Genomic DNA, 57,671 nt, shown 5'->3' with positions numbered 1-57,671 from the left:
GGATGTTTCATCCGGCTCAATACCTTGTTCATCACCTTGGATAATAGCATAAATATTTTCAATCATTATTTCTGCAATATCATCTTCGCTTAAGCAGTCAAGTATTAAACCGCCGCCTACAGCATTTAATAATTGTAAAGAAGGTCTAATGTGTTCTCTTAGTGTAATTTGAACTCCCTCATCCTTAAAATACTTAATTCCATTAACGATTCCACCTAGAATCGTAGGATTTGATGAGAAATTATTACTATAAAAAATATCAGATATTTTACTACTAATATCATTACTTCCGATTATATCAAGTTTCTCAAAAGGATTGGCCTTAGTTCCATCAAAGGTATTTCTTCCAACCCACCAACACTTAGCCAGTGTATTTCTATAAAGACCAGCACGTGTTCCTCCTGAAAAGAAAAAACGTGATTTTATATTAGAAACAGCTTCTTTTTGAGTTTTAGGTTGTTTGCTATGATAATCCCATCTCTTCCTAACATAATTATAAAATACAGAATGACATAAACCTGCCCACAATCTCTCGTCACTTGCTTGTGATTCATTCAAAAATGAAAGATTTTTATATAGAATTTTGCAGTTATTGAATTCAATGTCACCGATTGACATATCAGAATCAAGATTAGAAAGTTGAAAATCCGGCACTTCCTTATATTCTATAAATGGGTCACCACCACATATTGTCCAAATCCACTTATTATCCTTCTCGGTAAAATATTTATTATATACCAAGTCAATATTATCTTTAAGAATATCTAGTGCCTCTTTTTTCATGAAATATAGTTTCATTTTAGATATCCTCCTCGTCTTCCATGTTTTCGAATAATTCAGTAAACATAGATAATGCTTTGCTTAATGGTAATTCCATTGCCTCTTGAGCTAACTGAACTGATGTTTTCAATTCATCTCTTATCTCATCAATAAAATTCACGCCTCTTTTTTCATAGGCTTTACTTAAAGAAATATACCATGCTTTTCCTTGATTTGTTTCTATACCTGTTTCCTGCTTTAGTTCTTCAAATACATATACTAGGGCAGGGAAAATTAGCATAGAGTTCAATATTGGTTGAAACTGAACTTTCTTACAAAAGCGTGAGTATATACCATATTCTTGTGTACCTAAACCTATTTTAATTTGTGCTGAATCGATATTAACGTCCATAGGCTTTTCCTCAGTAGTTAATCGCTTATAAACCATAAAAATTGAACTTGCACTTGTTAATTCCTCATAATTTTTAACAATATCTAATGCCGGCAAATTCTTATATCCAAGTATATTTCCTTTTGAGAAATCAAATGAAACACCAGTATAATCATCATTCCAATCGGAATTTATGAAATTGTTAATGCTTTCTTTAGAAACAATCAATGCAATAATTTCTAATTTACCATATATTCTTCCAACAGGAATATCTATACCTGATTGTTCAGTTATCGAATGGAGCGTTGTTCTAAATGCTGTGTTGGAACACTCAATATGGATTACATATTCTGCCTTCCCACCAATAATTAGATTTCGAAGTTCTTCATTATCTAGAGTGAAGTTAAATTCAAGTTGCAAATTGTTAACACCGTTCATCCTATATTGAAGATCCACATCAAAAACAGATGAATTGTAATCATCTTTTTCTTCACTCAATACTGGGTAAGCATATAATCGTTTAGTTATGTTCATATACATTTACCTCCATAGCATAATCTCTTGAGTCCACTAAAGAAAATTCAATCATTACTTTTTCATTACCTTTTAAATTTAAAAAACTTATTCCAACGGAACTGCATTTTATATTTTCACAGGCAGAAATACCAGTAGCTGATTTGACTTGAAGTTTATTGGATTTACCATTTTCACCTACAGTAACTATTTCTATGTGACCAGCTTGTACATTTCTTGGCACTTCAAAAGAGGCTCTGAACTTATTATTTGCAATCTTAATAATACGAATATTTTTTAATGCCTGATGGGTATCACCACTATATTTCTCATGAACAGTATCTCGACCACCTTGAGAGGTAGTTCCTCTATGTGTATCTTTTTTTGTTCTTTGACGTTTGCCACCTAAAGTTCTTGTTGTTGGAAAGCCACCTTGTCCAACATTTCCCTGCGTATCTCTACTCTTTGATTGCCCTTCACCTTCGTTACCATGAAACAGACCTTTTGGCTTGCTTTGAGATGTTGCTCTTGGTTGAATTAGGATATCGCCAATAGTGTTATGTAAATCTTCTTTTTTATTGTCACCATGCTGGGTTGCTGATGAAGATTCTTTTTGAAGAACGCTACTAAGTCCTTCTACTTCTATTTCTTCATCACTAGAATATTCACCTAAACCTAGAATCATATCTCTAACCCATTGTTTCAACTCATCATGATATTCTTTAGCTTGGGCTGGATTTTTTGTATACCTACCTGGAACCCATTTATCATGTGAAGGAGTTTCCATTTCTCTGAAATACTCATTTAACTCTTTTCCTTGCATTTCCAAAAGACCGGAAAAAGAAATTAAACGAGATATATTTCCTATCGTTAACAATTTCATTCCAGAAGTTCGAGTAACAAGTACTTTTCTATTTAGCTTTTCTTCTGCATCAACGAGAACACTAAGTTTTAATGTGCCTAACCCATGAAAGTCTTTTGTGAACACTTTGGTTTCAGGGTTAGATAAAACTTTGTAATAACAATAAGCTTGTCTTACTTTGGTTTTATAACGTTCTATAAATGCAGGCAAGTTAGTAGCATTAATCTTCCTAGAGTTTACAGATACCACGAGTTTATTTTTATAAATTGCCATAAGGAAATTTTCTAGTACTTCGCAAATTACATCATCTTCCCATGTTGTTGCTGCATTAAAGCCATAGACAAAAACATCTGTACCCACTACAGTTCTATTTTGCAGATTATCTAGTTCTACAATTGTTTCTACAGGTAAATTACCATGGGTATCACCATAATAACCAAATCCTGTGGTCATGGTACGAAGTGTATCCGTCTCATCTTCAGGGAATGAAATAAATCTTGAAACACCTTGGGCTGCTATTTCATTTTCAGCATTCAGCGTTCTATAAAAAACCAATCTATAATCTGAATTACAAAAGGGCGCATTTTTCCCTATTCCAAAAGCGCCAGCTTTATCACCAGTTTTAGTTGCGCCACCATCAATTTTTGTTAATGCATTCCAACCGTCATCACTATCTCCATAAGGATCAATTAATCCTGTGGTATTATAATCACTTATTCTAAGTACAAAAGTGTTTTGATTTTCTATTGCCTTTATTGCCTTTTTTAGATACGCAATTGTTTTTTCACTTTTCCGATTCGAGTAATAGTTGTATGCTTTATGTAGTTTATTTTTATATATTTCGTAGCCAGGTATATCATTTGATTGAATTCTATAACGTTCAAATTCTACAACGACCTCCGATGAAGAACCGTCTGGGGTAGCATCTAAAGAATTTTGACATATTTCTCTTGCTAAAGATTGAATTTCTGTACCAGTAAATGTTTCAATACCAGCATCTGAAATACCTCTCGTTTGACCACACCCATTATTAGGGAAATTCCATGCAATATCCATTCTGATCACCTCAATGTAAATTTATCATCTTTTTCTCCTGAACCTTGAAACTTACTTTTGCAACTTTTTAGTTCTTGCTCAAGGGCAGAGAATATTTTTTTGACATCTATTTCGTCATATTCATAGGTTGCCTTATTTGAACAATTGCTTAGTAATCTAATCATATCAATTATTTTATTTGTACGGGCCTCTGCAATTCTAAGAAACTTGTCATGTTTAGATTCTGGCATTATAAAGTCCTCCCTCAAAAGTATTTTATCTATATTGTAAATATACGCTGTATATTTGTCAATATATCTTCATTATATTAAAATTATTTTGAAACTATTTTGAAATTATTTTAATAATATTTATCAAACAAAAAACACCCTGCATTTCTGCAAGGTGCTACCTTCTGTAACCTATTCTTTTATCTCTCCACATCCACGCTCGTGCCTGACTTGAATTCCACCGAAAACTTTTTCTCATAAACCGTTACCTTTTCAACCATTCGTCTCACAAGAGATTCATCATATTCCTCTATCTGCTCCACCTGTTCTGCAAGAAACTCCTGCATCTCGGCAATTCGCTGTTTCAAGCCTTCTCGTTCCGCATTCTCTGCCATAGCATTCTGCTTTAGTTCTCGCACACGGTCTATCTCATCAGCAAGGTCGTTATAATCCTTTTTGGAATTGGCTCGTTTCAGCAGTTCCTTTTGCAATTCTTCCAGTTTGGCATTGATGCTTTCCATAGAACCTTCGTCCTCCAAAGCAAGTACCGATGCAATGTTCTGCTCCAAGGCTATAAGCATATTATCCTTGCCCCCAAGTGCTATATTGATAGCTTTTACAACAGCCTCTTGCAGTTCCGTTTCCTGAACCGTTGGGGCATCACAGTAGCTTGGACCATGTTCCACTCGGGTGACACATCGCCAAACAAAGGAACGCTTTCCTCTGTTATTCCAAGCAATTCTGCGATATATGTCACCACACTTTGGGCAATAGACAATACTTGAAAGAGCATACTTGCTACTATAAACCCTTTTCTTTCGGTTAGCACCACTGTGGAGATTTGTTCTTCTTAACATTTCTTCCTGCACCTGCATATAAAGATCTCGTGGTATGATGGCTTCGTGGCTATTTTCTACATAATACTGTGGAACGATGCCGTTATTTTTAACTCGCTTTTTTGTGAGTACATCCACCGTATATGTTTTCTGCAAAAGGGCATCACCGATGTATTTCTCATTTTTTAGGATTTTCTTTATAGTTTCTGGTCTCCATCTTGCTTTCCCTGCTGCAGTTAGGATACCATCTGATTCCAAACTTTCTCCGATTTGTTTCAGGCTTGCTCCTTGCAAATACTCCAAATAAATACGTTTTACAATCTCTGCCTCAGTAGGTTCAATAATAAGATGACCTTCATCATCTTTGGTATATCCCATAAAACGATTGTGGTTCACCTGTACCTCACCGTTTTGGTAACGGAACTGCAATCCCAGCTTTACATTCTTGCTTAAGGATTCCGATTCTTGTTGGGCAAGGCTCGCCATAATCGTAAGTAGAATCTCTCCCTTAGAATCTAAGCTATTGATATTTTCTTTTTCAAAGTATACGGAAATGTTCTTTTCCTTTAATAATCTAATGTATTTCAGGCAATCAAGGGTATTTCTCGCAAATCTACTGATGGACTTTGTAATAATCATATCGATGTTACCAGCCATACACTCCTCAATCATACGATTAAATTCTTCACGCTTTTTAGTATTAGTGCCTGAAATACCATCATCAGCAAATATCTCAGCAAACTCCCATTCTTCATTTTTTTGTATAAAATTGGTGTAGTGCTCTATCTGTGCCTCGTAACTTGTAGCTTGCTCATCGCTGTCGGTACTTACACGGCAGTACGCTGCGACTCTGAGTCTTGGCTTGCCTTCCATCTTTACAGTATTGCCCATACGTTTTCGTGCTGGGATAAATGTTATGCTTTTATTCATCTTCTGACACCTCACTTTTTATCAATCCATATGCATATTCTGCCTGTGCAAATGGATCCGTATATTTTAACTGTACCTTTGGCATGGTAAAACGCACCATTGGCTTTGGTTTTTCCTGCTTTTCAAGCTCTCGAATCCTTCCAAGAGAGCCAGCTCTTGCAATTCTAATTTCTTCAGCTTTATCAAATGTTTCTTTATCAATTATGGCAGGATAGAAGTCATCCCCAAGGTAATACCTCTTTCTAAGCATCATTCCAGCACTACTATGAGCTAACTTTAATCCTGCATTTTCAGCAGCTACCTTAAGTGCCAAGCCAGAAATATAGCCTTTGTAAAAATTTCTTATATTTTCAGCCTGTTCTTCATCAACCACTGCTTTTCCATCTATAATTTTGTATCCATAAGGTATGTGTGCCATTATTATGCCATCCTTTCCCTAAGTTCTAATCCACATTTTAATAGGAATATAATCTCCTCTCTTGAAACAACTGTAATCTTATCCACGTGGGCAAGAAATACTTCATCTTCATACTCCTTCAGCATTTCACTTCCAGAAACATATTTTATTAGCTTTTCCAAAGCATCAAATTTTGTTCTATCACCACTTACTGAATGCATCAGCTTGTTTTTTTCAGTCTCTAACATTTCTTTTTCCTGAATCAAGGTGTTGTTTTCACTGTTAAATAGTGCAGGTTCTAAAATGCCACTTGCCATTAGGCTTGTAAGCACCTGTCTTTGTTCCATATTCTTTTCAAGCTTAGTTTCGTATTCTTGTATCTGCAGTAATCGGTATTTATCATCTAGCCCTTGCAAGCTGCGAAGTAGCGGTCTTAGCACCACTTGATGTGAAAAAATCAGCTTATTCATCATTGTAAGAAAATCCACCTTTATGCTATCGTCTGTGATATATTTCATGGAGCAGGCATCCTTATCTTCAATGTGATAGGTGCAACACCAAGCCACATAATTTCCACTTGGTTTATTATGAATTCTTCGTTTAAAAACACTACCACACTCTCCACATCTGATTTTCCCTGAAAAACCATAACGGTTTTGATAACGCTGGGTATTCTCACCATTGCCTTTTTCCTTACCACGCTGGCTCATAACTTCATTAGCTTTGTTAAAAACTTCGTGGCTTATGATCGCCTCGTGATGGGATGTACATAAATATTGGTCTTGCTCTCCATAGTTTGTATGACGGTTAAAACTGCTATCTGTGTATGTTTTCTGAAAAATAACATCTCCTGTATACTTCTCATTTCGGATAATGGCATTAACAGTTCCAGAAGTCCATTTACTGCCTTTTTTACTTTTAACACCAAGTTCATTTAGTTCTTTTGCAATGGTATGGGTACTCTTTCCTGCAAGAGTATCTGTAAATATCTGTTTTACCACTTCTGCCTGCTCTGGCACAATTACCATTTCTCCATTAATGTTTGCATATCCATAGGGGGGATAAGAAATTATGTAGGTGCCATCCTGAAAACGCTTCTTAATGCTCCATTTTTCATTTTCTGAAATGGACACCGATTCACTTTCTGCAAGACTGCTTAAAATGGAAAGCATCAGTTCACTCTCCATAGAGCCAGTGTTGAGATTTTCCTTTTCAAAATTAATGTATACATTTAAATCAAGCAGTTTTCTTACTATCTCCAAACAGTCTGTTGTATTCCTGCAAAATCGGCTGATGGACTTTGTAATCACCAAATCAATCATACCTTTTTCACAGTCTGCAATAAGAGAAAGCAATCCACTCCTGACTTCTTTTTTAGTGCCTGTGACCCCTTCGTCAAAATAAAGACCAGAGTACTCCCATTTATCATTGGCTTTGATGTAATTTTCATAATGTACCTTTTGTGCATCAAGACTTATTAGTTGTTCATCACTTGCTGTAGATACTCTGCAATAGGCAGCAACACGGATTTTTTTCTTGACTGATAACACTTTGTTTTCTTCGATTTTTGTTATCCTTTTCATCAACTCACCTCGCTTTCCGTTAGGTCACATATTACCTCTGAACCCTATATAAATCAACGAGTTCAGCGCATTATTTCTACCAAATATGGTGAGAAAGTTTGTCGGTTTTTCTCTGTGATTTTGTTAAATTCATCTAAACTTATTAGCCCCTTTTCAAGAATAGATTTCAGTATCTTCTGAGCAAGAATATAATCGTATTCCCGTTGTAATTCTTCCTGCGTATATATCTTCCTTGCAGATATAGGCATCTGCTGTTCGTCTGTGATTTTTGTAACCTGCATAGGTTTCCCTCCCATCCTTGAGGATTTATCCCTCTAACTTCCTAAGGACAAAAATCATAAATTCGGACGGATGTTTTATAAAAAGGAAAAAGCCTGCAAGAATCTCCGAAGAGAATCCTACAGGCTGTCATTTAATTAATATTTAGTTAAACTTTTGTGGTGTAATCAAGGAGTAGCAGTTACTTATTAAATATCATAATTGTAGCATCAAAGCCTGCTGCTTTTAGCTTCTGAACTTGCTTTTCAGCATTTTCTCTTACTGCGTATGAACCTGCCATAACTCTATAAAAAGTTTGTTTACTCGCTGATTGCGTTGGTGCTAACGGTTCAACATAATCAATTCCTACTTGTGCGAGAATAGCTTTTGCCAATGCCTTTATTATTTCATCTCTTTTCGCTTCAAATAAATTGTTGTCCCCTGTGTTATCAATAAAGCCTATCTCTATTAATACTGCTGGAGCCTTGGTTTCTCTTAATACATGATAGTTAGCTTCCTTTACACATCTATCTACAAAACCCAATGCTACAAGAGATGTTTGTATCCTTTGAGCCAAACTTTTAGATTTTGTTCCTGAATTTAAATAAGTATAGGTTTCTACTCCTTTTGCTTGTTCTGGCTGAAAGGCATTTCTATGGAAGGAAATGAAATAATCATAGGTATTTCTATTTTCAAAATTACTTCTATCATTAAGACTTACTGTAGCATCGGTCGTTCTTGTTTCATCAACAGTAACACTATGCCTTCTTACCTCTGCTGCTACAGCTCTGCCTATGCTTAGAACATCATTGCTTTCCTTTCTACCATTATAACAAGCACCGCTGTCTTCTCCACCATGTCCATAATCAAAACATAATCTAGCCATTACTATTCTCCTCCTTATTTAACTGTTCCAAAATATCCTTTAATTTTTGTGGTATTGGTAATCCTATCTTTGCTGAATTTTCTATAATGCTTATACCTTCATTAGAAACATAGAAAAAAATAACAGCAGTACGAATTGCACTACCGTTCTTAAGAAGATAAACATCTATAATATTTCCTATGCCAACAAAAGCAAAAATCAATACCTTTTTGAAAATTCCTCTAAACCCTACCTCACTTGATAGCTTTCTTTCTAGCACCGCTACCATTAAGCCTGTTACATAGTCAATGACAACAAAAGTAATCAGTGCATACATAAAGCCATCAACCCCTCCTAAGAACCAGCCAATATAGCCGCCGATGGCAGCACATACTGCTTGAATAAAACTAATTGTATTTTTCATCTTATCTGTTCTCCCCTTTTATTTTATATATTAATGCAGTGGCATATCCAATGGATTAACATATTCACAAGTAAAATCATACTGAATTTTCATAGTGTTAGTTGGAGTTTTAGTTATAGGCTCTGGGAGCAATGTATGAGCTGCAGCAGGAACTACATAATATTCTGCAATTGAACCATAATTGAGTGAGATATAAGCATACAATGTTTGTCTTGCTTGATCCCAACAAATGCTGTAGTAATCGAGCGAAGCTAAATTAGTGCTACCATAAATACTTAAATCTTCATTTACTTGAATGCATCTGTTTCCATTTATCATTATCCATAGTTTATTATTAGGTATTTCAGTTATATAACCATCATAAGATGTTCCAGTAAAAACATCTGCTTTGCTTACAAATGTTCCATCTTTATTATATTTTGCTATGCAGTTCTTATATTTAGAACTTGAGCCTGAAGTATCGGTGCATCCACCATATGTTATAAATATATAGTTAGCTGTTACAGCTATATCTGTATAATCTACACTATAAACCAAATCTCCTGGAAGTACTGCACTTTTAGTATAAGATGCAATGATACTAAAATTTTTATCTGTTTTTTTAAATGATCCATCACTAAGTAGCAACCAAAAATTTATACCATCATAAGCTATTGCTTTTGTTGTTACACTTAAAGTTATATCGCTCTTTCTTTCCTTAGTTACCTTATCATAAACTCTAATAGTTTGACCTGTCCCTACTAAATGGTATAAATTAGTTTCATCTACACATAAATTTGAACTTGAATATATACCAGCAGAAGATGTTCCTACAGCTACATAATCTTTTCTATATATTTTATTTATCACAGGATCTTGAGCTTCACTAAGACTGCTATCTCCTCCTGTCCAATATATACTTTTAAAAGTTCCGTTTGCTGCATGAGTAGGAAAATCTATTACAAGATGTTTTAATCCAGTTGATCTTGCCCACTCACCTTTATTTATAGTACCTTTTAAAATATTACTACCGCTATAGGTATACCATCCATCTGCGTATCCTACAATATCTCCCCAAGTCCAATAATCATAAGGATCTTCTGGAATATCTCCTGTAGTTAAAACCATTACTCTAAAAGGATAGGTTTCATATATATCTTGCAATAATCCTTGTTGAAGGTTATCCAGCATTGGATAATAAAAGCCATCAAGATAAGCTATATTTCCAAATACTGCTGATATTCTATTTTCACTTTTAGCCTCATAGGTTTGTTTTCCTGTAATCGAATCATATAACTTAACAGTAGCAGTACCAGTAAAAGGCATTATTAATTTTTTCTTTAATACTTCTATGTTAGTACCTTTTATTAAATCTTTACTGTAAGCTACACTTTCTTTAAAAGCCATCATACTCCTCCTATACGGTATTATAGTTAACCCTTATTTGTTTTAGTTTTAAAACATCTACACTTGAAGTTACTTCCATATACCATGCAAACCTAATTGTTTTATTTAAAAGCCCAAGGGATGTCCACTGTGCTTCAGTAATTCCTTGAAGAACTGTAACAGACATCCCTTTTGTTTTTACATCTTGCATATTTGCTATATCCACTAATACCCATGAACTTCCATTCCAAGCTTTCCACGTAACTCCACTATCTGTACTTACTATAAAGGTTATAACTCCACTGCCAGCGTTATCTAAGGTTACTGCTGCATTGATTATATCTATTATATATGCCTCACTAAATAAAATATCTTCCTTCATATTTACAATTGTAGGTTTTGGTTTAATTGTTTGAGTTATCTGTGGTGCTATCATCTCAGCTAGAGGTGACCATATTTTTAATACTGGAGAAGTAGATATAAGTCCTGTTCTTTCTTTATGGTATGTATCATCACCATAGGTTTGGAACTTTTCTGCAGTCAGTGGTAATTCTGAAACTTTAACATAACTTAAAGATACCGAATCCCAGTTCTTAACATCATTCCCATCTACCATAAGGTATTTTATATCTGTTTGAATATATGAACCTTCTTGAATTATATATGATTTTCCTTGAGCTGCCTGTGGTATGAAAGCATAAGATCTACTGCTTTCAAGGGTTAATGTAGTAGTTCCTAGTTCAGGGTTTACAAAAGAATTTGTTCCAGTGTTAGGTATCTTCTCAATTATAAGTATCATTGCACTATCATCAAATAATATAAGTTCCCATACTAAGTTAAGAGTTCCCCAGGTACTGTAACTTTGATGTCCCTCCCATCTGATTCTAAAGGTAGGCTTACCATTTACAGTTTCAGCAGCATAATAAATATTATCTGCTCCAGCATCCCTTCTGTTTACTTTAAGCTGCTCTGTTGCTCCAGTAAACCCAATCCACGAATTACCATTGATATTAATAGTAGTTCTGCAGTTTACATCATTATAAAAAAAATCAAAACCTATGTCTGGGAACTTAACTGTAGAGTCATCATTATGGGAACTTAATAAGGTCATACCACTATTTCCTTTTGGTGCAAGTATATTAGAACTATATACACCCATTCTACTTTACCTCCAGTTTTTCAATACTTGCAAAGTTGATGCTATCTAAAAGCTCAAAACTATACATTTTTCCTGTATCAATAACTTCATCAACTGCCGTTCCTTCATAAACCGTTTTAAAATAAAGCCCTTCATTGTCTACTATCAATAAATTCTCATCTATTAAATATTTGTATTTATACTGAGAAGTAACATATAAAATTTCACCATATTTTTTAATTGAAACTACATAGTTTGTACTCATTTGCTTTCCACTAGTAATTGCTGATATATCTGCTGTTTGATGAGCACTTAATATTGAGGTAGAAGGATTTTGTAATTCAGAACTAATATAGTTACCATTTGTTTTACTTAAATACAATCCACTTATATTTACAAAACTTTGTTTCTCAGAACATTCTGCGTGTGGTGGTTCTGCACTTAGTCCACCTTGAAGATTTCTTCCATCAATCATGCACTGCAGATTAAACATTGGTATAGTTAATGTTCCCGTGTCTACTTTTAAGAAAACAGCTATATAGTGTGCTCCTTTTGAAACTTGTGGAATACCTAGAGGTATACCTATAACATTATCTCCTTGTTGTAATTTGTGTTTTGGAGTAAAAGGAATATCTTTGTTATCTAATTGAATTTGAATTGTTATAGTACAAGCTGCACTAGCAGTACAGTACATAGAAAAACTCATAGAAAGATTAGTAGAAGCTACTGCGGTAACCCCTAAATATATTGGTTCAATAGCTGTTGTGCCTATAGTTAAAGCCACTGGATTTGCATAATAAAGCATAGAAGTTAAAGATCCAGCTACTTTGTTTCCTAGTTCATCTATGGTAGTCTTTATAATTCCCATATCCAATTGATTTAATATACTGTCCCTTGGCTGACCTAGTTCAACTTTTACATTTACTCCAGTTAAAACATCCTTCTTTATTTTAAGCACAGGTACTTTTACATCTATCTCAAAATCCTTATGTCTTACTATAACTAAATCTCCTACGTTAACTTTTTGAAGATGCTTATAGTTTTCATACTCCTTTGTTTTACTAAGTTCAATAAAATCCACATCAATGCTTACTTTACTCAAACCTATTACATTTGCTGATTCTTGAGCTAGTAATCTTAATGTAACTTCATCTTCTGCATCTTTAAACTCTACCTTTTTTATAATAGGAAAGGGAGGATACTTTTCACTATCCCAATTAGGTACATTAATATATTTTTCAGTAAGCTTAATACCATCCTTTCCTACAGGATAAAGCTTTGTTACAACACTAGTGGTATCTACATTAAACTTTAAACCAACTATATTTTTACCCTGAGCAATTAAAACTCCTGCATCTTTACCTATAGAATTAAGTATCTTAATATTAAAGTTATCCCTCTTTAGTTCACCACAACCCCATATATCTAATATAGTAAATATAGCTTCTACAGGGTTTTTCTCTACCAAACTGATTGAATTTGCGATTATAATATCACTATCTGCTGTGTATATAGCAACTAACTCACCTATTAAAGATTTCTCTATAGCTGTTTTTACACTACAATTTTCAGCTTTCATATTTTCTATAAAGTAATAGGAAAGATCATAGAAGATGTGTTTTGCCCATACCTTAGTAATATTTCTCCCATCACTATTTTTCTCTACTTTATATATTCTAAATAGCTGACCATCAGCTTTGACAATATTCCACTCTTCAAGGTACTTTGATTTCTTAGAATTAGCAGGATACTCTAGCTCTAATGAATAATCTCCATTTAACTCTTCATTAATAATGCAACTTAAAGCTTCACTTAACACTCCAAGACCATTACTTTCAAAATTCCCTTTAGTAGTTTTCTTATCATAAATACATATCATTATAACCACCGCCAGTTTGGTAAAAGCTCCACTTTAGTAACATTGCCACTCCATTCTATAATATTTTCACCTGGTTTAAGTTTTAAGAACTCACCTGTCATTTTTCCATTTAAATTGTTTCCTGCATCATCATAGCAATCCTGTATAACTGAATTAATTATAATTTTTTCAGATATACCTTTAAGACTTATCTGCTGTCCATTTATTTTAAAAACTATATCACCAGCACCATAAATGCTTATAATAGGCTCACTATCAATAGTTCCTGGATTAGTTGTAACTGTACCAGAAGTATTTATTGTTACTATATTATTTTCTACTGCATACTTAAAAGGTCTGCAGTTAAATATTATTGGAAATTCACTAAAAATTTTATAAGTTTGTTTAAAGTCTATGGCATTTACGACTTGAGCAATATATTTTTTATCATCTTGAAAACTAAATATCAGATCACTTTCACCTGCTGTAAAGAGCCACGCCTTTATATCATCAATTTTATATGCAAGACTTGAATTGTCCTTTACTGAGCATTCAACAGTTATTGTTATATCCTCATAAGTTTTTTCATCAAACCTTAAATTCGAATCTCTTCCTGGAATATTTATTGTGTTTATTCTGCGTTTAGGAGAAGGAAGAGTTGGTCTTTCAGATATTAAAATCCCAAAGTCATCATAACTATTCTTACAACCAAAATTAAAACTAAGCATCTTAAACTCCTCCCTTTCCCATAGCTATTCTCTGTCTATAAAATTCTAGCTCATATGCAATCTGCTCTATATCTTTATCTGTGTTATTTATGAAATTCTCTATATGCAGAGTAAAACTGTTTTTATTGTCTAAGTTCTTATCTTGTCTTAATGTATCAGTAACTGGTAGTGCCATTTCTCCTATCTTAGTATTAATTTTCATATCTAAGGACAATCCTTTTATAGCCTCTGATACAACATACTTACTTTTATTTATGCCCTCTGCTAAACCTGACATAAAATCTGGCATCCAAGTTTCATAATCGGTAAGTGGGCCTTCATCTGGTACTGAAAAATGAAGGTAACTTCTTATTTTAGCTGCTAATCCACTTACTGCATCTTCAACTTTTCCTATGGAAGCTCTAATTCCATTTACAATTCCATTAACAAAGTCTGCTCCATAACTCCAAGCCTTAGATGGTAAACTAGCCAGATAACTTAAAGCACTATTTATACCACTCTCTATAGAACTTCTTACACTTCCTATAGTGCTATTTACTCCATCCTTCATTCTTATAAACATACTTGATCCATAACTATAAAGCTTTCTTGGAAGTTCTGAAAACCAAGTTAAAATAGAATCCCATATGTTAAGTACTGTTTCTTTTATGTTATTGCAAAGATTTATTACAGTTTCTTTTAATTTACTCCAAGCGTTTATAGCAGTATTCTTTATAGCTTCCCATATATTTGCTAAAGCTATTTTAATGTTATTCCATATGTTTTCTATATCTGATTTCAGCTTTGTAAAATTTCCTGTTACTATATCAAGAATTATAAGTACAGCACCTAAAACAATGTTTTTTATAATATCCCAAGTATTTTGAAATATTGTTTTATAAAAATTCAGTGCTGGCTCTAAGAAACTCTTTATACTATTAAGTCCATTACTTATAGTATTTTTTAAGTTTTCCCAAGCAGTTAATGTTGCAGTTTTTACATTTTCCCAGGCATCAGATATAGATGTTTTAATATTATTAAATACAGTTGTAATAGAATTCCATAGTTCTGAAGCCTTAGCCTTTATAGTGTCCCAGTGCTGATATATTAGCACTCCAGCAACTATAGCTAATCCAATCCCAATAACCCAAGGATTGAACACCATTCCTAAAACTTTAGACATACCACCTAATTTACCAATAGCAGTTGACACCTTACTAAAGGCACTAGATAAATTGCCAACAGCATTTACTACACTAGCCAATCCAACTAAAACAGGCCCAACCGCTGCAATTATAGCACCTACAACAAGTATCGTCTTTTGTGTACTTTGATCTAACTTTGCAAAAGCTTGAATCCATTCATTTAATTTAGTAATTATAGGGGTTATTATAGGTAATATATTTTGTCCCATTGTAGCACCAAGTTCTTTTAAGCTTTCCTGAAACACCCTCATCTGATTAGCTGTACCTGCACCTGTACGTTCAAAATCTCCATGAGCATTTTTGGTTTTTTCCAGAACATAGTTGTATCTAAGCTGGACCTTTTCTGCTTCAGTCATATCTTGAGTTTTCTTTTGTATTCCTTTTGAATAGGCATACTGCTGCAAGTTAGTATCTGTCATTACTACACCTAGCATTTTTAAACTTTCTGTTTCACCAGTGAATATCCCATTTAAGGCTTCTTCAGCTTGTTTTATATCAATGTTTTTAAAACTTGATAAGTCACCAGCTAACCCAACAAGTGACATAGACATTTTTGCGGCTTCTTCTTGATTTAACCCCATACTTGTTGCCATATCACCATAAAGAGCTGCCATATCTAAAGCAGTTCCTTTTGCTATTCCATAACCTTTAAGAGTAGTTTCTGACCAATCCTTGACCTTTTGATTAACACTTCCAAAGGCAACCTCAACTTTATTTAAGCTTTCACTTGTATCTGAGGCTAATTTCACACTTGCAGTGCCTGCTGCAACCAATGGGGCTGTTATAGCTAAGCTTAATTTTGAGCCTACATTACCTAATCCCTCTCCAATTGTTTTCATCTTACTTCCAACCGTATCAAGGCTTTTACCTAGTGAAGTCCATTTACTACTCTGAACCTCTATTTCTTTGTTAGTCTTTGAAAGATTGTTTTCCATTTGTGAGAGAGCTTGTTTAGCATTATTTAATTTTATTTCAAGTGCTTGAGTTGCCTCACTATCTTTACCTTTAGTTTCAGCACTTTTATTGTAGGCTTGCTCAAGTGTACTTACTTTTTGTTTCTGAAGCTCTAATTGTTTAGACAGGCTTTCTGATTTTAATTTGAGTCCTTCAAGACCTTTTGCATTTTCTCCAAGTGCTGCAGTATTAGCTTTAAACTCACTATCAAGAACTCTAAGATTTCTATTAATACTACTTATACCATTTTGAAAACCACTAGAATCTAAACCTATTTTCACCGCCAAACTTCCAAGTTCTTCTGCCACTCTCTCACCACCTCTACAAAATATTTAAAACAGCATTCAAGTTCTGTCTGTATTCCTTATTAGCTCTGTAAATTAAAATATCGAAATAATAAAATATATCCATCTCGTCAATATCATTTAATGTCCAACTCTGCTCTAAAAGCTGAGAATAAATTTCTTTTATAAAATCAAGCGGAGATAGCTTTTTATCACTATCTCCGCTTACTTGTTTGGGAATTCCTCCAATTTACTTCCCATAGTTCCTACTATTCCATTTATGCTGTCATTAAGAGTTTCTATAAGCTTATCTGCATCAAGTCCATCATAAAAATCATCTCTGCTGAATTTATTCCCGTATAACTCAACCACAAAATCAACTAAGCCATCTAAATCCTTTGTTTTTAGATTATTGAAGTCTACATTTTCATTTACCTCTATTGCTTTTCTAAGCATTCTTGTTTTCACCTTAGGCATTACATAGATCTTATCGTTCAATACTAATTCCAAATTCTATACCTCCCATCCTTAATATTAAGCTACTGGAGCATATACATTGGTAAACCAAGTAGCCCCACCTGTAAATCCACTATCTTCATCTGCAGTGTACTTCCACTTACCATCTGCTCTTGTAAGAAATGTACCTTTTAGTTTAGGTGTTTGGAATTTTGTTTTATCTTCCTGTGTTGAATGTTCTTCTTCTGGTTCACTAAATTTACCCTTAAGAAGCCAAACATATCTGTACTTTCCATTAGCTTTCTTTATCTTAAAGCCAATAGCTACATAAGGTGCTATATCATCAGCTTCATAACTCATTACTTTACTTGTAGCATCTAATGTATGTCCAAGTAAAACTGCTTGTACTTCTAAAGGCAAATCTTGAATTTCAATCTCCACATCTACCTCACCCATACTTGAAACTGTTTCAACTGCTCTATTATCAGCATATAGAGTATCCGAGTTACTCTTAGGACTTATTTTTACATTTATTGCTGGTGAAATTAATTCTGGTGTACCATAAGTTATTGTTGCTTCATCTGTTAAAACTGCATAAACTAAATTTTCTACTCCTATAGGAGCACTGTTCACTATTCCTGACATAGATTATTACCCCCATTCTTCTAATTTAAATAAAAAAATCTAATTGCTTTATGATATATCTTTGTATCACTTTCAAATAAATCAGCCGCAGAAGTTCTTATAAACCCTGCGGCCTCCATAGCATTTTTCACATTTTCTATAAGCTCTGTATAATCACTTTTACTCCATATATCTATTTGAATATAATAACCTGTAGATTTTTCTTCATTGTCAGCATACTGCTCACCTTGTTCTAAATAATTGAAAAAGGTTATATATGTGCTTTCTTTTCCGTTGTACTTTTGAAATGAAACCGGTACATTGAGAGATTTTAAAGCTTCAATTACTTTATTGTTTATCACTTCAAGCCCTCCTTCAAAGTTTCAGCTATAGTTTTCTGTATTGTATTTTTATTTTTCTCATAAGCTGGTTGTAAAAAAGGTCTTGCAGGCATTTTAGAAGTTCCAAATTCCAAGAATTTATCGTAAAATATCTTTGAATTATCTCCCTTATCTACACCTACAAGAATATATTTTGATCCATCTTTCTTTTTTACATTACTTATCTTAAGACCCTCTCTAAGATTACCACTTCTATCATTAAATGCATTTGTTCCCTTTGCATCCTCAAGTACAGGCTCTGCTGCATTTTTTAGTGCTTTGTTTTCAAGTCTTCCTACATTTGCACCTATCTGTTGAAGCTTGTTTAATATCTCATCAACACCTGTAAGTTCTATGTTAGCCACTATTCTCAACCTCCAAAGCACTAATTTCAATATATTTGTTTTTATATTTGATATTATCTATGGAGTTTATATTGTACTGTTTTCCCTTAAAAAGAATCCTCATTGTTGGTTCGATATTTGGTACATACCTTATTGTAAATTTAACAGTATTCTCTTCTTTAACCGCTGCAGCTTCAAAGTATTCTCTACCATGAAGATTTGTAATTGCAGCCCATACCGTCTTGTAATCTTGCCAATCTTCCATCTCAAAACCATTCTCGTTGGTATTAGCAGTTAATTTTTGAAAAGTAATTCTATGCCTCAATTCACCAATATCCATAAAATCACCAGCTTTCCTTGCGAAGATTTCCGAGTATTAATTTCATTACATTAATTGTATCTGAAATACTGACATTTTCATTTTTCTGATAATATGTTCCTTCCCTTTTTTCATACATATTGGCTACCGCATAAAGGACTGCTTGCCTTACTACCTGTGGCACTTCCTCAAATTCAGATAAGGGATATCTTAATATATCTTCACAGATTTCTTCAGCTGTAAAAATAAAATTAGTGATGAGTGTATTTTCCTCATCACCATCTATTCTTAAATACAGTTTTGTCTCTTCAAGTGTTACTACCATACACCCATCACCTCACTTTATTCCACTTCCATAAGACCTGCTACTTTAAGTTTTGTAAGCAGAGCATTGAAATCATTTTTTAAATTTTCAATAGTAGTAGCTGTACTTTCTACTTGATTTTCAGCCATAGGAAACCCTTCTACAATAGCATCTTCATTTATTTTCAAAGCTCCACCTATAACCCATTTATCCCCACCTTGTTCGCTATAATTTTTCGATGTATAACTCATACTGCACCTCCATTAAGCTTTCATTTTGAGAATCTGTACTGCTTCTGGAAGAACAAGTCTACCATCCACACGCTCTTTAGCTACAAAACCAACCATGCCATTACCTGCAAATAGTTCTTTAAGTTCTGCAAAAGAACGAGAACCTCTATCACCAATATTATAGTAGCTAAAGTCCCCAAACGCTATTACAGGGTTTCCTGCTGCAACTGTTGGAACATAAGCTGAGGTGTAAACAGGGTAACCAAGTAAACTATCCGGTTCTCCTACTTGATAAGATGGTTGCCATATATATGCTCCATTCCCATCCTTTAATTTCCTAAGAATTGCAAGTGTCTGATCATTTATAATAAATACAGCATTTTTTCTATAAGGACGCTTTAATGAATAAATTAAATTGAGTACCTCATCTGCAGTAATTGTAGTGGCACTACCAGATGTTACACCAACTTGACCACCACCTGTTGCTGCAAAAATACCTAGTGGCTTTCCAATTCCATCTCCATTTAGGAAAGCATCTTCTTCTGCATTTGCTAGTGCCTTTGCAAACTTGTTTAAGATATATGTTTCAAGATTAAATACATTATCATAAAGAAGTTCTTCTGTTACTTTAACTGCAACGTGAAGTTTATGTGCATCAAGGTTAATTTGTTCAAACTTAGCATCCCCAAATGTTAATGCTCCACCTTCATCAATCCAAGCTGCTGCTGGTGTAGATGCTCCGATATTAATTTTTCTTTCAGCACCGGTTTTAATTATAGTTGAAAGTTTTCTCATAATATTTTCTTCTGTTAATCCTTCAATTAAACGGGTATCATATTCTTCAGGAACAAGATATCCTCCATCTGCATCAACACCTTCTTGAAGTATATTATTAACTCTTCTGAAATTAGAGCGAAGTGCATTTAACATAGAATCCTTATATTCATCTGTTGCAACTCCTGTTTTAGGCTGTTCATTTGTTTGTGGCTTTGTAGGGTTACTAAGAATAGGACTGCTTGTAGGCTTTGACATTTCAGCATCAATTGCTGTTAGTCTACTTTCCCTTTCAATTTCCTTAGTTAAAGCCATGATATTATTCTCCATTTTTGTGTAAGTAGCATTATCTTCTTCTAAAAGCACATCACTTTCATTTCTTTTATTATCAAGAAATGCCCTTGCATCTGCTACTGCCTTATTACGCTTTTCATATAATTCCATAAGTTTATTCATATTGAAATTCCTCCCTAAATAAATTTAAGACGCTCTTTTAGCGTCTCGATTGATGTTTGATTTTTATTTGTTTTAGCATCTTTTTTAACTATCATTTTATCAAGTAATGAGTTGGTTACTGCTTTTCTACTAAAGGCATAGGTCATATCATCAGATAACTTTGTCTTTTTCTCATCCTTTAAAATCCCATCTGCAAAACCAAGTTCCAATGCCTTATTAGCATTTAGCCACGTTTCTGCATCCATAAGATTAGATAACTTTACACGAGATAAAGAGGTCTTAATTTCATAAGCATTGATGATACTTTCCTTAACTTCAGAAAGCATATCAATGGCCTTTTGCATTTCCTCACTATCTCCAATGGCAACTGTAAGTGGGTTGTGAATCATCATTAGTGCAGTAGGTGCCATAAGTACATTAGTACCTGCCATAGCGATAACACTTGCAGCTGATGCTGCAATACCGTCAATCTTTACAGTTATATTGCCTTTGTAATCCATAAGCATTGAATAAATCTGACTAGCAGCAATGCAATCTCCTCCGGGACTGTTTATCCATAGAGTGATATCCCCTTCTCCGCTTAAAAGTTCTGCCTTAAATGCTTTTGGAGTTACTTCATCATCAAACCAGCTTTCTTCTGCAATTGCACCGTTAAGGTATAAAGTTCTGGTATCAGAATTTTCATCCTTGACCCAGTTCCAAAATTTCCTCACTTGGATTCCTCCATTCCTAAATTGTTTTTGTTAGCAAATATTCCTGCATCATTCAGCTTTGTCATATTTCCGTTAATTAGATATAAATCTCCACCTAGCTCTTTGGGAATAAGGTCTAGATTTTCAAGTTCCCTAATGTCATTTGCACTCATCCAACCATTTTGTCTTGCAGTGGCATACCCATTCATACGGCTCTGATAATCACCCCTCAAAAGGCCATCTACATTGAACTTGATGAAATACTTCCTTTTATCACTAGGTGAAAGTAGAGAACGTACCATTGCTTGTTCCCACCTTGATACCCAAGGGTCAAGAGTATACTTCACAAACTCCAAAGACTGCTGTTCTATATTAGAAAAGCTAGACTTTTCAAGGTCACCGACCATATGTGGCGGCACCCTAAAAATTCTAGCGATTTCATTGATTTGAAATTTCCTTGTTTCAAGAAATTGTGCCTGCTCTGGAGAAATGGAAATTGGTGTATATTTCATTCCTTCTTCAAGGACAGCTACCTTGCTTGAATTACTGCTACCACCAAAAGTTGCATTCCAACTTTCCCTTACACGAGTAGGATCTTTTAATGTTCCAGGATGTTCTAGCACACCACCCGGTGCCGCACCATTTGCAAAGAACTTGGCTCCATATTCCTCGCAGGCAATTGCCATACCGATCGCATTCTTTGCCATGGCGATTGGAGAATATCCTACAAGTCCATCAAATCCAAGACCAGGAATATGAAGTACATCTGAAGGGTACAGTTTTACCGTACTTCCTTTCATTGTAGGAGTCTCCTCTTTATTTGTCATATAGCTATAATAAAGCTGTCCCGTCTCATCTCTATCTACTGTCATCCGGTTGGGCATTAGAGGATATAATGCCACTACTTCACCTTTACCATTTCTAATAATCTGTGCATAAGCATTACCCCATAAAAGTAAATGAGTCATTAATGTTTCACGAAATACAAAGGAGGTCATTTCAGGGTTTGGCTCATCATGCAAAAGAAAATACAGTGGATTTTTAATAGCCTTTTCCTTGCCGCCATTATCGGTATACTCATATAAATGAAGAGGTAACCCTGCCACTGCCTCTGCTAAAATTCTCACACAAGAATATACAGCAGTCATTTGCATTGCGGTTCTTTCAGTTACAGGTTTTCCTGAAGTTGTACCTCCTAAAAAGAAACTATATGCACTTCCTGCTGTTCTGTTTGTAGGTTTATCTCTGGATTTAAATAAACTGCTTAATATATTCATAAAACATCATTCCCCCCTAAATAAACAAAATGCCCCTGTCATCATAAACAGAAGCACCGGCCTCATTACCACAGCGAATCGCTCTATCAAGAGCCATTATCGTTGCTATAGCACCATCTATTTTTTCAGTTGATTTTTCTTTGTCTGCCTTGATGTTTCCGGCAGGGTCTGTTCTAATGAAGATGTTATCCATCATCCATCTAAGAACAGGATGGCCACCGTGTGCAAGTTTCTGCTCTAGTGTCAGTTTCATTAATTCCTTTGTTGGTGGACTCATATCCTTAAAACCTTGACCAAATGGCACAACAGTAAAACCCATACCCTCAAGGTTTTGTACCATCTGAACTGCGCCCCAGCGGTCAAAGGCTATTTCACGGATGTTGTACTTCTCACCAAGCTTTTCAATAAACTTTTCAATAAAGCCATAATGCACTACATTTCCTTCTGTAGTTTGAAGATATCCTTGCCTTTCCCATACATCATAGGTAACATGATCACGCTTTACTCTAAGGTCTATAGTTTCTTCTGGTATCCAAAAGTAAGGCAGTACACAGAATTTATCATCCTCATCCACTGGAGGAAATACTAGCACAAAGGCTGTAATGTCAGTTGTACTGGAAAGGTCTAAACCACCGTAGCAAACGCGCCCTTTCAAGGATTCTTCATCTACTTTAAAAGAGCAAGCATCCCATTTATCCATAGGCATCCAACGAACAGCCTGTTTCACCCACTGATTAAGTCTAAGCTGTCTAAAAGAATTCTCCTCGGCAGGGTTCTGCTTTGCAGATTCACAAGCAGCCTTTACTTTATCAATACCAACTGTTATACCAATGGAAGGATTAGCTTTCTTCCAAACCTTAGGATCTGTCCAGTCATCAGATTCATCTGCTCCATAAATTACAGGATAAAATGTGGAGTCTACTTTTCTTCCCTCTAGGATATCTTTCGCTTTCTGATGGGTTTCATAGCAGATAGACTTTGTATCAGTTCCAGCTGTTGTAATAAGGAAATACAGTGGCTGCATACGGGCATCTCCAGAACCCTTTGTCATAACATCGAACAGCTTCCTATTAGGCTGCGTGTGCAATTCATCGAACACGACCCCGTGTATATTAAATCCGTGTTTGGAATAAGCCTCTGCTGATAAAACTTGATAAAAACTATTTGTAGGTTTATAAATTATTCTCTTTTGAGATGCTAGAATTTTAACTCTTTTACTAAGCGCAGGACACATACGCACCATATCAGCAGCTACCTCAAATACGATAGATGCCTGTTGGCGGTCAGCTGCACAACCATAAACCTCAGCTCTTTCTTCAAAATCACCACAGCATAAAAGTAGTGCCACTGCAGCTGCAAGTTCTGATTTACCTTGCTTTTTAGGAATTTCAATATATGCAGTATTAAACTGCCTGTAACCATTACGTTTTAGTGTACCAAAAATATCACGAATAATCTGTTCTTGCCAATCTATAAGATCAAACTTTTTACCTGACCATGTACCTTTGGTATGACAAAGAGCCTCAATAAAGGCAACAGCATAATCTGCGTGTTCTTTGCTATAGATACTATCCTTTGCCTTAAACTTTGTTGGTTTATATTTTTTTAACTTTCTCATAAGCTGTCACCTTCCTTTCTTTGCGTTAAAAAAGGAGCTACTATAAAATAGCTCCTGGGTAAAACTTGTATCTAATTGCGCTCAATAACAATTTATATTGTATAAGTATAATGCTTTATGGTGTCGGAGTAGAAATTGGAACCGAATTTGATGTTGGAGTCGTAGTAGCAACTGGAGTTAATGCTGTTGTTGATGTAGCTGATGATATTGATGGTGCCTGAGTCCCTTGGCTTAAGGCTTTAGCTGCTGGTATATTATTATTAATTATTGATACAAGAGTATCAACATCGCTTTGTTCTTCAACGCTATCTTTACCAGTCACAGTTTTGAACTGGTCATAAATCTTCTTATATAAACCAAGCTTATCATTACCAATTGCATTCCCAAAAAGTACTCTTTTTATAAATACTTTATTATCCTTCACAAAAAACCTTACTAGGACATTATCGTTTTGAAGCTTTATGCACACATTTTGAACTACTCCTACCTTAACATTAGGATTATTATCAACTAAATTAGCAATTGCATTAATCAGTCCATCAACAGCGTAATACTCTTGTCTATACTTAGCTTTATCTATGGCGATTCTGAACTGATTACTATTCTCGCAATGGGATTGGGTATAAGGCTTAAATAATTCGTCATGATCATCTACAACTTTAGCTATACCTTTTGGTGTTTCGCCAGGTATAAATATAAAATTATGAAAGTTAGCATCTAGATAGTCGGCAACTTTGCAAATATCACCAATTGGAATACTGCTTATGTCCTTAATATGACTGAGTGACATCAACTTCACAATGTCCAGTGGTACTTTAGTGTCCTCTGATATCTTTTCCAGTGGTAGTAGATTCTGCAACTCTCTCTCTTTCTTCTCATGGAAAAATCTGAACCTTGTTTCTGGTTTATACATGAATCCCTCCGTAAATGAAAAATTACTTATATAGTATTATACTATTCACAAATCAAAAATATGTTAATGTTAATGTCAATTTGAATGTGAAATTAATGTGAAATGATATATGTCATAATAAAAAAAGGACTACTATCAGCAATCTAAAAATCATGTACAACTAGAAACCGCCCATAAAGGGCTATCCCATGTGTTTATTGTCTTATTCCTCACCTGTAAGGATAAACTTCACATACTCTTTACTATGTTCTTCTATAAAAATTACTAGTTCGTTAAACCTAAGTTCGTGGGCTATCTTTTGAACTGCTGGAAGGTCAAACATATTAGTAATGCCTGTATCACGCACTTTGAGGATTTGTTCTCTTGCCCTTCTATCCATTGCAGTTCTCCTCATTAATCTTCTTGCATTTATCGACCCCATAAATAACATGGAGTCCAGAACCATTATCCCACTGCACCATTATTGATCCTGTATCATCAACGCCCCAAACTGTACCCTTTGTTCCCATTGGAGGTGCTTGGATGTCATCCATCTCCACAAGTTCTACCCTTGTGCCTGCCGGATACTTCTTGCGGAGCATTTGAACTATTTCTTTACTCAGAAACTTCATTCCTAGCACCTCCCTTGAAAGCTGATGAACCTGTGAGGTTCTGAAGGAGAATCTTGCGTTCCTTCTTGTACTCATCACCGATAAAGCCTAATCGAAGGAGGAAACAGCGAAATGCGTATTTCTCATTGTCCACTTCCTTTTCTCTTGGGCTGATGCGTTTCTGGTTTCTTGCCATTTCACAAATGCTGTAAATGAAATGTGTATAGGCTTTAACTGTTTCGCTGTCCTCAGGCATGAATGAGAACCAAGGAAAGGAAACTTTATCATCATCCTTGAAAATTGGAAGGCTGTTTAATCCTAGTGCTTTTTTGATTAAGTTTCCTTTTGCCTCGATAATGTGCTGTAAATTTTCCAAGGCATCATCTACAAAGTAGGTGGCAGGCATTGCCACCGTTAGCCCTACAGTTTCGCTTTGTGACCCTTCTTCTGTAGTATTGGTATGTTCCTTTGATTCTTCAGTTGTTTCCGCCACAAAGCCTTTTTCAGCAAGTTTCTCAAGCAATGTTTTAATCTCATTACTATCTGCTCTATCATCAAAAATAAGTGTGCCTTCCTTGTCTACTGTGAAATAATCAATTTGGTAACTAAAGGTTGGCGCACCTTTATATTTACTTTTAACACCTGTTATTTCACTAATTGTTTTAACTAAATCCTTACGGTCTTTGCCCTCTTTATTAAATTTAACTTCCATTTTGAAGTACCTCCTTATTTTTTGGTACTTACATATATCACTCTAAAGGCACATAATAGCAAGTTAATAATGTACTTAAACTAACTTTTCTTTTAGAAGCAAGAAAACGGTTGTTGTACCCTTTTTCCCATTACTCAATTTCTAATGAAACATACCTTGGATATTCATAACCTTGAGGATCTACAAGTATTGTTTCTCCTGTTTCCTTATTTTTAACTCTAATGCAGATGTCCTCTTTTTCAATCCAAGGTTGGTCTATTAAGAAGTTTGATATAAACTCTTGAAACTCACTACTCCCAAGTTCAACTTCTCTGTTTATTGTGTAGTTTTTAGGCTTATCACCTGCTTTAAGTGCCAGCTCTGTTAACTCCTTTAGTTCTTCTAAATTGAAAATCTTCCTTCCAAAAAGTGCTTTTACTTGCCTTTTTTTATTATCCATACTCCTTGCCTCCTTGTGTTTTTTGGTAATCTATATATGACTCTAAAATCACATAATAGCAAGTTGATAATGTAAATTAATCATCATTATTTTCTGCGTAATAAGCAATTCCTGAAAGTACCATACAAACACAAGGAAGTGCCACACCATTCCCCCACATTTTATATTCTGCTGAATCTGAGTGAGGATCCTTAAGCCACTTTATAATTTGCTTTTCAGTTTTTGGCTTTGTAGATTTTCCTATAATTTTTCTATGGGTTTCAAAGACATCTGTCCAAAAGGCAATATCTTTTTTTGTAGGAGTTCCTGTGCCAAGGTCACTACACCAAAAGTCTGGGAAACCTTGAAGCCTACCACATTCCTTTGGGGTAAGCCTTCTAACCGTATAATTAGGTTCTACTACTGAAGTGAAGTTTCCCTTATCAGGCATTCTCTGATTGCCGCCTGCATTATTTACCGTAAGTGTTGGAGATACATTTTCTCCATTCCAAGCAACTGCTGATGGACCTTGTGCATTTAAAGTTGCTGCAATACCATCTTCTTTAATTCCAAGATTTCTTGCAAAGTTCTTTCCGCAGTTAAAAGTTTCTCTATCGATAGAATAACAAGGCTGTGTTACTATAGATGGATCTTTATAATCTCTTGAACATAGTGTCGGTGCAGTTTCCTTATTCACCTGCATAAATTCACCAGTTGTCATAGAAAAAACTGCGTGTCTATCAGTGGCATTAAGAGTAAAAGATACATCTTCGTTAATACCATCTCCATTAGGCCCATTTTCATCTTTACGCCCGATCATAGATCCTTGCAGAGAATAGCTTTCTACAACTGCTATCCCACCCTGGTTACAAGATGGGTTGCCACCATTTCCGTCAATAGTTCTTGAGGTATCAGTTTTATAAATACCACTATGAGGATTGCTTGATTTCATGGAGTTACTGCCATCTGAGCATATTCCGTATGCCATTGGAACAAATACTGACTGATCATTATTACATGATAAAGTTGCAGATTTATTATCCTGTATTAATGCACCTTTACCTCCGCCTTCGCAGCCACTACGTATTTTAAGAGTTTTAGGAGTATCTATTTCCGTAGTTACAAAAGGCTGATTGTTCCCTCCAGTTCCATAGGTTGCAGAAACTGTGGGTGCAACATCCAAAGGCCCATTGTAACGAGTATCTTGGCTATGGTTTTCAAACATAACACATGGTGGGTGATTAGCCTTTGCCCTAAGTGTTGATGTCTTATTATCAAGTACATCCATACGTTGACCACCTTGGTCATTTAAAACAAGAGTGCTTGCCTCTCCAAAGCAAACCTCAGTACTTCCGGTAGCTCCTTGCCACGGCTTGATGCTCTTCTGAGAATACCCTGACAAGCCTTCGGACTCAAATAATATTTTTCCGGCACACCTACCTGTAAAATCTGCGACAAGGTAGATACGTTTTCTTCGTTGGGGAACTCCAAAGTATTGTGCATCGAGAGTTCTCCATGCAATGGAGTAATCTCTTCCCAATATCTCTCCTGCGTTAAGCCACTTTTTAGGTTTAGGAATAGATAAGGTTTCATCTTTGACTTTTGCGATACTTTCAAGAACTGCTTTGAAATCCTCTCCTTTGTTTGAGGAGAATGCTCCCGGCACATTCTCCCACAGGATAAATCTTGGATAGTTGCCATTTGTAGCACACCTCATTTCTTTAATAATTCTAATGGCCTCATAAAAAAGGACGGATTGTTCTCCCTCAAGTCCTGCCCTCTTACCTGCTACAGACATATCAGTGCAAGGTGAGCCAAATGTAATAATATCTACTGGTTCTATTTCAGCACCGTTAATAGTACTGATATCACCTAAGTGCTTTACCTTAGGCATTCGTTTGGATGTTACACGAATAGGAAAAGGCTCAATTTCTGATGCCCATAAGGGAGTAATACCAGAAATCAAGCCTCCTAAAGGAAAGCCTCCACTACCATCAAAGAGCGAGCCAAGGGTAAGATTACTCATCTTTAACCACCTCATTATAAGGCACTTGTTTACCATCTCTTATTAAAAATACACCTTCATCACTTGAAACCTGTTCAATATATCTTTTTACAATAACATCACAAAACTTCTCATCAAGTTCAACAGTACAGCAGATTCTATCTGTTTGCTCACAAGCTATAAGAGTTGAACCACTTCCACCAAATGGGTCAAGAACTATTGAGTTTGTTAAACTTGAATTTTGAATTGGGTAAGCAATAAGAGCCACAGGTTTCATCGTTGGATGATCTGCATTTTTACTTGGTCTATCAAATTCCCATATGGTAGTTTGTTTTCTATCCGAATACCATTGATGTTTACCCGATTTCTTCCATCCAAATAAAACTGGCTCATGCTGCCATTGGTAAGGACTTCTGCCTAATACAAGACTTTGCTTCTTCCAAATGCAAGTACCACTTAAATAAAACCCGCTATCTGCAAAAGCTTTTCTAAAGTTAAGTCCTTCTGTATCAGCATGAAAAACGTAAATGGAACCATCACTAGCTAATGCCTTTTCCATGCTGGTAAAGCTATCAAAAAGGAAATTAAAAAAGGCATCTGCTGAAAGATTATCGTTTTGTATCTTTCCTGCAGTGCCTTCGTATTTTACGTTATATGGTGGGTCGGTAACTATTAAATTTGCCTTCTTACCGCCCATCAATTTTTCATAGGTTTCTGATTTTGTACTATCTCCGCATAAAAGACGGTGTCTTCCTAAAATCCACAAATCACCTTGTTTTGTAATGGTAGGGTTTTTAAGTTCTTCATCAACATTAAAATCATCTTCCTGTATCTCATCTGCTGAATTTAAAAGTGTATTTAATTCAGCTGCATCAAATCCTAAAAGGTCGATATCAAAGTCAAGCTCCTTTAAATTCTCAAGTTCTATGGATAATAAATCTTTATCCCATCCTGCATCTTCAGCAAGTCTATTATCTGCAATAATATAAGCTTTCTTTTGTGCCTCAGTTAAATGGTCAACAAAGACACAAGGTACACTTTTCATTCCATCTTCTTTAGCTGCTAGAACTCTACCATGTCCTGCTATAATATTAAAATCTCTATCGATTAAGATTGGATTTACAAAACCAAATTCTCTAAGACTTGATTGTAACTTTTTTATTTGTTTTTCATTATGGGTTCTTGAGTTATTTGCATATGGCACAAGTTTTGATATCTCCACTTGTTGCATTTCTTGTGTAAATTTATTTTCTTTCTCCAAATTAATCACCCCCGTCTTAGTAATTTTATAAGCCCCTTATTTGCACCAACAACATCTCCTGCTACTGCCTGCCCCCTTAAGGTCTTATATTGCTGTTTGGTTAATATATTTTTATTTTCATTAAGTTGTTTCATAAAAGCTTGCTTCTCCATTTTTATCTTCCCTTTCTCCCCGATAAAAGTGCCTCCATAATATCATCTTGAGGATTTCCAACAAATGCTGTGGTACAGTTTTGCTTAACAATATCAAAGATTTCATACCACAATAAATTTGCTTGCTTTAAAAAAGATTGACTCATCTGCACAAAAGGACTGGCAATTGCACCACCTGTTGTAGGGTGTTTTCCTAAAAGTCCATAAGTGCTAATAGCTTCCTCACATTGGATGTATCTTGTAAAGGCTTGGGCATAGGATTCAATAAGTCTTGGATTAACAAACTTCTCGCACCCTCTATCTTTTAGCCATTTCCAAGTTTCAGTAAATAATAAATCCGCTCCAAGTGGTTTGCCATCCCTTTGCTTTGAACTAAGGTAGTCACTTGGACTTGGCATATCCTCACCATTCAAAGTTTCAGCACCATCTAGCTCATCAACCTCAAATATTGTTTCAGGTTGTAGGTTTGGTACTTCTAATATTTTTGCTGCCTTACCTTTTGTGATTTTATCTGAAAGAGGTATCTGTTTATCTCCTGCACGAACCCGTCTGCCACCCCTGTTTGTTCCGTCTTTGGCCACATTTTTCACCCCTTTCTTATCCTTACTTGGTTTAATCCCCCGTTTGAACTGCAATTTTTGTGTGTGTGACCCCCCGCCCGTTCCCCAGTGGGGTAGTCCTAGAGATTCCTACCGCCCCTAGGGTGCTAGTCCATCAGCCTCTATTCCATCTATCGCCATCCCTGGCAGTAATAGCAGAGTGACAAGACTTACACAAAGCCATAAGATTACTCCTCTCATGAGTACCTCCACGAGACAAGGGAAGTATATGATGGACTTCCTCAGCCTTTGTTAGCCTTCCGCTTCTTTCACACTCCTCACACAGTGGGTGCTGTGAAATATAGCTGTCACGTATTCTCTTCCACGCTCTGCCATACCTACGGCGTACAGCTGGCTCACGGCTATACTTCTCGTAGCGTTGGTTATCTATCTTTTCATGTTCCTTGCAAAACCTCCCATCAGTTAAGTTAGGACAGCTTGGATGAGAACATGGTCTCTTTGGTTTTCTTGGCATCACTTGTCACCTCCTTGTTTTTGGGTATAAAGAAAGCCCTGCAGGTAAAACCCTACAAGGCTTGGTTTATTTTTTCTCTATTCTAATACTATCATAATATCTTACTGTCTTTCTCTGTACTTTACTGTAATGTTTTTGGTACAATCACATAATTTAATGCTTTCTTATGTACCTTAAATACATTATCAATACTGTAGTTCATATCAACAGCAATTTGCTCCCACTGCATAAAGCACAGGTAACGCTTTTCTAAAAGAGTTTGATACTCTGGATTTTGAATTGCCTTTATGGTTCTCACAATTTCATGCTTCAAATCCACCAATTTGTCAATATCTTGGTTAATCTCTGTCTGAAGGTCTATAATCTTCTCCACAGCATTGGCCATTGTGGAAATCGCACGATTTGGATTATGTGGCATTCCCGATATCGTGGATGTTGCTCTTGTAGCAAGGTCATTTAAAGATGATACCTGTTCAATCTTGCTATTTATTCTCTGGTCGAGGCGATAAGCCTGACTTAAATATTCCTTTGCCTTCATAATCATTTCACCTCATCTCGCAGCTTCTTAATCAACATTTTTCCGTCAATGTTTGTTAATTCCGAATACCACCTTGAACGAAAGAAACGCTCCACATTAGATTTCATTTTATTGGCCTCAATACTATAAGGATATTTTTTAAGTGTCTTTAAGGCACCCCTATAATCCTTTACAGCTTGTAGAATTATAGCCCCTGCCAGATTAAAAAATCCATCCTCGTTAATAGTGAGCTGGACTTGTATATTATTTTTATTCATAAGCAGTACCTCCGATTAAGAATTTTACTTTCCTCGGATTGACTCTGATTGTCTCAGATTTACAGACTTGCCTTTACAGCATCGATTAATGCGGACTGTGTATTATCTTTTTGGGCTAATGCCTTTAAAATTCTCTCATCAATCGTGCCTTTAGCAACTATGTGCTGTACCACAACGGTATTTGCTGTCTGTCCCTGTCTCCACAACCTTGCTACAGTTTGTTGATACAGTTCCAGTGACCAGGTCATACCAAACCACACTATTGTGGAACCACCGCTTTGTAAGTTTAACCCGTGTCCACCACTCATCGGATGAAGTAATGCAACAGGGATTTCTCCATTATTCCATTTACCAATACTTGCATCAGAATCAAGTTTTGCAAATGAAACCTCAAGTTTATTTAGTCTTTCAGCTATTCTATCTAAATCATGCCTAAACCAGTAAATCAGTAATATCGGTTTGCCATTGGCAGCCTCCACGATATCCTCCAGTGCATCAAGTTTTTTATCATGAATTTTAAGCACTGTTTCATCATCAGTATAAATTGCTCCATTTGCCATCTGACATAACTTCCCTGAAAGAGATGCCGCATTTGCAGCTGTAATTTCACCATCTGGCAGTTGCAATACTAGGTCTTTTTTCAATTTCTCATATCGCTCCTTTTCCTTTTTATCCAGATACACTTCATAATTACAATTCACAAGCTCAGGCATGCTCAAATGTTCAGTAGCTTTCATAGAAATCGTAATATCTGATATTTTGTTGTAAATCTGCTGTTTCGCACCGGGTAGTAATTTGTAACTGTAAACTATGGGACCATTCATCTTATCTGGCTTGAAATAGGCATTACGGTACTGACCAATGAACCGTCCAAGTCTCTCTCCCATATCAAGGAGACGGAACTCGGCAAATAAATCCATGTATCCGTTACTGCTCGGAGTTCCTGTTAAGCCAATTATTCTTTTAACCTTTGGTCTGACCTTCATAAGGGAACGAAATCTCTTCGACTGCCAATTTTTAAAGGATGATAATTCATCAACAACTAACATATCAAAATCAAAAGGGACTCCACTTTTTTCAACAAGCCATTGGATATTTTCACGGTTAATGATGTAAATATCTGCCTGTTTCTTTAATGCTGATAACCTTTCAGCCTCTATACCAACTACTATAGAATATTTCAAATCCTTTAGATGCTCCCATTTCTCAATTTCTGATGACCATGTATTTCTTGCAACACGTAGGGGGGCAACAATCAAGACCTTATGGACTTCAAAGTAGTCAAACAATAAAGCCTCCAATGCTGTTAGAGTGATACTTGTTTTTCCTAAACCCATATCAAGCAGGACAGCTGCTATTGGATGATTCAGAATGTAGTTGATTGTATACTGCTGATAATCATGTGGATTGTATTTCATCAAGGATCCCTCCAATTTGTTCTTCCTCATCAATGACAAATACCTGAAAGCCTAACTCACGAAGTAATTTGTGTCTTGCAAGCTGAAGCGGTCTTGGTTTTTTCAAAGGAGCCTTTACCTCTACAAACGCAATCTTCCCATATGGCAATAAGACTAAGCGGTCGGGCATTCCATCAAAACCAGGTGACGTGAACTTTGGACAGATACCACCACGCTTTTTAACTTCCATTACTAACTTCTTTTCTATGACCTTTTCTCTCATTCGAACCTCCATCAAAAATAATATTGTGCAGGTCTACTGTGGTCATATCCTAAACTCTTCTTATATGATATTTTTATATTTTTTTGCTATAGGGACTTTTTATATATGACTATAGTAGACATACATTTTTACAATTTCTTCATTTAAGAAAAGTTTAGATTTTGACCATTAATGACCTACATATCACTGAAATTACTCTATAAAATCTGTGTTTTTAAGGCGCACCCCATTAATAAACGATCCATTTGATAATCTTTTACGATTCAGACCTAAAATCTCAAGAGCAGTATAAAAGTCTGTGGTACTTCTTGTGTATTCTCCTGTTCTCAAACAGTAGGCACGATATTCCTGGTAGAACTCTCCAGACTTCTGCTTATAAGCAGAATCGAGTTCACAACACTCATCAAGAAATGCTCCAAGCCAGTCATTATTAGCACGATAATGATTAATCGCATTTTCTACACAAGATGGAAGTTTTAATTTAAAGCCATTTGCAATAACCTTCTGTGCACCTTCAATAATCCAAGCTAATACATAGGAGCCAGCATTTTGAACTAGATAATCTGTATAGTTCTTGATATCGCTATTTCCTTCAATCTTTGCATTGAAAGGAATAACAATTAATCTACGCCAGGTTCCTTCATCATTAGCTCCTACTCTTGGCAGGTGGTTCGTGTATAGCACAAGTGTATGGCTTGGCACATATTTGAAGGGGTCCTTATACTTCTTCTCTGCCATAACTTCATCTGTGGAACAAAGCTGTTTAATGACGGAAGTATTCAGCCTCATACCTTCTTCCAATTCAGCAGCTATTATAAGGCGTTTGCCTTTAAGTTCTGCCATCTCTGGTTTAACATTTCTCTTGCATCCAACGGTCAATGCATCAGCTGACATAGAACCACTGTAGGTACCAAGAACTCTTGAGATAGTGTTCCAAAAAGTAGATTTACCGTTACGGCCTTCGCCATAAGAAATGATGAGAGCCTCCACATACACCTTTCCTATGGATGCAAGTCCTACAATCTGCTGTACATAATCAATCAGCTCCTGATCACTGCAGAAGAAGGTATCAAGTGCATCCAGCCACAACTGCTTGCCGTTATCTCCTGGAGTGACTGAGGTCTGTTTTGTGATATAATCCATGGCATCAGGCTCGTGCATTCCAGTAAGTCCATCTTTCAAATGATAAGTTGCACCGGGTGTATTTAGAAGAAACTCATCCTTATCCAAATCACTTACACTGATAGAAAGCATCGGCTTTGCAGCCTGTAAGGCACTCGTTACATATTTCATATCACGGCGTTTCATGACAAAGGATCTGTATGCTATTGCAGATAGATAAGTACGATATGCCACCAACTGGTCACCCTGCAGCGAGTTTTCAAACTTTTTACCTCCTGCTTTAACTTCATCTTCTGATGCTCCGGCTGCCACAACAGCGTCCATGCCTCTCTGCACTTCATCCAAAGCATCTGCAAGCTGTAAATCCAGGAATTCCTCCATTGCTCCAACAGCCTGCTGCTTTGATTCCACCCAATACTCCCCATTAAATCGAAGGTAGTCTGTGGCATCTGTGTAACAAAGTTCATCCCCATATTCTCGAGCTAAAACCTTTGCCTGCCCTATATCAGAGAAATCTGAAGGCTTTAGGGACTCTCCTATAAAGTCATCATTAAAATCATTTGGAGCAACATACCCTTCTTGCGATTCTACCTTCTTAGCAAATTTCACAGCACTATTCCATATAGTAGTAAGCTCCTCATCCTCCATAGGTGGGTCACACTTTTTTGCCTCATCAAGGAAAATCTTATGTGCCTTTTCTGTAGCACCATAGCGTTTAACCACCCTTCCTGCAAAGCGAGATAGTGTAGTGTTTCTTCTTCCTTCTGGAATAGAGAAGCCTGCTATTGTTTCAGCATCCTCTTGAAGCTCAGGCAGTTCTTCCTCTATAGTCTCCCATCCGTCATGCCATACAACCTCATCACAATCAGCACCAAATATAAAACGAGCTGCGTCTAAGGCATTATCATCAAAGAATGGAAAAGCTTTTTGTATCCTTCTTTTTAGCTTCACATAATCCATGGCATCTTTGCATGGATTAATAAGGAAATACACATGAAACCTTGGTCTTGCAGTTTTATCATCCTTTTGTTTCATATGATTACGACTTGGTGCAATGGCATAAGAAACATCTGGTAGCATTTTATCTATCTTTTCAGGTGTAACCCATTCCCCCTTATTCTCCGAATGGTCATTATCGCAATCCATAACAGCTACAACAGATTCAACAAAATTATCAGCACTACGATAGTTGTTTTTGTATTCACCACAAACATGATCAGTTTTAACTACTGCTTTTAGCTCTTCTGCAGTAGTTACCTCAACACGGTTAGGATAGCTGCAGTTCTTAGCATTGCCTATGCAATTTGCTGTATAAAATATTAACTTCATCGGCTTTCCTCCTTTAGAATTATCCTATCTTTTTAAGAGGTTTTAAGGCAGCATACTTCTCTGCCTTCTCCTCATTAATAACATTTTTAAATGCCTCATAAACTGTTGGTCACAGCATCCTTCTATTTACAACCACAGTTAGGTTTAATTTCTTTACTGCATTCGCTGCAATAAATAGATGTGCTATATAAATCTCCCTCACCATCTGCAAATACTTCTGAAAGGTCAACATTTACTTCACATCCACAACTTGGACAAATGCAAAATACATTTTCATCATTTATTTCCACGGAAACTTCCATAGAATCACTTATTTTTTCTTTAACATAAAACATTATATTTTCCTCCTCTTATATAGACTTTTGCTTTAATTTTGCCATGTACCATTCAAGGTGATGCTGCTCATCAACAAGCAAATAATAGGACTGCTCAAAATTGAGCCGAGTAAATTCTTTACTCAGCCCAGATCTGGGTTCAGTGATTTTTGCAATATCACACAGTACATTTTTATGCTCCTTCTCAAAGAAATCAGCTATGATCTTCAACATCCACTTTCAATCTGTGGTAACATACCATCAGCTTTCATCAATTCATAAATAAAGAGTCTTCCCTTCTGAGTCCAATAGGTATGAACCCTTGTATGTTGATTTCCATCAGTTCCACAATAACTATGTGTCTTAGTACTTGTATATCCATTTTCTGCGTACTTCTGATACAAAAGCCAAATATCACCTTGCTTAAATTGAATTCCTTTATCATGAAGATAACGATTCATCCATATAGCAGATTTCCCATAATCTTTAGCTATTGCTGATGTAGAAATAAGATCTTTACAATTAAGTACTACATCGTAATATGATACCTTCGGTTTCATTTCAACAATTTGTTGGTTCTGTACTGCTACTGTACCTATTAGCGCTTCATTCTGGCTATTCACAAGGTTAAGCTGCTGATTTGCAAACTGTAATGCCCTTGCCATAATTGCCTCTGGAGAATTCCAAGATTTTTCAACTTCAATAAAATATTGCCTGCATTGTTTCCCCTTTGAAGTACGCTGAATCATACATATCTCTTTTGCCATATCTACAGTTAATTGATGGTCATGTTGAACTTGAGGCATTAAAGTACCATCTGCACGAAGGACATTTTTGTCCACCGTCATATAATCTACATTTTCAATAAACCCATAGTCACACATTCTTGGAAACCATTTATGATAAGGTGTTTCCACCTCTAACACTCTGTGTAAATCCCGCCCAAGTATAGTTGGACGGTCACTTCCATAATTGATTTTTACTAATTCTTTCATAACATCCACTCCTTAAAAAATTTATAGGGAATCCCCCTATAACTCTCTAAGGACATAACTTTTACTTTTGGACGGATATTCTTAAGAGTTTTTTTGTAAATAAAATTGCTTCCTTAATAAAATAAAAAAAATCCTCCTATCTTTTCAAAGCAGAAAACTATTTTCAAAAATATCCGTCCAGTTTGCTAACTTTTGTCCTAAGGAAGATGTAAGGACGTGTGGCAGAAAAAAAATTAAAAATCTTCTCAAGAAAATCCGTCCAAACCACAGACTTTTGTCCTTAGAGAAGTAGAGAGGTTCTTAACTCTCAGAAAGGTAGTGCTACTATGCAAGTTGAAACAGCTACTAACACTAAATGCAAACAAGATAATAGCTTAGATGAAGAACTTTCAGATGTTCTAATTGCAATTAGTGTCATATCAAAAAGGCTCGCTAGGAAATTAAGCCAGCAAAAATCAAATATGGAAGGAGAAAATACCCATGGCTAAGACGAATAAATTATCCGTAGAACTCGATGAACTTAAGAAATGTGGAGAAACATTAATTAAAATCTCAGTGACTTTAAGGGAATTGTTTTTTACCACAGAGGAAGAGAAGCCTAAGAAGAAAGAGGCAACTTCAGAAGAAACTCCAAAGCCTGAAATAAAGGCACTATCACTTACTGATGTACGTGCTGTCCTAGCAGATAAATCACGTAATGGATACACCTCAGATATCAAAGCACTACTTATAAAGTACGGCGCTGAAAAACTGTCAGATATCACTCCAGCAGATTATGAGGCATTACTTGCAGAGGCTGAGGTGATTGGAAATGTCTAAACATGCTTTACTTTCAGCTTCATCTAGCCACAGGTGGCTAAATTGCCCACCTTCAGCAAAGTTATGTGCAGAACAAAATGACAAAGCCAGTGCCTATGCACAGCAAGGCACGGATGCCCACAATTTATGTCAGTACAAATTGGAAAAGGCTCTTGGCATGAATACCCAAGACCCAATAAAGAATCTGGAATACTACGATGCGGAGATGGAAAACTGTGCAGATGAATATGCATCCTTCGTCATGGAGCAGCTGGAAGAAGCAAAACAGCACTGCCCTGATCCTGTGATACTAATCGAACAGCGTCTTGACTTCTCTAAATATGTAGAGGAAGGATTCGGCACAGGTGATTGTGTCATCGTTGCAGATGGTGTTCTGCAGGTAATTGATTACAAGCACGGTCTTGGCATCCTGATATCGGCAGAAGAAAATCCGCAAATGATGTGCTATGCACTCGGTGCTTTAGACCTCTTCGATCGCATATATAATGTGGATATCGTAAAGATGACAGTTTTTCAACCACGCAGAGATAATGTCAGTACCTACTCTTTATCAAAGGAAGACCTACTGAAATGGGGAAATGAAATTCTCTCCCCTATTGCTAAACTTGCTTATGCAGGTGATGGAGAATTCAAAGCTGGTGACCACTGCCAGTTCTGCAAGGTAAAAGCTACCTGCCGTAAACGTGCCGAGTACAACCTTGAACTTGCAAAGTACGATTTTGAAATGCCAGCTACCCTTGATAGCACAGAAATCGAGGTTATTCTTTCAAAGGCAGATAACCTTGTAGCTTGGGTCAACGATATCAAGGAATATGCCTTACAGCAGGCACTCAGTGGTACAAGGTATTGTGGGTTTAAAATTGTAGAATCACGTTCCACAAGAAAATATACTGATGAACAAGCGGTTGCAGATGCTGTTAGTTCAGCTGGCTTTAATCCATACGAACAGAAACTCCTCGGAGTTACAGCTATGACTTCAACTCTTGGTAAAAAGAAATTTGAAGAAATTCTTGGCAGTCTCGTTTACAAGGCACCAGGTAAACCAACACTCGTGCCGGAGAGTGACAAACGTCTGGCGATGAATACAGCAAAAAATGATTTTATTGAAGAATAAGGAGGACAATATTATGTCAAAATTAGCAAATCCAACTAAAGTTATTACAGGTCCACAAACAAGATGGTCTTATGCAAATGTATGGGATCCAAAGTCAATAAATGGGGGTACTCCTAAATATAGCGTAAGCCTCATTATTCCAAAGTCCGATGTTAAGACTGTGGAAAAAATCAAGGCAGCCATTGAGGCAGCTTATCAGGAAGGTCAGTCAAAGCTAAAAGGTAACGGCAAATCAGTACCTGCTCTTTCAGCTCTTAAGACACCTCTTCGTGATGGGGATGCCGAAAGACCAGATGACCCTACTTATGCAAATGCATACTTTATCAATGCCAATAGTGCTACCGCTCCAGGTATTGTTGATGCAGACCGTAATCCTATATTTGAGCGTTCCGAAGTATATTCTGGCGTTTATGGCAGGGCATCAATCAATCTATATGTTTTCAACTCTAACGGAAATCGCGGAATCGCTTGTGGTTTGAACAACCTCCAGAAGATTGGCGATGGTGAGCCTTTAGGTGCTAAATCTCGTGCAGCGGATGATTTCTCAACAGATTCCGATGATGATTTCCTTTCATAAAGTTTAACCCTTTAATCTCTAACTTGGCGGTAGCTATGCTGCCGCCTTTTACTATAAGGATGGTGACAATCATGGACAAAATAATAACATTATCTATAGACCTTGAGACTTTTTCTGATGTGGATTTGAAGAAATGTGGAATGTACAAATATGCAGAATCCCCCAACTTTGAAATTCTCCTCTTCGCCTATTCCATCAATGGTGGTGAGGTTATTGTCATAGACCTGGCGAGCGGCGAGGAAGTTCCAATAGAAATAATCTCTGCCCTGTCAGACGAATCCGTGACCAAATGGGCATTCAACTCAGCATTTGAGCGCATCTGCCTTTCAGCATGGCTTAGAAAAAATTATCTTGAACACTTCAGCAGCTATAGTAACAGCAATGACACTGTCGGTAACTATCTAAATCCATCCTCATGGAAATGCTCCATGATATGGTCTGCTTACATTGGACTGCCATTATCCCTTGAAGGCGTAGGCGCGGTACTTGGATTACATGAACAGAAAATGAAAGAAGGTAAAGACCTCATCCGCTACTTCTGTGTCCCATGCAAGCCCACAAAATCAAATGGTAATCGAACTCGCAATCTTCCCATGCATGATATAACAAAATGGAAAGCCTTCATCACATACAACCGCAGGGATGTTGAAGTTGAAATGTCCATTCAAAAAAAGCTGGTTAAGTTTCCCGTGCCGGAATTTGTATGGGAAGAATATCACATAGACCAGAAAATTAATGACCGTGGAATAGCCATTGATATGGATGTTGTTGAACAGGCAATTAAGATGGATGAGCATTCTAAGGAAGAACTCTCGGAAGAAATGAAGAAACTCACAAATCTAGATAATCCAAATTCTGTAGTACAGATGAAACAATGGTTATCTGACAATGGAGTTGAAACCGACACTCTTGGTAAAAAGGCTGTGGCAGAAATGCTAAAGGATGCTCCGCAGGAACTTGCCGATGTTCTTACTCTCCGTCAGCAGCTTGCCAAATCAAGTATAAAGAAATATCAGGCAATGCAGAATGCTATATGTGCTGATAGCCGTGCAAGAGGAATGTTCCAGTTCTATGGTGCAAACCGTAGTGGCAGATGGGCTGGCCGGCTAATTCAGCTACAAAATTTGCCTCAGAATCATATGCCAGATTTGGAGCAGGCTCGTGACCTTGTAAAAAGCGGTAACTATGCTGCATTAGAAATGCTTTATGATTCTGTCCCTGAAGTATTGTCGGAACTTATCCGCACCGCTTTTGTTCCAAAGCCTGGATATAAATTTGCTGTGCTAGACTATAGTGCAATCGAGGCAAGGGTACTCTCACACCTTGCACAGGAGTCATGGCGAAATAAAGTCTTTGCTAATAATGGAGATATTTATTGTGCAAGTGCCTCTGCTATGTTTGGTGTTCCAGTTGAAAAGCATGGTCAGAACAGCCATCTTCGTCAGAAGGGCAAGATTGCTGAACTTGCTCTAGGTTACGGCGGTTCCTGTGGAGCCCTTAAATCCATGGGTGCTTTAGATATGGGTCTTGCAGAAGAGGAATTACAACCTCTTGTTGATGCTTGGAGAACTTCAAATCCTAACATAGTACAGTTTTGGTGGGATGTTGATAACGCAGTCAAATATACAATCAAACAAAGAACTTGCATTGAAACCTATGGTCTCAAGTTTATCTATAAAAGCGGTATGCTCTTCATCAAACTCCCTTCTGGTAGAAGCTTAACTTATGTTAAACCTAAGATTGGTATGAATAAATTCGGTGGAGAAGCAGTAACCTATGAAGGTGTGGGATCTACAAAAAAATGGGAAAGAATTGAGTCATACGGTCCCAAATTTGTGGAAAATATTGTGCAGGCAATATCAAGAGATATCCTCAGTTATGCTATGCATACAATAAATCACTATTTCATTTGCGGTCATGTCCATGACGAATTAATTATTGAATGCCCTATGGATGAATCCTTGGATGTCATCTGTGAACAAATGGGGATAACGCCCCCGTGGATGAAAGGTCTGCAGTTAAGAGCCGATGGCTATGAGACAATGTTTTATAAAAAAGATTAACCAAAATGGTAGCAACACTGATTCTCTTTTCAAGTGCTGCTACCATAATTTTTTAAATCATATCATCCAGTAAATCCATTGCAATTTCTTTAATCTTTGCCACTTTATCAGTGACAGTACTCTTTCCTATCCCAATTTCAGCTGCTATTTCCCTATGGCTGAATCCATCAGATAATAGCTGAAGTATCCTACCATAGTTAGGGTCAATTTCCTGTACACGACTAATCAATTCATTTATCATACCCAAATAGATATCTGCTGAACCATATGTAGCAGGTGTAATTGCTTCGAAATTAGCCTCTTCTCCATCTTCATTTTCTGCTGACAAGCAACTAAAGGTTAATGTTCCGAAGTTCTTCTTATCCAATGAAGTTGCATATGGGCACTGACTGCATTTATTACTTTCTGGGCAACGAATCAATTTTCCTTTCCCATTACTTACTTCACAGCGTTTATCACGGTCCTCTGCTTTAAACTCCGCTGAATAGGAACTCATCACGGCATCGTACTGCGCTTTAGTCCCTGGAATCAGAACCACATCTACAATTCTGTTCCCCACTCTCCATTTTCTAATCTGGTATTTTTCTACACCTACAATCATCCCGTGTTCTTCGATGGAATCCCTATCGATAATCATTGGGATTAATACCTGTTCCTCCTCTGCTCCATTTATTCTGACTTCTTTACTTACTGTTGCTGGGTAATAAATGTAGTTAGTACAGTCCTTTTTGCTTGTTTTTAACTTTCTTAACATTAGTGCATCCTTTCCGCCAGATTGCATTGGCGGCAAAGGATACAAAAATAAGGCTTGTGCCTAAAAGAAGTACACAAACCCTAAAAATGAGCGCAATAAGGGAGGGTACTTCTATTGCTACACAACTGTTCTTATTAACAGTGCGAAACAATATGTATCCTTTGCCTTATTGCAACTCAGGCATTTGATATTTTTTTAAAGATAACAATTTTCTTTATTTTAGAAAGAATAACTAAGTAAAGCTTTCACTAGTTTTCCTTCTGGATATATTGTCTCATTTTTTCATTACAAATTAGAATATTCTTAATTTATAATCATTTATTTTTTTAGTGATTACTTTTGTAATTTATTTATGGTATAATTTTGTAATAATCATTAGCTATTTTGAATTTACTAATTATTAATTTGGAGGATATGTTTATGGCTAGTTCTGATACTTTTAAAAGTGCATTTGTTTTTGAAAGCTACAAATGCATCACTGACTACAATGAGGTAGTTGACTTACATACTGGAAATAAAACCAAGAGCCTGGTAATTAGAAATGATGTTTCAAAAAACTTTAGAGCTGCTTATATCTATGGTGAGGGTTTAAAAGAAATAAGAAAGCAAAGAGATAATGATAAGAACAATATTTTAGGTGAGTTTTTAGGTATAGAAAAAAACGACATAAACTCTGTCATGTCGTTTTTTAATAAGTATGGGTTTTTATTTGATTTAGGTGGTTATGATCAATATGTTAATGCAAATATAGAAGATATAATGTACTTAAAAGATAATCTTGAAGCCTTAATAAACTTATTAAATGCCCAAGACTCCAGTAAAATCAATTACAAGAAACTCTTAGATTCAGTACTGTTTTTATTACTTAAAGAAGATCGAGAAATAAAAATTAACGATGAAACTGTATATACTTCAATTCACAATTCATTTTTAAATAATATTAAAAATACTACTAAGGTCAATCTTAGGAAATGGGATAATATAGTTCATGTACCAAGAAATGATGGGGGGAAAGACATAGTGTATAGAGTTAAAGACTCTATTTCAGAAAACGGATACCATGATATAAATATATATGATTATGATAGTTTTTTGGAAGATGACCAACAATGCTTGGAATTTGCTAGACAGATATTTAAAGCGTATATGATAAAAGACTCTTCTGTTTTTACCAATATCGAAGGACTGGTCATAGAGTTCCTATTTCACTTTGTTCAACAAATATCTCTAATCAATCTGGAATCTATATCTTTAGATATGCCTTTCCAAGACGAATGCTATACCAAAATGGAATCTAAAGAATGTGTAGCTTTGGCTCAAGCCTTACATAAAATATCTAAGTTCTTAATTGAAAGAGAACTTAACTATCATTTATCAGAAATCAGACCAGTTTATAATGTAGCAACTATGCAACCCAATTGGAATCTTCCTTCTTTACTATCTGCTATGTACCTTTCGTTATTTTACCTAGACTCAAGACAAGCATCTTACAGGGCCTGTCAAAATATTAATTGTGGCCAGTTTTTTCTTGTCTCTAGAACCAATTCAATAAAAAAGTATTGTTGCGTTTATTGTACTAATGCTGTTTCTCAAAGAAAATATAGACATAAAAAAGGAGAGTGATAGATAATTCTCACCTTTCACTCTCCATATCTTTATTCTTTTTTAGACTTTCTTCTATCGCTTTAGATAGATTCTTTATTTCTTGTCTATTAGGTCTAGTAGAGTTGGCTATTAATGTTTTTACATCTACAAGTATACCTTGAACACGCTCGTAATCCTTAGTAGAATGTTTCCATTCTGCCACTGCCTCTCCTATAGAGAAATAATTCTCACTCGTCCCAAAAATATTATTCGCTTTGCTAAAAGGCATAAGGAATGCATTTAATACATCTTTGCCTTCTTCACGCTCTTTATTAAATTTGCTGTTTTCAGCTATATATTCAGCATAAGTTATCTGCTTATTGATAGAAGTTGATCTTGGCAAATCACTATGCTTTCCTGAGTGACCATACTTATAATATTTTGCATCTAAAACGCATATATGGTCATTGGTTATCATAATAGTATCTGGTTCTAAGGATGGGTTATCTCTTTCACCAAAATTTAATCTCCAGCTCGTTTTAGGGAAATAATGATTTTTGTTGCTCACACCGTAAGTCTCATCAATTAACCTTTCCCATACATATTCAAAATTATTAGTTCCGAAATAAAACTCTTCTGGATCATCTGCACTATTTCTAAAATCTATTATTGCTAACATGCTTTGAAATAACTGTTTCATAGTATCATTGTTAGCCTGCTCTAACTTTTGTTGCAATATACTTCTGTATACTTTAAGATTTGGATTTTTGACCTTTGCTGGCTGAGGAAGTTTATATTTATAAATCCAACCTAGCTTTAAGAAACTTTCATAAACACAATACTTATTAATCTCAGTTATTAGGTGCTTATCTGTATCATTATTTTTTCGAACCATTAAATTAGGAAATACAAACCCAGACTTTTGTACTATAGGTTGAATTTTGTTTATGGTTACTCTCATGTTAACAGGACCAGACATACCTGGAACATATACTTCCTCATTCTCTTTGTAGTAATTATGTTGTAAAAAATAATGAATAACTCTAAGGTAAGCTTGAACAGGAAATCTTACAGTTTTTAAAACTTGATTAGCTGTAATCTGAGATACTCTAGATTGTTTATCGTTATATATCTGTAGCACACTGAATAGGTCTAAAATCTCATCTCGAACATCTTCTTCCTTTTGAGATATTTTATACCCTATTGGGAAGTGAACACTTATTTCATGCTTGTCTCCTACAATTTCGGATTTAATTCCAACAAATGTATCTCCCTCTAGATTGGTGGCATTTCTACAGTATTCACTTAAAGACTTAGACAAAATAACTTCTTTAAATTCATTACTCATTTCTAGTTTCCTCTATATTATTATCCGAGAATAAATTGTCTTTAATATCTTGTTTGAATACATCGAATCTTCTATCACCGTCATGTCTGTTAAAGTCGTATAATACTTTCTCTAAACTCTTATAGTTTGGCTCAAATAAATCATCTCTACTAAATTTGAACACATCATCCCATAGATATTTAATAACTTTATCTCCAAATCTAGAGTTTAAATCTTTAATCACTGTTTCCAGTTTCTGAGTATTGTCTAAATTTGTATTATATTTCTCGGCTATTTCGTTTTTGTCTATTTCAATAGAAAAATATTTAAGAACATCTTCTGTTACGAAATATGATCCTAAGCGCTTATCTTCAGATGATAAAGTAGCTGCCCCACTAGTAATTATTTGTTCATTAATAACTGTATTGAATTTCTCCCAAGTTACAGTGGTGTCTAAAATTTTTGCTTTAGCATGGTCAGCTTTTGTTACATCATTTTCTATGATTTTCATATTCCATCTTCTTTGAAATGCTGTATCTAAAGTAAAAACATTTTGATCCGCAGTATTCATTGTTGCTAAAATGCTTAGGTTTGAAGGGATAAAAACTGGAGTCTCTTTTTTTCCAAAAACTTCATTTGCAATGTTATAATTAGTTATTTTATAAGAACTTGTCCCATCTAATTCTCTATCCAACAGTTGAAATATTTCTCCAAAAATTGCAGGAGCATTGCCTCTATTTATTTCTTCAATCACTAAATAGTAGTGTTTACTTGGATCATTTATTGCCTTATTCAATACCCTAGTAAATGGTCCTGGTGTGAAATCATAAGTTATCTCTTTTTCATCACCTTCACCTTTGACAGTTGGTAGAATCTGTCCTATAAAATCAGTGTTCATGTAATCGGGATGAAAGACCACTCGTTCCATTAAGCTAAAATCATTACAATAGTTAGTTTCTATTGTATGACTTTTCCCAGCACCAGGAACCCCATATAAGAGGATGTTAGTTCCACCTTTAACTCTATCTTCTTGGCTTATCGTATAAGTATCTGTTGTTTCTAGTAATAAATGACTATTTAATTCATCTACTGTTGAATCATGAAGCCAGTCGCAATTGTTAAGATAAAAGTATAAGAATTCCTTTCTAAATGCACATGCATATTCATTTCCTTTTAATTGTTGCGCAAATCCATCTGATAAAGCCTTTTCAATTGTTCCATTTTTTATTTGTTTTGATATTGTATTAATTGCAGTTGAGTGCTTTAATTTAAAGGTACACAATACTGTCTCACCATTATTAGTAGTACCTACTCCTAATAATATAGCTTTTTCATTATGATTTAATTTATCAAATGCATAATTATTTGAATCGCCTTTTATTTGAATTCGTTGCTCATAATCAAGATTTTCTCTACCACCGAATGTAATACCTTTTGCACATACTGTTATTTTTCCATGTTTACTAGTATTAACCTCAAAAAGTTCTGAATTATTGTTAATTTTATTTACAGTGGCAGTTTCCCCGAAAATATTAAATATACTTTCTAAAGTTGATTTCATGATTTTTGCTCCCCCCAACAATATTTTATCTTAAAAATACTGTTCTTTTATAGCTTTTGCAATTTGTGTCACCAATAATGGTGGTACTGCATTTCCTACTTGTCTCCATTGGTCTTTAAAATCCCCAACCAGTTCATAGTTATCATCAAATGTTTGAATCCTTTTTATTTCAGGTATTCTTAAAAATCTATTTTTCCAATGAAATGGTCCTTGGTTATTGGAGAAACTAGCCTGAATAGTCCAAGAAGGTCTATCTGGTGAAAGTTTTAGTAAAAAGGACCAGTACCTTGACCTCCATTTGAATATTGGATTAGGATATCCCCGTTCTTCTGTAAAATACAAGTAATTATCACCTGGAGGCACTAGCCTTAATAAATCCTTGTGCTTCGAACCTGCCTGCATCTTCTCATCTTCAGGAAGATCATAATCCAAATCACCAAGAGCTTCACCACAAGTTACCCAAGGCTTCATTTCTTTATGCAATAATTCACTATATTTTTTGGGATTATAATGAGTAGGCTCTGGAAAAATAAAACGCCTTCCAAATTCTTTTCTTACTCCTACACATATAAATCTCTCTCTTGTCTGAGGCACTCCATAGTCAGCAGCATTTATTACTCTATAGCTAATGTCATATCCTAATTCTTCTGCTTGTTCCTTTAATAAATGAAAAGCTGCCTCATGCGGCTTAAATACAAATCCATGAACATTTTCAAAGAAAAACACTTTAGGTTTTAGTTCTTCTAATGCTCTAAAGTAATTATATAAAGTAAATGAATTTTCATCCTCTAATGCTCTTTTCTTATCTTTTAAATAAAATCTAGATTTAGAATAGGCCGGGCATGGTGGTCCGCCCACCAAACAATCTATATCCTTTACTCCTGTTCTTTCTGGTATTGATTTAAAATCCACTTTTCTTATATCATTGCATTCCACTATTTTATTGAACTTATATAGCCCTTTAGCTGTGTTTAATTCTAATGTTTTACAAGCTGGTTCCCAAAAATCAGTAGCAAATATTATATCATAGCCGGCTTTTGCAAATCCTAAATCAATACCTCCTCCTCCTGAAAAAATACTTACAACACTTATCATCTTAAGTCATTTCTCCTTTTATTCAATATAATTCTAATTAGGCATTTAACAGTTTATCAAATAACTCCTCCAACATATATACAGGTATACTATTACCACTTAATTTATATATTTTTGTTCCCATATCTTTTAGTTTTTCATAATCTTCTAAATCAAAACACTGTAATAGTAAAGATTCTTTTTCAGTAATCTTTCTAATAAAACCTTTGCTGGATATAACATTATATCTACCATTTAACTGTGCTGATAGAGTTGTCATAATACCATTCTTAGAATACACCCTATATTGTTGGCTTGGTTGTTTATTAAATATGTTCTTAGAATTTAAACATATCACTTTGTTTTTTATAGTCTCTCTATTTTCAGGAATTGCTTTTCTTATAATATCTGTTTTAGCCTCTTCCATAATTCTTTTTTTGATTTCGTTTTTTATATTATCACAATCATCATCAACTAATAAATCATGTAGGTTTGTTAAAGGCTTATTAGATTTTTTAGGAATCAAAAACTCTCCCTCTAAGCTTGCAACAATAAAAACCCTTTCTCTATTTTGACAAACACCAAAATTTTTTGCATTTAGTAATTGATACTTTACTGTATATCCTAAGCTTTCCAAAGTCGAAATTATCCTATTTAAATCTTCTCTAAATTTTTCATTAAGTAAATTCCTTACATTTTCAAACACTACATATTTAGGTCTTTTATAGCTAACAATTTGTAATGCATTCCATACTAGACCGCTTCTAGTACCTTCTTTCATTCCTTCTTGCTTTCCATTATGACTTATATCTTGACAAGGAAACCCGGCAACAAACAAATCAAAATCTTGAAGCTTATCAATTTGAATTTTAGATATGTCTCCTAAATTGTTATTTTCTCCATACAGTTTTCTATAGGCTTCAATAGCATCTCGGTTTATTTCAGACGTGTATAATATTTCAAAATCTATGCCTAAGTTAGAGAGTGCTTTTCGTGGTGCTCCAATGCCTGCAAATGCCTCAAATACTTTTAATGCCATTTTGCCACCTCTTATATTATTGTTTAAAATAAATAAATTTTTCCGTAATAAAAGTCATATATTAATTTCAATAAATAATTTTACATACTTCTTCTCAAACACATAGTATACATCAAAATACGTCAAAATGAAAGTTCATTTTTATTTTAATTCTAGTCCATAATTAATAAAAAAATACCTCTATAAAGTTTCACCATAGAGTGATTACTGAAGCAATCCGTTTTATAAACATGCACGGATAATTATTATTCATCTATTTCATTGGTCTATTCGCTTTCCTCTATCAATATAAAATAGAAAAATACGCAAAACCTATATCCTAACGCAAATATCCTTAGCTCTGCGTATTTGTTAGACCGCCTAAAGTAAAATTCCCCAAAACTAATCAGTCTGAGGAACATAAAACACACTTCAATATTTAATTAAAAACCTTCAAAACCTTTGATATCAGCCTATTTTCTCTATCCTAACTACTGTCCCCACATGTTTCATATTATATAATAATTGATTTCGAATATGCCATGTTAGTTAACCTACCATTTAACATTCCTATCTTCTCAACCTACCAAATAATAATCCTGTCCACTCAACTATACTCCATTGATATGTTTCCTGTCACCAATAAAACATAAAAAAATTGAGAGTCGGAACTATCGCCTAACCAACTCCAACTCTCGAAAACCCTTACTTCATGCCTTTTCAGCCTTTTACTTCTCTTTTCTTGTTATCAATACAACACTCTCAACGTGCGCCGTATGCGGGAACATATCCACTGGCTGTATCTTTTCAGTCTTATAATTTAGTTCATCTAAAATAGCTAAATCTCTAGCTAAGGTTCCTGCATCACAGGATACATATACAATTCTTTTAGGATTAATTTTAGCTATAGCTTCTAAAAGGACTCTCTCGCAGCCCTTTCTTGGAGGATCTACTACTACTACATCTGCTTTTATACCTTTGTTTATTAAATCCGGTATAACTTGTTCAGACTTTCCTACTAAGAAATCCACATTGTCCACATTATTTAGCTTAGCATTTTCCCAAGCGTTTTCTATGGCTTCAGGAATTATTTCTACTCCATATACCTTTTTTGCCTTTTGAGCTAAGAAAAGTGATATAGTCCCAGTTCCACAATACGCGTCAAAAACTATTTCATCTCCAGTTAAACTTGCATATTCCAATGCTTTATTATAAAGCACTTCCGTTTGTATAGGATTTACTTGGAAGAAGGATAATGGTGATATGTTAAACTTAAACTTCCCTATGTAATCTTGTATAGTATCCTTTCCCCAAAGGGTATTTGATTTTAGTCCTAGTATAACATTTGTCTTTTCTGAATTTATATTTTGAATAACGCTTACTACTTCTTTTACATTACTAGTTAAAAGATTTATGATTTCATCTTTATGCGGAAGTTCATTAGTTCTTGTAACAAGCACTACCATTACCTCTGAAGTTTTAAAACCTTTTCTTATCATAAGATGTCTTAAAACTCCTGTGTGAGTGGTTTCATCATAGGCCTTTATATTATTTGTAATCATCCACTGTTTTACTAAGGTCATTATTTTTTCGCTTATTTCATCTTGTATGTAGCACTTTTCCATATTAATTATGTCGTGAGAACGCAGTGCATAAAATCCTATGTTTATTTCTCCATTTGCCTCACCTACAGGGAGTTGAACCTTATTTCTGTAGTTATAAGGGTTTTCCATACCTATAACCGGAAGCACTTCAGGATTTATCTTACCTATTCTCTCTATGGCATCTTTAACTCTTTGTCCTTTAAAATCCAGCTGACCTTCATAGGATAAATGTTGAAGCTGGCACCCTCCGCATCTTTTATATATACCACATATAGGCTCAGTTCTGAAACTAGACTCTTCTACTACATCTAAAAGTTTTCCAAAGGCAAAATTTTTATTTACCTTTACTATTTTGGCATTTACCTTTTCTCCCTTAATGGCTCCAGGAATAAATATAGTAAAGTCATCTATTTTTCCTACTCCTTCACCTTCATATCCCATACCCTTTATTTCTACTATGTAATCTTTGTTCTTTTCTACTGGTATAACTCTTTTCATATTTACCACCTTAAAATAATATTTTATTTAAAAATTAATATATCATAACCAACATAAATAAATTAGCCTATTTAATTTCGCTTTAAACAATTATAAGATATTTCTTTTATATTATAACCCAAATTAATAAAACTCCACATATGATTTTACATTATATTAACCCCTGCAGATATTTACACTTAAATGAAAATTATCTACAGGGGTTGTATTTTTAACTATATAAAAATAAATATATCTAAAACCATCCTGAAATAAGCTGATATACAAATGGTACAAGTACTGCTGGAAGTAAATTTGCTACCTTAATTTTTGTAAGATTTAACATATTAAATCCTAGTCCTAATATAAGTAAACTTCCTACTGCCGTAATATTTGTTATTACGGATTGTACTAATATTCCTTTTATAAAAGCAGCAGATAATGCTATTAACCCTTGATATATAAATAGTGATACTCCTGTAAATACCACACCTATGCCATATGTAGAAGATAATATTATTGCAGAACATCCATCTATAACAGACTTAGCAAATAAAGTACTATTATTACCTGTAAGTCCACTTTCTAAAGGCCCTACTATAGCCATAGCTCCTATACACATAAGAAGAGTAGATACTACAAACCCTTCAGAAAACTTACCATGCTTTCCTTGAAACTTACTTTGTATATTATCTCCTAATTTCCTAAGTCTTAAATCAATATCTATAATTTCTCCAATAATAGCTCCTATAACTATACTCATGATAATCAATATCGTATCCTGTCCCTTTATTGCTCCTGAAATCCCTATAAGCATCACGCAAAGAGCTAACCCAGTAAATACTGTCTCTTTTATTTTCTCTGGAATACCCTTACCTATAAGCATTCCTACTAATCCCCCAGCAGCTACTGCCAAAGAATTTACTATAACCCCAAACATTTTATAGCCCCCTTTTTTAATCTTTAATCGCTATTAAAAGACTTGTCGGTCGCCATTCCTTTTAGCAAACAGTTAATTATAAATCCATTAAGTACCATGCATCACAACCAAAGTGTTCTGTTTCTATGATAGGTCTATCAAGTTTATAAAAACCATTCTTTTGATAAAACTTATTAGCTGCTTCCATGCTATTTAATGTTTCAAGATAACATTTATTATATCTTTCCCTTGCAAAATCTAATGCAACTTTTATAATTTTCCCTGCTGCACCTGTACCTCTCGCTTCTTTTATAAAGTACATTTTTTGAAGTTCGCATACTCCATCAAGATCTTTCATAGGTGCTATCCCACACCCTCCTACAACTTGTCCATCTTGTTCTACAACCCAATATTCTGAGTTTGCATCCTTATAAGCTTCAGAAAGATATCCTAGTTCTGGATCCGCCCAAGCAAAGCCTTCTCTATTTGCCCCAAATTCAATTAGGCATTCCTTGATGATTTTTTCAATGTTCTTATTGTCCTCTTTTGTTAATTTTCTTATAAGCATGTCCATAAATATGCCCCCCGTTTCTTTTTACGTGTTAGACCTAGGGTACTAGGTACTAGAATTAGAAAAAGCTTTGCGTAGCAAAGTTTCCATATTTCTTAGTTCCTTTCACCTAACTCCTAACATCTTATAAAAATTATAATTTATTGAGATATTAAATTAAAGCCCTAGCTTCAAAATAATATTAAAAATGCCAACTACCTTGATACAATACCATTACTTACATATAAAAAAAGCGCACCTACTAACGAGGTGCAAAAAAGAATCAGTTGTCCTAATTTTACTTTTATTATCAATATATTTTAACCATATATGTACTCATTATACAATAGTTTATTTATTTTTATACCCTAAATTAAGAAATATATAATAAATGAGAAGATAAATAAGCTTATAATGCTGTATCCATGAAAATGAATCAAGTATTTTCTACTTTGCCCATATTCCTTTATATAAAATTTATAGGAAATAAGGCTAGCTAAAGATGCTATTAGTGTTCCCATTCCCCCTATATTTACCCCCAAAATTATTTCCTTCCATCGTGAGGTAAAACCAGATAATAATATAGCACTTGGAACATTGCTTATAGCTTGACTAAATAATATAGATGAAAAATAAACATTTTTACTACTAGATAAAAATTTAGTTATATTAGAAGTAAAGCTAGGCATATGCGAAAGATTCCCTATAATTATGAAAAAGCATATAAAGGTAGCTAATAAAATGTAATCCACTTGTTTTAATAAACTCTTATCTGTAAAAATTGCTATAAAAATTGTTACTAAAAAGGCTATTTTATAGTTTACAATATTAAATACAGAAAGTACTACAAATATAAAAAGTCCGATATAAATAATCCCTTGAGTTTTATTTTCTATGTATATATCTTCTAATTTGAAATTTATTTCATTTTCCTTAAGTCTGTAATTTATTATCACAAGCCATAATATTCCTATTAAAATAATGGGCAGCGTTACCTTAAAAAATTCTATGGGCGAAATATTGTAAAAGGAATATAGAAATAAATTTTGAGGATTCCCCATAGGGGTTAGGCTGCTTCCTAAGTTTGCAGCTAAAGTTTGAAATATTATTGTAAGTATTGGATGCCATCCTGTCTTTTTACCTATTATTAAGGTTAATGGCACAAATGTTATAAGTGCTACATCATTTGTTATAAACATAGAACTTATAAAAGTCAAAAATATTAAGACAAGAGATATTTGCCTTTCTTTATTAAACTTACTTAATATACTTACCGCTATTTTATCTAGTATCTTTAGCTTTTCAAAAGCTGCTATTACCACCATGAGATTAAATAAAATCCCAAGCACCTTAAAATCTATATATTTCATCTTAGGTACTGATATTAAAGATGTTACTACAGCAAAAATTAATGAAATGGTAAACACTACTTCATCTTTTAATAGTTCTCTTATAATATTAGTCTTATGTTTTATAATATTAAGTTCATAGTTCATAATTTGCTCCATACACTTTATAATTTAATTTTCTAAATCCTTATTCGTTAAAAATCTTTCTTACCTTTTTCAGCATATTCCTTATAGGTAAGTCATAAGGGCATCTTTCCTCACAAATTCCACATTCTATGCAGTCCTTTGCTCTACGCTCTGTGCTTTGGTATCTATCATTTGCCCAATCTGGAAGTCCATATCTTTCCTTATATGCTTGAAGTACAAATATACTTGGAATATCTATACCTGCAGTACATGGTGCACAATAACTGCATCTTCTGCAAAACTCTGTTCCAAGCTCCTCTGATATCTTTCTCATTTCTTCTTTTTCATCCTCAGTTAAAGTATCTTCTGAGCTTCCTGCATTACAGTTTATATCTACTTCACTTAAAGAAGCCATTCCTGGAATTGCAGTAGTTATATTATCATTTGAAAGTATAAATTTTATTGCTAAATCTCCCTTAGTTAAAGCTCCCCCTGCCATAGGTTTCATTGCTATTACACCAATATTTAATTCTTTAGCTCTTTTGAAGACTTCTTCCCCTTGAGTTTCCACTATGTTATACGGATACATAATTGTTTCAAATTTTCCTGTTTCTATAGCTACCTTAAGCATATCTACACTATGCGAGGTTATTCCTATATGTTTTATAATACCCTTTTGCTTTAATTCTAATAAGGCACTATAAGCTCCATCTTCACTTAAAACCTGATCCAACTGTTCTTGGGTTCTCACATTATGAAATTGATAAAGATCAATATAACTTGTTTGTAAGTTTTTTAAGCTTATCTCCACGTCTTTAAGCATGGACTCCCTATCTCTTGCCATAGATTTAGTTGCTATAATCCATTTTTCTCTTCTTCCCTTAAGAGCATTACCTATTAACTCTTCCGAAATTGTGTATCCCCTTGCAGAATCTATAAAATTTATTCCCTTACTCTCAGCGTATTCCAAAAGCTTTGCAGTTTCCTTTTCATCCACCTTCTGAATCGGTATTCCTCCAAATCCAACTGATGATACCTTAAGCCCCGTACTTCCTAAAACTTTGTATTTCAAACTTTACACCCCCGTTTAATTGTAATTAAGTTTATAATTTTAAATTTAATCTCTTTTTTACCTTAAAACTATAAACTTTATTTATTGATTTAAGGCAATAGGTACTAAAGCCTAGGAGTTTTTAAATCATTAATTTTATACAGCAATGATTTTATCAAATTTTACTTAGTAAAATTCTCATATTCCCTAGTATTTAGTACCCTTATTCTAACTTCTATTATACTATATTTACTTTTCCATTATAAACTATTCCACGTTTTACATCCATTGTTATATATGCACCATTTTTTAATATTTCTGTTGCACCACCAGCTCCTGTTATTATAGGTACTTCATTTGTTATACACTGAATAGCTAAGTGAGAAGTTAATCCTCCCTTTTCAGTTATAATTCCTGATATTCTATCTAAAACAGAAATATATTCTATATCTGAATCCCTTACTACTAAAATATCTCCCTTTTCTGCCACCTCAACCGCTTCCCTTGGATTCTTTACAACTTTCACATTACCAAATCCAGGTATATTTCCAGCTCCTCTTCCTTGAACCAATATATCTCCTATCACATGAACCTTTAACATATTTGTGGTTCCAGATAAACTTACCGGTATTCCTGCTGCAATTACTACTAAATCGCCACTTTTAACATAGCCTGACTTTACAGATATATCTACGGATGCATCTATAAGTTCATCAGTAGATTCTACTTGATTTGTAAGTATAGGAAAGACTCCAAAGTTTAATGAAAGCTTTCTTGCTACACTTACGCTTGGTGTTACTGCAATTATAGGACAAGATGGTCTATATTTAGATACCATTCTTGCCGTATATCCACTTTGTGTTGCCGTAATTATAGCTGAAGCATTTAACTCTAAAGCTGCAGTACAAGTTGCAACACTTATAGCATTGGCTACATTAAGTACATGTAGTTCCTTTCTTTTGTTTAATATCGCTTGATAATCAAGTTGTGATTCTGTAGCCTGAGCTATTCTTGACATAGTTGTAGCTGCTTCTACAGGGTATTTACCACTTGCAGTTTCTCCACTAAGCATTATAGCGTCAGTTCCATCAAATATTGCATTTGCAATATCTGAAGCCTCAGCTCTTGTAGGTCTTGGATTTCTTATCATGGAATCAAGCATCTGAGTTGCTGTTATAACAGCCTTACCTGCCTTGTTACACTTTTCTATTATCATCTTTTGAACTAATGGTACTTGCTCAATTGGAATTTCAACTCCCATATCTCCTCTAGCAACCATTATTCCATCAGAAAGTCTTATTATTTCATCTATATTTTCTACACCTTGATGATTTTCTATCTTGGAGAATATTTGAATATCTCCTCCTCCATTTTCCTCAAGTACTTTTCTTATAGCCAAAACGTCAGATCCTCTTCTTATAAATGAAGCTGCAACCATATCTACATTCATTTCACATCCAAATTTTAAATCTCCCTTATCCCTTTCAGTAAGAGAAGGAAGTGATGTACATACTCCTGGAACATTTACACCTTTATGATTTCCTACCATTCCACTATTTTTCACTATACAGTGAATTTTATTTTCCTCTGTAGATTCAACCTCAAGTCCTACAAGGCCATCATCTATAAGAATCATATTGCCTGGCTTTACATCTTCCCAAAGCTTATCATAACTTATTGAGCACTTGGTTTCGTCTCCTAGTACTTCCTCTCCGCAATATATAGTAAACTTATTTCCTTCCTTAAGCTCTAATTTTCCGCCTTCAAAATTCCCTGTTCTTATTTCCGGACCCTTAGTATCAAGTATTATTGCAACTTCTTTATTATATTTCTTACTTATACTTCTTACCATTTCCATTCTTATCTTGTGTTCCTCGTGAGTACCATGCGAAAAATTATGTCTTGAAGCATTCATCCCGATTTTTATAAGTTCTGATAACACTTTCTCATTATCACTTGCAGGACCTATTGTAAAAACCATTTTAGTCTTTTGCATAAAAATCCCCTCCAGTTTTAATTTGTAATCTTATCTTTTAAATTGCAAAATTGTATTAATCTATTATCTAATATTTCTTAATATGATAACGCCTCTGCTATACTATATAACTTTTCATCAAAGCTTCTTTTTATAGCAAGAGCCTCATCTATGTCTTCATCTATTGTTTTTCCATCCTTTATACCTACTACTCTTGCTGATTTTCCTTCAAGCAATAATTCTACTGCTCTGTATCCTAAGCGTGAAGCTAGTATTCTATCACTTGCAGTGGGACTTCCAC

The 57,671-nt window shown here is 35.0% G+C and carries 62 protein-coding genes (2 of these 62 cut by a window edge); 6 read left to right on the top strand and 56 right to left on the bottom strand.

Translation table 11 applies throughout. From position 1 onward, the window contains the following. The 44 genes from DP68_RS18960 to DP68_RS11220 all read right to left on the bottom strand — a co-directional run. Nucleotides 1-798, bottom strand: partial view of a DUF6339 family protein gene (locus tag DP68_RS18960; RefSeq protein ID WP_052085767.1) — the 5' portion only. The gene continues 246 nt to the left of window position 1, outside the view; only the first 798 of its 1,044 coding nucleotides appear in the window; its start codon is at nucleotides 796-798; its stop codon lies off the left edge, out of view. A 1-nt stretch (nucleotide 799) separates the two neighbouring features. Further along, on the bottom strand, nucleotides 800-1,690 hold the full coding sequence (locus DP68_RS11425) for a hypothetical protein (RefSeq protein WP_291548768.1): 891 nt from the start codon (nucleotides 1,688-1,690) through the stop codon (nucleotides 800-802). Then, on the bottom strand, nucleotides 1,671-3,581 hold the full coding sequence (locus tag DP68_RS11420; protein ID WP_035309595.1) for a hypothetical protein: 1,911 nt from the start codon (nucleotides 3,579-3,581) through the stop codon (nucleotides 1,671-1,673). Before DP68_RS11420 ends, DP68_RS11425 begins: the two co-directional genes overlap by 20 nt. A gap of 5 nt (nucleotides 3,582-3,586) precedes the next feature. Then, nucleotides 3,587-3,811: a hypothetical protein gene (locus tag DP68_RS11415; RefSeq protein WP_035309593.1), complete on the bottom strand. Its 225-nt coding sequence runs from the start codon at nucleotides 3,809-3,811 to the stop codon at nucleotides 3,587-3,589. Nucleotides 3,812-3,990: 179 nt separating this feature from the next. Next, nucleotides 3,991-5,556 carry a recombinase family protein gene (locus DP68_RS11410; protein WP_035309591.1) on the bottom strand — a complete coding sequence of 522 codons (1,566 nt, stop codon included), beginning with the start codon at nucleotides 5,554-5,556 and terminating at the stop codon, nucleotides 3,991-3,993. Next, nucleotides 5,549-5,974 (bottom strand): recombinase, encoded by a 426-nt coding sequence (locus tag DP68_RS11405; protein WP_035309588.1) that lies wholly within the window; start codon nucleotides 5,972-5,974, stop codon nucleotides 5,549-5,551. The genes DP68_RS11410 and DP68_RS11405 overlap by 8 nt, the downstream gene beginning before the upstream one ends. A 2-nt stretch (nucleotides 5,975-5,976) precedes the next feature. Further along, complete coding sequence (locus tag DP68_RS11400) at nucleotides 5,977-7,536, bottom strand: recombinase family protein (protein ID WP_035309587.1); 1,560 nt, start codon at nucleotides 7,534-7,536, stop codon at nucleotides 5,977-5,979. Between the two features lie 62 nt (nucleotides 7,537-7,598). Next, nucleotides 7,599-7,817, bottom strand: a complete 219-nt coding sequence (locus DP68_RS11395) for an SHOCT domain-containing protein (protein WP_035309585.1) — start codon at nucleotides 7,815-7,817, stop codon at nucleotides 7,599-7,601. Between the two features lie 179 nt (nucleotides 7,818-7,996). Then, entirely contained in the window at nucleotides 7,997-8,680 is a 684-nt protein-coding gene (locus DP68_RS11390; RefSeq protein ID WP_035309583.1) for an N-acetylmuramoyl-L-alanine amidase, read from the bottom strand. Further along, nucleotides 8,673-9,083 (bottom strand): phage holin family protein, encoded by a 411-nt coding sequence (locus DP68_RS11385; protein ID WP_035309581.1) that lies wholly within the window; start codon nucleotides 9,081-9,083, stop codon nucleotides 8,673-8,675. Before DP68_RS11385 ends, DP68_RS11390 begins: the two co-directional genes overlap by 8 nt. A 30-nt stretch (nucleotides 9,084-9,113) precedes the next feature. Then, nucleotides 9,114-10,469 (bottom strand): hypothetical protein, encoded by a 1,356-nt coding sequence (locus tag DP68_RS11380; RefSeq protein ID WP_035309579.1) that lies wholly within the window; start codon nucleotides 10,467-10,469, stop codon nucleotides 9,114-9,116. A 10-nt stretch (nucleotides 10,470-10,479) separates the two neighbouring features. Next, nucleotides 10,480-11,607, bottom strand: a complete 1,128-nt coding sequence (locus DP68_RS11375; RefSeq protein WP_035309578.1) for a hypothetical protein — start codon at nucleotides 11,605-11,607, stop codon at nucleotides 10,480-10,482. 1 nt (nucleotide 11,608) lies between these two features. Next, nucleotides 11,609-13,465 (bottom strand): phage tail spike protein, encoded by a 1,857-nt coding sequence (locus DP68_RS11370; protein ID WP_035309576.1) that lies wholly within the window; start codon nucleotides 13,463-13,465, stop codon nucleotides 11,609-11,611. Further along, nucleotides 13,465-14,172, bottom strand: coding sequence for a distal tail protein Dit (locus DP68_RS11365; protein WP_035309574.1), 708 nt, complete (start codon nucleotides 14,170-14,172; stop codon nucleotides 13,465-13,467). The genes DP68_RS11370 and DP68_RS11365 overlap by 1 nt, the downstream gene beginning before the upstream one ends. Before the next feature lies 1 nt (nucleotide 14,173). Continuing rightward, nucleotides 14,174-16,618 carry a phage-like protein gene (locus tag DP68_RS11360; RefSeq protein WP_035309571.1) on the bottom strand — a complete coding sequence of 815 codons (2,445 nt, stop codon included), beginning with the start codon at nucleotides 16,616-16,618 and terminating at the stop codon, nucleotides 14,174-14,176. 201 nt (nucleotides 16,619-16,819) lie between these two features. Beyond that, on the bottom strand, nucleotides 16,820-17,104 hold the full coding sequence (locus tag DP68_RS11355) for a hypothetical protein (protein ID WP_035309570.1): 285 nt from the start codon (nucleotides 17,102-17,104) through the stop codon (nucleotides 16,820-16,822). A gap of 24 nt (nucleotides 17,105-17,128) precedes the next feature. Next, nucleotides 17,129-17,695 (bottom strand): major tail protein, encoded by a 567-nt coding sequence (locus tag DP68_RS11350; protein ID WP_035309569.1) that lies wholly within the window; start codon nucleotides 17,693-17,695, stop codon nucleotides 17,129-17,131. A 20-nt stretch (nucleotides 17,696-17,715) separates the two neighbouring features. Then, on the bottom strand, nucleotides 17,716-18,036 hold the full coding sequence (locus DP68_RS11345) for a hypothetical protein (protein WP_035309568.1): 321 nt from the start codon (nucleotides 18,034-18,036) through the stop codon (nucleotides 17,716-17,718). Further along, a complete protein-coding gene (locus DP68_RS11340; protein ID WP_035309566.1) occupies nucleotides 18,033-18,419 on the bottom strand; it encodes an HK97-gp10 family putative phage morphogenesis protein in 387 nt (128 codons plus the stop codon). Before DP68_RS11340 ends, DP68_RS11345 begins: the two co-directional genes overlap by 4 nt. Further along, nucleotides 18,412-18,738 carry a phage head closure protein gene (locus DP68_RS11335; protein WP_035309565.1) on the bottom strand — a complete coding sequence of 109 codons (327 nt, stop codon included), beginning with the start codon at nucleotides 18,736-18,738 and terminating at the stop codon, nucleotides 18,412-18,414. Before DP68_RS11335 ends, DP68_RS11340 begins: the two co-directional genes overlap by 8 nt. Before the next feature lie 4 nt (nucleotides 18,739-18,742). Continuing rightward, on the bottom strand, nucleotides 18,743-19,042 hold the full coding sequence (locus DP68_RS11330; RefSeq protein ID WP_035309563.1) for a head-tail connector protein: 300 nt from the start codon (nucleotides 19,040-19,042) through the stop codon (nucleotides 18,743-18,745). Between the two features lie 17 nt (nucleotides 19,043-19,059). Further along, nucleotides 19,060-19,272 (bottom strand): Head fiber protein, encoded by a 213-nt coding sequence (locus DP68_RS11325; protein ID WP_035309561.1) that lies wholly within the window; start codon nucleotides 19,270-19,272, stop codon nucleotides 19,060-19,062. A gap of 12 nt (nucleotides 19,273-19,284) precedes the next feature. Further along, nucleotides 19,285-20,481 carry a phage major capsid protein gene (locus DP68_RS11320; RefSeq protein WP_035309559.1) on the bottom strand — a complete coding sequence of 399 codons (1,197 nt, stop codon included), beginning with the start codon at nucleotides 20,479-20,481 and terminating at the stop codon, nucleotides 19,285-19,287. Between the two features lie 14 nt (nucleotides 20,482-20,495). Beyond that, a complete protein-coding gene (locus tag DP68_RS11315) occupies nucleotides 20,496-21,194 on the bottom strand; it encodes a head maturation protease, ClpP-related (RefSeq protein WP_035309557.1) in 699 nt (232 codons plus the stop codon). After that, entirely contained in the window at nucleotides 21,191-22,450 is a 1,260-nt protein-coding gene (locus DP68_RS11310) for a phage portal protein (RefSeq protein ID WP_035309555.1), read from the bottom strand. Before DP68_RS11310 ends, DP68_RS11315 begins: the two co-directional genes overlap by 4 nt. Nucleotides 22,451-22,466: 16 nt before the next feature. Next, nucleotides 22,467-24,068: a terminase TerL endonuclease subunit gene (locus tag DP68_RS11305; RefSeq protein ID WP_035309552.1), complete on the bottom strand. Its 1,602-nt coding sequence runs from the start codon at nucleotides 24,066-24,068 to the stop codon at nucleotides 22,467-22,469. A gap of 115 nt (nucleotides 24,069-24,183) precedes the next feature. Beyond that, nucleotides 24,184-24,981, bottom strand: a complete 798-nt coding sequence (locus DP68_RS11300) for a hypothetical protein (RefSeq protein ID WP_035309551.1) — start codon at nucleotides 24,979-24,981, stop codon at nucleotides 24,184-24,186. Between the two features lie 202 nt (nucleotides 24,982-25,183). After that, entirely contained in the window at nucleotides 25,184-25,360 is a 177-nt protein-coding gene (locus tag DP68_RS11295) for a DUF5049 domain-containing protein (protein ID WP_035309548.1), read from the bottom strand. Further along, nucleotides 25,353-25,592, bottom strand: a complete 240-nt coding sequence (locus tag DP68_RS11290; protein WP_035309547.1) for a DUF4314 domain-containing protein — start codon at nucleotides 25,590-25,592, stop codon at nucleotides 25,353-25,355. Before DP68_RS11290 ends, DP68_RS11295 begins: the two co-directional genes overlap by 8 nt. Further along, nucleotides 25,576-26,283: a virulence protein gene (locus DP68_RS11285; RefSeq protein ID WP_035309545.1), complete on the bottom strand. Its 708-nt coding sequence runs from the start codon at nucleotides 26,281-26,283 to the stop codon at nucleotides 25,576-25,578. Before DP68_RS11285 ends, DP68_RS11290 begins: the two co-directional genes overlap by 17 nt. Nucleotides 26,284-26,413: 130 nt before the next feature. Continuing rightward, nucleotides 26,414-26,722, bottom strand: coding sequence for a hypothetical protein (locus tag DP68_RS11280; protein WP_035309543.1), 309 nt, complete (start codon nucleotides 26,720-26,722; stop codon nucleotides 26,414-26,416). 76 nt (nucleotides 26,723-26,798) lie between these two features. Then, the gene (locus DP68_RS11275) at nucleotides 26,799-28,727 is read right to left on the bottom strand and encodes a DNA cytosine methyltransferase (RefSeq protein ID WP_035309541.1); all 1,929 of its coding nucleotides are present in this window, start codon (nucleotides 28,725-28,727) and stop codon (nucleotides 26,799-26,801) included. Continuing rightward, on the bottom strand, nucleotides 28,720-29,937 hold the full coding sequence (locus DP68_RS11270) for a site-specific DNA-methyltransferase (RefSeq protein WP_035309615.1): 1,218 nt from the start codon (nucleotides 29,935-29,937) through the stop codon (nucleotides 28,720-28,722). The genes DP68_RS11275 and DP68_RS11270 overlap by 8 nt, the downstream gene beginning before the upstream one ends. A gap of 35 nt (nucleotides 29,938-29,972) precedes the next feature. After that, nucleotides 29,973-30,119: a hypothetical protein gene (locus DP68_RS19620; protein ID WP_291548738.1), complete on the bottom strand. Its 147-nt coding sequence runs from the start codon at nucleotides 30,117-30,119 to the stop codon at nucleotides 29,973-29,975. 2 nt (nucleotides 30,120-30,121) lie between these two features. Further along, nucleotides 30,122-30,700, bottom strand: coding sequence for a P27 family phage terminase small subunit (locus DP68_RS11265; protein WP_035309540.1), 579 nt, complete (start codon nucleotides 30,698-30,700; stop codon nucleotides 30,122-30,124). A 133-nt stretch (nucleotides 30,701-30,833) separates the two neighbouring features. Then, on the bottom strand, nucleotides 30,834-31,193 hold the full coding sequence (locus tag DP68_RS11260) for an HNH endonuclease (protein ID WP_035309538.1): 360 nt from the start codon (nucleotides 31,191-31,193) through the stop codon (nucleotides 30,834-30,836). A 121-nt stretch (nucleotides 31,194-31,314) separates the two neighbouring features. Then, on the bottom strand, nucleotides 31,315-31,731 hold the full coding sequence (locus DP68_RS11255; protein WP_035309537.1) for a DUF1492 domain-containing protein: 417 nt from the start codon (nucleotides 31,729-31,731) through the stop codon (nucleotides 31,315-31,317). A gap of 2 nt (nucleotides 31,732-31,733) precedes the next feature. Next, nucleotides 31,734-31,988: a hypothetical protein gene (locus DP68_RS11250; protein ID WP_052085766.1), complete on the bottom strand. Its 255-nt coding sequence runs from the start codon at nucleotides 31,986-31,988 to the stop codon at nucleotides 31,734-31,736. Nucleotides 31,989-32,047: 59 nt separating this feature from the next. Then, on the bottom strand, nucleotides 32,048-33,406 hold the full coding sequence (locus DP68_RS11245) for a DEAD/DEAH box helicase (protein ID WP_035309535.1): 1,359 nt from the start codon (nucleotides 33,404-33,406) through the stop codon (nucleotides 32,048-32,050). Beyond that, nucleotides 33,387-33,668: a VRR-NUC domain-containing protein gene (locus DP68_RS11240; protein ID WP_035309533.1), complete on the bottom strand. Its 282-nt coding sequence runs from the start codon at nucleotides 33,666-33,668 to the stop codon at nucleotides 33,387-33,389. Before DP68_RS11240 ends, DP68_RS11245 begins: the two co-directional genes overlap by 20 nt. A 192-nt stretch (nucleotides 33,669-33,860) precedes the next feature. After that, nucleotides 33,861-35,936 carry a phage/plasmid primase, P4 family gene (locus tag DP68_RS11235; protein ID WP_363330956.1) on the bottom strand — a complete coding sequence of 692 codons (2,076 nt, stop codon included), beginning with the start codon at nucleotides 35,934-35,936 and terminating at the stop codon, nucleotides 33,861-33,863. Nucleotides 35,937-36,241: 305 nt separating this feature from the next. Beyond that, nucleotides 36,242-36,454: a hypothetical protein gene (locus DP68_RS11230; protein WP_035309529.1), complete on the bottom strand. Its 213-nt coding sequence runs from the start codon at nucleotides 36,452-36,454 to the stop codon at nucleotides 36,242-36,244. Nucleotides 36,455-36,469: 15 nt separating this feature from the next. After that, complete coding sequence (locus tag DP68_RS19880; protein ID WP_035309527.1) at nucleotides 36,470-36,667, bottom strand: Rha family transcriptional regulator; 198 nt, start codon at nucleotides 36,665-36,667, stop codon at nucleotides 36,470-36,472. Further along, nucleotides 36,661-37,428 (bottom strand): phage antirepressor KilAC domain-containing protein, encoded by a 768-nt coding sequence (locus DP68_RS11220; RefSeq protein WP_035309526.1) that lies wholly within the window; start codon nucleotides 37,426-37,428, stop codon nucleotides 36,661-36,663. The genes DP68_RS19880 and DP68_RS11220 overlap by 7 nt, the downstream gene beginning before the upstream one ends. 326 nt (nucleotides 37,429-37,754) lie before the next feature. Between DP68_RS11220 and DP68_RS19615 the strand changes: the two genes are divergently transcribed. The 5 genes from DP68_RS19615 (at nucleotide 37,755) to DP68_RS11200 (ending at nucleotide 42,001) form a co-directional block, all read left to right on the top strand. Beyond that, on the top strand, nucleotides 37,755-37,916 hold the full coding sequence (locus tag DP68_RS19615; protein WP_291548723.1) for a hypothetical protein: 162 nt from the start codon (nucleotides 37,755-37,757) through the stop codon (nucleotides 37,914-37,916). Further along, nucleotides 37,909-38,247 (top strand): hypothetical protein, encoded by a 339-nt coding sequence (locus DP68_RS11215; protein ID WP_035309525.1) that lies wholly within the window; start codon nucleotides 37,909-37,911, stop codon nucleotides 38,245-38,247. The genes DP68_RS19615 and DP68_RS11215 overlap by 8 nt, the downstream gene beginning before the upstream one ends. Next, on the top strand, nucleotides 38,240-39,361 hold the full coding sequence (locus DP68_RS11210) for a DUF2800 domain-containing protein (RefSeq protein ID WP_035309523.1): 1,122 nt from the start codon (nucleotides 38,240-38,242) through the stop codon (nucleotides 39,359-39,361). Before DP68_RS11215 ends, DP68_RS11210 begins: the two co-directional genes overlap by 8 nt. A gap of 13 nt (nucleotides 39,362-39,374) precedes the next feature. Next, a complete protein-coding gene (locus tag DP68_RS11205; RefSeq protein ID WP_035309521.1) occupies nucleotides 39,375-39,938 on the top strand; it encodes a DUF2815 family protein in 564 nt (187 codons plus the stop codon). An 80-nt stretch (nucleotides 39,939-40,018) separates the two neighbouring features. Next, the gene (locus DP68_RS11200; RefSeq protein ID WP_363330957.1) at nucleotides 40,019-42,001 is read left to right on the top strand and encodes a DNA polymerase; all 1,983 of its coding nucleotides are present in this window, start codon (nucleotides 40,019-40,021) and stop codon (nucleotides 41,999-42,001) included. A 52-nt stretch (nucleotides 42,002-42,053) separates the two neighbouring features. On the opposite strand, the gene DP68_RS11195 is transcribed toward DP68_RS11200, so the two are convergent. After that, on the bottom strand, nucleotides 42,054-42,755 hold the full coding sequence (locus tag DP68_RS11195; RefSeq protein WP_035309517.1) for a helix-turn-helix domain-containing protein: 702 nt from the start codon (nucleotides 42,753-42,755) through the stop codon (nucleotides 42,054-42,056). Nucleotides 42,756-43,175: 420 nt separating this feature from the next. On the opposite strand from DP68_RS11195, the gene DP68_RS11190 reads away from it, so the two are divergent. Further along, nucleotides 43,176-44,378 carry a hypothetical protein gene (locus DP68_RS11190; RefSeq protein ID WP_035309515.1) on the top strand — a complete coding sequence of 401 codons (1,203 nt, stop codon included), beginning with the start codon at nucleotides 43,176-43,178 and terminating at the stop codon, nucleotides 44,376-44,378. A gap of 10 nt (nucleotides 44,379-44,388) precedes the next feature. On the opposite strand, the gene DP68_RS11185 is transcribed toward DP68_RS11190, so the two are convergent. The 11 genes from DP68_RS11185 to pfkA form a co-directional block, all read right to left on the bottom strand. Further along, nucleotides 44,389-45,687: an LlaJI family restriction endonuclease gene (locus DP68_RS11185; RefSeq protein ID WP_035309513.1), complete on the bottom strand. Its 1,299-nt coding sequence runs from the start codon at nucleotides 45,685-45,687 to the stop codon at nucleotides 44,389-44,391. Continuing rightward, nucleotides 45,680-47,227: an AAA family ATPase gene (locus tag DP68_RS11180; RefSeq protein WP_052085765.1), complete on the bottom strand. Its 1,548-nt coding sequence runs from the start codon at nucleotides 47,225-47,227 to the stop codon at nucleotides 45,680-45,682. Before DP68_RS11180 ends, DP68_RS11185 begins: the two co-directional genes overlap by 8 nt. A gap of 30 nt (nucleotides 47,228-47,257) precedes the next feature. Continuing rightward, nucleotides 47,258-48,322 (bottom strand): DNA (cytosine-5-)-methyltransferase, encoded by a 1,065-nt coding sequence (gene dcm, locus DP68_RS11175; RefSeq protein ID WP_035309510.1) that lies wholly within the window; start codon nucleotides 48,320-48,322, stop codon nucleotides 47,258-47,260. A gap of 37 nt (nucleotides 48,323-48,359) precedes the next feature. Continuing rightward, a complete protein-coding gene (dcm, locus tag DP68_RS18955; RefSeq protein WP_052085764.1) occupies nucleotides 48,360-49,340 on the bottom strand; it encodes a DNA (cytosine-5-)-methyltransferase in 981 nt (326 codons plus the stop codon). A 707-nt stretch (nucleotides 49,341-50,047) separates the two neighbouring features. Beyond that, nucleotides 50,048-51,421: a 23S rRNA (uracil(1939)-C(5))-methyltransferase RlmD gene (gene rlmD, locus DP68_RS11165; protein WP_035309508.1), complete on the bottom strand. Its 1,374-nt coding sequence runs from the start codon at nucleotides 51,419-51,421 to the stop codon at nucleotides 50,048-50,050. A 235-nt stretch (nucleotides 51,422-51,656) separates the two neighbouring features. Continuing rightward, on the bottom strand, nucleotides 51,657-52,340 hold the full coding sequence (locus tag DP68_RS11160) for a DUF554 domain-containing protein (protein ID WP_035309506.1): 684 nt from the start codon (nucleotides 52,338-52,340) through the stop codon (nucleotides 51,657-51,659). A 76-nt stretch (nucleotides 52,341-52,416) separates the two neighbouring features. Beyond that, nucleotides 52,417-52,893, bottom strand: a complete 477-nt coding sequence (locus DP68_RS11155) for a GNAT family N-acetyltransferase (protein WP_363330955.1) — start codon at nucleotides 52,891-52,893, stop codon at nucleotides 52,417-52,419. 344 nt (nucleotides 52,894-53,237) lie between these two features. Then, complete coding sequence (locus tag DP68_RS11150) at nucleotides 53,238-54,365, bottom strand: SLC13 family permease (RefSeq protein WP_291548704.1); 1,128 nt, start codon at nucleotides 54,363-54,365, stop codon at nucleotides 53,238-53,240. Nucleotides 54,366-54,405: 40 nt separating this feature from the next. Further along, entirely contained in the window at nucleotides 54,406-55,416 is a 1,011-nt protein-coding gene (locus DP68_RS11145; RefSeq protein WP_035309502.1) for an aldo/keto reductase, read from the bottom strand. A 217-nt stretch (nucleotides 55,417-55,633) separates the two neighbouring features. Beyond that, nucleotides 55,634-57,391, bottom strand: a complete 1,758-nt coding sequence (gene pyk / locus DP68_RS11140) for a pyruvate kinase (RefSeq protein ID WP_035309500.1) — start codon at nucleotides 57,389-57,391, stop codon at nucleotides 55,634-55,636. A gap of 77 nt (nucleotides 57,392-57,468) precedes the next feature. Beyond that, nucleotides 57,469-57,671: the end of a 6-phosphofructokinase gene (gene pfkA / locus DP68_RS11135; RefSeq protein ID WP_035309498.1), read on the bottom strand. Its footprint extends 757 nt past the window's final position; the window shows 203 of its 960 coding nt (coding positions 758-960); its start codon lies off the right edge, out of view — the gene reads right to left on this strand; it ends in the stop codon at nucleotides 57,469-57,471.

Origin of the sequence: Clostridium sp. HMP27 (assembly GCF_000765165.1) — a bacterium.
In the GTDB taxonomy this organism is placed as follows: Bacteria; Bacillota; Clostridia; order Clostridiales; family Clostridiaceae; genus Clostridium_AK.
The sequence above is the reverse complement of the archived record's forward strand: the minus strand, read 5'-3'. Positions and strand labels throughout refer to the sequence as shown.

Excerpts from the sequence above, each read along its gene's own strand:
- DP68_RS11425 (WP_291548768.1), bottom strand. The coding sequence starts at position 1,690 with ATGTATATGAACATAACTAAACGATTATATGCTTACCCAGTATTGAGT.
- DP68_RS11420 (WP_035309595.1), bottom strand. The coding sequence starts at position 3,581 with ATGGATATTGCATGGAATTTCCCTAATAATGGGTGTGGTCAAACGAGA.
- DP68_RS11415 (WP_035309593.1), bottom strand. The coding sequence starts at position 3,811 with ATGCCAGAATCTAAACATGACAAGTTTCTTAGAATTGCAGAGGCCCGT.
- DP68_RS11410 (WP_035309591.1), bottom strand. The coding sequence starts at position 5,556 with ATGAATAAAAGCATAACATTTATCCCAGCACGAAAACGTATGGGCAAT.
- DP68_RS11405 (WP_035309588.1), bottom strand. The coding sequence starts at position 5,974 with ATGGCACACATACCTTATGGATACAAAATTATAGATGGAAAAGCAGTG.
- DP68_RS11400 (WP_035309587.1), bottom strand. The coding sequence starts at position 7,536 with ATGAAAAGGATAACAAAAATCGAAGAAAACAAAGTGTTATCAGTCAAG.
- DP68_RS11395 (WP_035309585.1), bottom strand. The coding sequence starts at position 7,817 with ATGCAGGTTACAAAAATCACAGACGAACAGCAGATGCCTATATCTGCA.
- DP68_RS11390 (WP_035309583.1), bottom strand. The coding sequence starts at position 8,680 with ATGGCTAGATTATGTTTTGATTATGGACATGGTGGAGAAGACAGCGGT.
- DP68_RS11385 (WP_035309581.1), bottom strand. The coding sequence starts at position 9,083 with ATGAAAAATACAATTAGTTTTATTCAAGCAGTATGTGCTGCCATCGGC.
- DP68_RS11380 (WP_035309579.1), bottom strand. The coding sequence starts at position 10,469 with ATGGCTTTTAAAGAAAGTGTAGCTTACAGTAAAGATTTAATAAAAGGT.
- DP68_RS11375 (WP_035309578.1), bottom strand. The coding sequence starts at position 11,607 with ATGGGTGTATATAGTTCTAATATACTTGCACCAAAAGGAAATAGTGGT.
- DP68_RS11370 (WP_035309576.1), bottom strand. The coding sequence starts at position 13,465 with ATGATATGTATTTATGATAAGAAAACTACTAAAGGGAATTTTGAAAGT.
- DP68_RS11365 (WP_035309574.1), bottom strand. The coding sequence starts at position 14,172 with ATGCTTAGTTTTAATTTTGGTTGTAAGAATAGTTATGATGACTTTGGG.
- DP68_RS11350 (WP_035309569.1), bottom strand. The coding sequence starts at position 17,695 with ATGTCAGGAATAGTGAACAGTGCTCCTATAGGAGTAGAAAATTTAGTT.
- DP68_RS11335 (WP_035309565.1), bottom strand. The coding sequence starts at position 18,738 with ATGGATATTGGTGAATTGAGGCATAGAATTACTTTTCAAAAATTAACT.
- DP68_RS11330 (WP_035309563.1), bottom strand. The coding sequence starts at position 19,042 with ATGGTAGTAACACTTGAAGAGACAAAACTGTATTTAAGAATAGATGGT.
- DP68_RS11325 (WP_035309561.1), bottom strand. The coding sequence starts at position 19,272 with ATGAGTTATACATCGAAAAATTATAGCGAACAAGGTGGGGATAAATGG.
- DP68_RS11320 (WP_035309559.1), bottom strand. The coding sequence starts at position 20,481 with ATGAATAAACTTATGGAATTATATGAAAAGCGTAATAAGGCAGTAGCA.
- DP68_RS11310 (WP_035309555.1), bottom strand. The coding sequence starts at position 22,450 with ATGAATATATTAAGCAGTTTATTTAAATCCAGAGATAAACCTACAAAC.
- DP68_RS11305 (WP_035309552.1), bottom strand. The coding sequence starts at position 24,068 with ATGAGAAAGTTAAAAAAATATAAACCAACAAAGTTTAAGGCAAAGGAT.
- DP68_RS11300 (WP_035309551.1), bottom strand. The coding sequence starts at position 24,981 with ATGTATAAACCAGAAACAAGGTTCAGATTTTTCCATGAGAAGAAAGAG.
- DP68_RS11295 (WP_035309548.1), bottom strand. The coding sequence starts at position 25,360 with ATGGATAGAAGGGCAAGAGAACAAATCCTCAAAGTGCGTGATACAGGC.
- DP68_RS11290 (WP_035309547.1), bottom strand. The coding sequence starts at position 25,592 with ATGAAGTTTCTGAGTAAAGAAATAGTTCAAATGCTCCGCAAGAAGTAT.
- DP68_RS11285 (WP_035309545.1), bottom strand. The coding sequence starts at position 26,283 with ATGGAAGTTAAATTTAATAAAGAGGGCAAAGACCGTAAGGATTTAGTT.
- DP68_RS11280 (WP_035309543.1), bottom strand. The coding sequence starts at position 26,722 with ATGGATAATAAAAAAAGGCAAGTAAAAGCACTTTTTGGAAGGAAGATT.
- DP68_RS11275 (WP_035309541.1), bottom strand. The coding sequence starts at position 28,727 with ATGAGTAATCTTACCCTTGGCTCGCTCTTTGATGGTAGTGGAGGCTTT.
- DP68_RS11270 (WP_035309615.1), bottom strand. The coding sequence starts at position 29,937 with ATGCAACAAGTGGAGATATCAAAACTTGTGCCATATGCAAATAACTCA.
- DP68_RS19620 (WP_291548738.1), bottom strand. The coding sequence starts at position 30,119 with ATGGAGAAGCAAGCTTTTATGAAACAACTTAATGAAAATAAAAATATA.
- DP68_RS11260 (WP_035309538.1), bottom strand. The coding sequence starts at position 31,193 with ATGCCAAGAAAACCAAAGAGACCATGTTCTCATCCAAGCTGTCCTAAC.
- DP68_RS11255 (WP_035309537.1), bottom strand. The coding sequence starts at position 31,731 with ATGAAGGCAAAGGAATATTTAAGTCAGGCTTATCGCCTCGACCAGAGA.
- DP68_RS11250 (WP_052085766.1), bottom strand. The coding sequence starts at position 31,988 with ATGAATAAAAATAATATACAAGTCCAGCTCACTATTAACGAGGATGGA.
- DP68_RS11245 (WP_035309535.1), bottom strand. The coding sequence starts at position 33,406 with ATGAAATACAATCCACATGATTATCAGCAGTATACAATCAACTACATT.
- DP68_RS11240 (WP_035309533.1), bottom strand. The coding sequence starts at position 33,668 with ATGAGAGAAAAGGTCATAGAAAAGAAGTTAGTAATGGAAGTTAAAAAG.
- DP68_RS11235 (WP_363330956.1), bottom strand. The coding sequence starts at position 35,936 with ATGGATTGCGATAATGACCATTCGGAGAATAAGGGGGAATGGGTTACA.
- DP68_RS11230 (WP_035309529.1), bottom strand. The coding sequence starts at position 36,454 with ATGTTTTATGTTAAAGAAAAAATAAGTGATTCTATGGAAGTTTCCGTG.
- DP68_RS19880 (WP_035309527.1), bottom strand. The coding sequence starts at position 36,667 with ATGTTGAAGATCATAGCTGATTTCTTTGAGAAGGAGCATAAAAATGTA.
- DP68_RS11220 (WP_035309526.1), bottom strand. The coding sequence starts at position 37,428 with ATGAAAGAATTAGTAAAAATCAATTATGGAAGTGACCGTCCAACTATA.
- DP68_RS19615 (WP_291548723.1), top strand. The coding sequence starts at position 37,755 with ATGCAAGTTGAAACAGCTACTAACACTAAATGCAAACAAGATAATAGC.
- DP68_RS11215 (WP_035309525.1), top strand. The coding sequence starts at position 37,909 with ATGGCTAAGACGAATAAATTATCCGTAGAACTCGATGAACTTAAGAAA.
- DP68_RS11210 (WP_035309523.1), top strand. The coding sequence starts at position 38,240 with ATGTCTAAACATGCTTTACTTTCAGCTTCATCTAGCCACAGGTGGCTA.
- DP68_RS11205 (WP_035309521.1), top strand. The coding sequence starts at position 39,375 with ATGTCAAAATTAGCAAATCCAACTAAAGTTATTACAGGTCCACAAACA.
- DP68_RS11195 (WP_035309517.1), bottom strand. The coding sequence starts at position 42,755 with ATGTTAAGAAAGTTAAAAACAAGCAAAAAGGACTGTACTAACTACATT.
- DP68_RS11190 (WP_035309515.1), top strand. The coding sequence starts at position 43,176 with ATGGCTAGTTCTGATACTTTTAAAAGTGCATTTGTTTTTGAAAGCTAC.
- DP68_RS11185 (WP_035309513.1), bottom strand. The coding sequence starts at position 45,687 with ATGAGTAATGAATTTAAAGAAGTTATTTTGTCTAAGTCTTTAAGTGAA.
- DP68_RS11180 (WP_052085765.1), bottom strand. The coding sequence starts at position 47,227 with ATGAAATCAACTTTAGAAAGTATATTTAATATTTTCGGGGAAACTGCC.
- dcm (WP_035309510.1), bottom strand. The coding sequence starts at position 48,322 with ATGATAAGTGTTGTAAGTATTTTTTCAGGAGGAGGAGGTATTGATTTA.
- dcm (WP_052085764.1), bottom strand. The coding sequence starts at position 49,340 with ATGGCATTAAAAGTATTTGAGGCATTTGCAGGCATTGGAGCACCACGA.
- rlmD (WP_035309508.1), bottom strand. The coding sequence starts at position 51,421 with ATGAAAAGAGTTATACCAGTAGAAAAGAACAAAGATTACATAGTAGAA.
- DP68_RS11160 (WP_035309506.1), bottom strand. The coding sequence starts at position 52,340 with ATGTTTGGGGTTATAGTAAATTCTTTGGCAGTAGCTGCTGGGGGATTA.
- DP68_RS11155 (WP_363330955.1), bottom strand. The coding sequence starts at position 52,893 with ATGGACATGCTTATAAGAAAATTAACAAAAGAGGACAATAAGAACATT.
- DP68_RS11150 (WP_291548704.1), bottom strand. The coding sequence starts at position 54,365 with ATGAACTATGAACTTAATATTATAAAACATAAGACTAATATTATAAGA.
- pyk (WP_035309500.1), bottom strand. The coding sequence starts at position 57,391 with ATGCAAAAGACTAAAATGGTTTTTACAATAGGTCCTGCAAGTGATAAT.